Below are 57,671 nucleotides of genomic sequence, written 5' to 3'. Positions count from 1 at the left end.
AACATGGTGCGGGTGGGCGACTGGATCGAGATGCCCCATCTCGATGCCAATGGCGAGATCGTGGAAATTTCCCTCTATACCGTGAAGGTGGAGAATTTCGACATGTCCGTGACCACGGTTCCCATCCGGAAGCTGATCACGGAACCCATGAAGAACTACCGCAACATGCTGGAGGGCGGCGGCCGCCGGATCATGCGTGCCCTGCTGATCGACCAGGAGTCGATCCGCTTCCTGACCCAGGAGGACATCGCGCGCCTGTCTTCGGTCGGCCGGCTGAGGAGCTATTTCTCCGCCAAGCAGCGGGAGATCGAAGAATGGAATGCCAAGCTGCAGCCATCATCCCGAAACCCGGTGGACATGCGCCGACTGACGAATATCGGCACCTTCCGCAAATATGCGGAAGAATACCTTCGCTCGCGCAATGACATCAATGACGGCATGTTCCTGATGGTTCGGCAGCTCAGCCCCGCGCCTCAGGGGCTCCCGCTGGAAATATACTGCTTCACGAAGTCGACGGACTGGGCAACCTATGAGCAGGTTCAGTCCGACATCTTCGATCACTTCTATGCCATCCTGCCGGAATTCGGCCTGAGGTGTTTCCAGACGCCCAGCGGCCGAAACCTCCACGAGCTTTCCCGCACCTTCAGGGCCCAGCCGGACGCTGCGGCGTCTTTCGGCGAGCCGGCTTTCTCCTGAGCGGCCCGCGACAGGCAAAGCCGACCGGCGCACACCGCCAATCCTGCAATCGCGGCCGCCGCAACGGTGGCGGCCGCCCCAACGGGTACGGAATCATGAAAAAACTCTTCGTCATAGACAAGACGGTATTCTTCGGATCCCTTGTGTTCATCTTCCTGTTCCTGTCGATAGGAATATTCTTTCCCAGCGAAGCCGAAAGAATATTCTCCGAAGTCCAGGGATACATACTCTATCATTTCGGCTGGCTGTATCTGCTCTCGGTGAGCATCATTCTCGTGTCCATGCTGCTGTTTTCGCTTGGGCGCTTCGGCCAGCTCAAGCTGGGGCCGGACGATTCCGAGCCAGACTTCGGCTATATCTCATGGATCGCCATGCTGTTTTCCGCCGGCATGGGCATCGGACTGATGTTCTACGCCGTCGGTGAGCCGCTGACGCACTTCATGATGCCACCCACCGCGCAGCCGAGAAGCGTGGAGGCGATGCGCGAGGCGATGGCCGTCACCTTCTTTCACTGGGGCATTCACGCGTGGGCCATCTATGCGGTTGTCGGCCTGTCGCTCGCCTATTTCGGCTATCGCTACAATCTGCCCCTCACCATCCGCTCCGGCCTCTATCCGCTGCTGAAGGACAGGATAAACGGTCCCATCGGCCATGCCGTGGACATCTTCGCCATTGTCGGAACCATGTTCGGCATCGCGACCTCCCTCGGCCTCGGCGTTTCGCAGATCAATGCCGGCCTCAACTATCTGTTCGGCCTTGAGTTCAGCCCGACCGTGCAAATCGCCATCATCGTGGTCGTGACGGCGATCTCCACCACCTCGGTGGTTGTGGGCATCGACCGGGGCATCAAGAAGCTGTCGGAGATCAATCTGCTCGTGGCGATCCTCCTCATGCTGTTCGTCCTCGTGGTGGGGCCGACCTCGACGCTGCTTCGCGACTTTGTCCAGAACATCGGCCTCTATCTCGACAGCGTCCTGCTCAGAACCTTCAACATCTATGCCTATGAGCCCACGCCCTGGGTGGACAACTGGACGCTGTTCTATTGGGCCTGGTGGATTTCGTGGTCGCCCTTCGTGGGCATGTTCATCGCGCGCATCTCGCGCGGCAGGACCGTGCGCGAGTTCGTGGCAGCCGTTCTGTTCGTCCCCTCCGGCTTCACCTTCTTCTGGATGACGGTCTTCGGCGACACGGCGCTGCATCTGGACGTCGACGTGGCGGGCGGCCAGCTTGCGCAGCAGGTGGTGGAGGACGTTTCCATCGGGCTCTTCCAGTTCTTCAGCTATCTGCCGCTGCCGTTCCTGACGTCGGTCGTCTCGATCATTCTCGTGGCGATCTTCTTCATCACCTCTTCCGACTCGGGCTCGCTCGTCATCGACACGATTTCCGCCGGCGGTGCGACACAGACCACGACGGTGCAGCGGGTCTTCTGGTGCTCTCTGGAGGGTGTTGTTGCCGCCTGCCTTCTGGTGGCCGGCGGACTCTCGGCGCTGCAGTCGGCAACGATTGCCAGCGCGCTGCCGTTCTCGCTGGTGCTGCTTGCGCTGACATGGGCGCTCTACTCCGGCATGCGGGCCGATCTGGCACAGCGCAATGCGCGCGCCAACGCCTCGGGCGCGCTGCGTGCGCAACCGTTCTCCGAGGTGCCCTGGCAGAAGCGGCTTTCCACCATGCTGCGCGCGCCCACATCGCGCGATGTCAACGCCTTCATCGAGCGCGTGGTCGGGCAGGCGCTGAATGACGTCGCAGAAGAGCTTGCGCGGCGCAACAGGGTGGCGCAGGTCAGGCAGGTTGCCGAGACGGGCGGTATCGAGCTCGTCGTGCCGAACGAGGGTGTCCGTGACTTCGTCTACGGCGTTCTGCCGGCAACCCGGCCCGTGGCGGCGTTCTCCTTGGTGCAGTCGGCCGAGCGCGAGGAACGCTGGGAGGCGAAGACCTATTTCTCCGACGGGAGCAAGGGATACGACCTCATGGGCATGACGAAGGAGCAGATCCTGGCCGACATTCTGTACCAGTTCGAGCGCTATCTTGCGCTGGTGCAGTTGCCGGACTCCCGTCTGGTGACGACCGCGCCCGAGCACAGCGCGGAAATCTGAAACAGCGTGCCAAGGCGCCGCCCGCCCCTCGGGCGGCGCTCACCCTTCAGCCCTTCACGCCGGAGGAGATCATCACCGCCTCGGTCACGCGCTTCTGGAAGACCAGATAAGCGACGGCAACCGGCATTGCCCCCAGCAGGGCGACCGACATGAGCCGGGCATAATAGACGCCGAAGGCGTCGTTGACCTGCGTGATGCCGACCGGAATGGTCATCATGTTCTCCGTCGTCACCACCAGAAACGGCCAGAAGAACTGGTTCCAGGCCATGATGAAGGTGATGATGGACAGCGCGGTGGTGATTCCCCAATTGAGCGGCAGGTAAACCTTGAAGAGGAGCGTGTATTCTCCGCCCCCATCCAGAACCACGGCCTCGCGCATCTCCTTTGGCACCGCATCGAAGAACTGCTTGTAGACGATGATGACCACGGGAACGATGAGCTGCGGCAGGATGATGCCGGCCCACGTATTGATGAGGCCCAGGCTGTTCATGAGAATAAACTGGGTGACCACGAGCGCCTGGCTCGGGATCATGAAGCTTGCCAGCACTATCCCGTAGAGCAGGCGCCGGCCGGGAAAGCGCATCTGCGAGATGGCGTAGGCGCACATCATGCCCGACACGATCACCAGAACGGTGATGATGGCCGACGTCACGATCGAGTTCAGATACCAGTTCAGAAGCTGCGTGTTGAAGACCACGTCGATATAGGAAGCGAGATTGAACTCGTCGGGAAGGAGGCCCGCCTCGTCGCTGACCACGCGATCCTCGCTGCGGATCGAGGTGACGAAGGCCCAGTAGAGCGGGAAGATCCACAAGACCGCTCCAGCGAAGGTGATGACGGTCAACGACCAGTTTTCGATCCGCCGGCTCCCGCTCATCTGCGCCCTCCGATCTTGAGCACCTGAAACTGCAGCACCGAAACGACCATGATGATGACGAACAGGATCAGGGCGACGGCCGAAGCATAGCCGCCATGGTTGAGCTGAAAGGCCTCTCGATAGACCATCAGCAGCAGCACATAGGAGGAATTGAAGGGACCGCCACCGCTCATCAGATAGACCTGGTCGAAAATCTTGAGCTGCAGGATGAGCTGCAGGGTCAGCACCAGGGCCGTGACCGGCCACAGGAGCGGCCAGGTGACGCGGAAGAACTGCTGCCTCTTGGTGGCCCCGTCGAGCGCTGCCGCCTCGTACAGCTCCTGCGGGATGTTTCGCAGGCCCGCAATGAAAAGCAGCACGTTGAAACCGTTCGTCCACCAGATGGTAACGACGGCGATCATGGGCATCACCCAATAGGGATTCTTGAAGACCGGCACGGGCTTGCCGGTGAAGAAGGCGAGAACGGGCTGAAGGACGCCGAACTGGAAGTCGAGCATCCAGGTCCAGATCATGGTCACCACCGAGACCGGCAGAATGTAAGGCAGGAAGAACAAGGCCAGCATGGCCGCCTGCAGGCGGCCCGACAGCCGGTTGATGGCGAGGGCGATGGCAAGCGCCAGCGCCGTCGTCGGCACGACGGTGAGGACGACGAAATAGCCGTTGTTCTTGAGCGAGGTATAGAAAAGGTTGTCGGTCAGAAGGCGCTTGTAGTTGGCAAGCCCAACCCATGTGCCCTCGCCGATGAGCGGGCCTGCCGTGAAGCTCAGCTCGACCATACGGATGGCCGGCCAGAGAAAGACCAGGCAGAACGTCGCAACGAAGGGCGCAACCAGACTGGCGGCGATGGCAACGTGCTTGCGGCGGTTGTGAAGCATGGCCACGGCGGACGACCTCTCCGATGATGGCGGCCATCGCCCGCCTGACAGCGGGCGATGGCTTGGGAGGAAGCGGCTAGCGCTGTTTCGATTCCAGATCGCTCTTGATCTGCTCGGCGGCCTGCATCGGCTCCATATAGCCGTGAATGGCCGGCGAGATGATGTTTATCGCCGCATCATAGACGGGAGAGGCAACGCCGGCGATCAGCGAGCGCGGATCGTAGGCGGCCGTTTCGGCCAGCGAGGAATAGGTGGCGTTCGGCTCCTTGCTGGCAAAAGCGTCGCTTTCGGCGACGGGCTTGTAGGCCGGGATGTGGCCGGCATCGGCCCAGTCGATGGCGTTCTTTTCCATCCAGCCGATCACCGTCATGACGGCCTTGCGCTTCTCGGGCGACATTTCCTTGCCGGTCTGCTGGGGAATCGCGAAGGCATGGCTGTCGGCCCACGTGGCCTGTTGTTCCATCAGTTTGGGTACCTGCACCGCGCCCCACTCGAAGCCGAGCTTGCCCTCCTTTTCGAGGTCGACCATCGTCGGCACCTCCCAGACGCCGTTGAGGTGAAAAGCCGCCTTGCCTGAGGTGAACAGCGCCACCGACGCCTCATACTCCGCCTGTTCGGGCTGCCAGCCGTTTTCCGTCCAGCGGGTCATGATCTCGATGGCCGTTGCTGCCTTCCCCAGACTGTCGCCGGGCAGCACCTCGCCATCGCGGATGAGATCGCCACCCTGCTGCTTGAGAAGGGTGAAAAAAACGCGATAGACGCCGCCGTCATCTCCGGTGGAATAGGAGACAGGTGCCGAGGAGCCATTCTCCTTGGCCAACGCCAAAGCGCGTTCGAAATCCTCAAGGCTGTCGATCCCCGTCAGATTGCCGTTCTCGTCCAGGAATTCGGAGCCTTCGAGATAGCTCTTGTTATAATAGAGAATGATCGAATGGATATCGAAGGGAACGGCATAAAGCTTGCCGTCCTCCCCCGAGGCGGCCTCGATGGCGCGCGGGAAGAAATCATCCCTGGAAAGCCCGGCGTTCTGAAGATCTTCCTCGGTGATCTCGCTCAGTACGCCTTCCGACAGGCCCAGCGGCATTCTCGAAAGGTGATAGGTCATGATGTCGGGCCCCTGCCCGACCGCGGCGGCCGTGCGCACCTTTGTATAATAGGGCACACCCCATTCGAGGGTCGTTCCCGTGATCTGGATGTCCGGGTGTTCCTCGTTGAAGCGGTCAATCAGCGCCTTCATGCGCACGCCATCGCCGCCGGCCAGAAAGTCCCACCAGATGACCTTTTCCTGGGCCAATGCGGGTGTGGCGGCAAGGCCGACCGCCGAAGCCATGAGCACGGTTCTCAGAAATTTCATAGTATCCTCCCTTTCCTTCACGACACATCACCGATTGCAGTCCAGCTCCCCGCGCGGATCCGGCGCAAGGACCTAGCGCAGCCTCCGGCCTTCGGGATCGAAGACCAGGACATTTTCCGGCGCCGCCCGCAGGCTCACCGTCCGATCGTTCAGATTGTCCCGCGCGCCGCGCCGCTCGACGACGATCTCCGTGCCATCGGTCGTGCGCGTGTGCAGGTAGGAAACGCCGCCCAGATCCTCCGCCATCTCGACACCGACCTTCACGCCATCCTCGCAAAGCTCCAGATGTTCCGGGCGCACGCCGACGACGACGGTCCTGCCCTCGCCCACCGCGTCCTGGCCGATGCGGGCTTCCAGCGTCTGGCCGTCGGCGTTCTCCAGCGCGATGGTGACCGTCTTGCCCCTGCGCGAGACGATGCGGCCATTGAGGAAGTTCATCGCCGGGGAGCCAATGAAACCGCCGACGAAACGATTGTCAGGGTCGTCATAGAGCTCGATGGGCCCGCCGGACTGCTGGACCTCTCCGTCACGCAGCACGAATATCTTGTCGGCCAGTGTCATGGCTTCCACCTGGTCGTGGGTGACATAGATCATGGTTGCGCCGATGCGCCGGTGAAGGCGTGCGAGCTCCAGGCGCATCTGAACGCGCAGCTCCGCGTCGAGATTGGACAACGGCTCGTCGAAGAGAAACACCTTCGGCTGGCGTACGATGGCGCGGCCAATGGCCACGCGCTGGCGCTGCCCGCCGGAAAGCTGCGAGGGTTTCTTGTGCAGATGATCCTCGAGCTTGAGAATGCGCGCAGCCTCCCCAACCATCTGGTGTGTCTTCTCCCTTGAGGCGCGCGCCAGCCGCAGGCTGAAAGCCATGTTCTCGAAGACGTTCAGATGCGGATAGAGCGCGTAGGACTGAAAGACCATGGCAACGCCGCGCCTTGCCGGCTCGACATGGGTGACATCCTCACCCTCAATGGCGATGGAACCGCTGGTGGTCTCTTCCAGCCCGGCGATCATGCGCAGGAGGGTGGACTTGCCACAGCCCGAAGGGCCAACGAAGACGCCGAATTCGCCCTTCTTGATCTCAAGCGAAACGTTCTTGATGACCTCGACGGTGCCGAAGGACTTGCGCACATTTCTCAGGGTGACGCCGGTCATGGCTCAGACCCGCATGCGGACCATGTGATAGGACAGGGGCGCCAGCCGCCCGACGAGCCGGGCATCCTCCACGCCGAGACCGCTGCCCTGCCGGGGCGCCACCCGGTCCGGCGCCTCCGGGCCGTTGGTCTCCTCCAGCCGACCATGCCCTTCGATCACGCGGTGCTCGACGAGCTGCGCGGCATCGAAACCGGCCAGGGCCGCGTCCAGCTCCAGCGTCTCGTCAAGGTGACGGTTGAGGATGAAGAGGGTGAGCGTCTTTGCTGCCGGATCGTGAACCGCCGCCATGTCGAGGAAGTTCACGTCGTCGGCCGCCTCACAATCATAACGTGGGCTGTCCACGCTCACCCGAAGCGCCTGCCCCCGGCCATAAAGGGAAGCGAACTGATAGGGGTAGTAGATGGTCTGCCGCCAGGCCGGACCGCCGCGCTCGGCGCGGATGGGGGCGATCACATTGACGAGCTGGGCGATGCAGGCAATCCGCACCCGGTCGCTGCGCCGGATGAACTCGTTCAGAAGGCCGGCGACGAAGAGGGCATCCTCGACATTGTAATCCTCTTCCAGAAGGTCCGGCGCCTCCGGCCAGTCCCACTCCTTGACGCGGCGCGAGTCCTCCTGCCGCCGATGATACCAGACGTTCCATTCGTCGAAGCAGATATGGACATCATGGCGGGAGCGCTTCTTCGCCTTGACGTAGTCGATCACCCCGGCAATCGACTGGATGTAGCGCCCCGTCTCCTCGATCTTGCCGAAATAATTCAGCGTGTCCTTGCGGTTGTTCCCGAAATATTTGTGCAGCGAGATATAGTGGACGTTATCGTAGCACTCCTCCAGCACGACACGTTCCCATTCCGGATAGGTCGGCATGGTGTCGTTGGAGCTGCCGCAGACGATCAGCTCGGCATCCGGGGTGAGCCCGCGCAGCGCCTTTGCCGTCTCGTCGGCGAGACGGCCATACTCCTTGGCTTCCTTGTGGCCGATCTGCCAGGGCCCGTCCATCTCGTTGCCCAGACACCACATCTTGACGCCGTAGGGCTTTTCGACCCCGTGGCTACGGCGCAGATCCGACCAGTAGCTGCCGGAAGGATGGTTGACATATTCAACGAAGTTGCGTGCCTCCTCGAGGCCCCGGGTGCCCAGATTGACCGCCAGCATCATCTCGATGCCGGCACGGCCGGCCCAGGTGGCGAACTCGTTGATGCCGACCTGATTCGTCTCCTTCGAACGCCAGGCAAGATCGAGCCGGACAGGCCGGCTTTCCTTGGGGCCCACGCCGTCTTCCCACTTGTAGGCGGAGACGAAGTTTCCGCCCGGATAGCGAATGGCCGGGATCTGCAGATCGCGGACGAGCTTGAGGACATCCTCGCGGAAGCCGTCCCGATCGGCGGCCGGATGGCCAGGCTCGTAGATGCCGCTGTAGATGGCGCGGCCCATATGCTCGATGAAGGCTGAATACAGCCGGTCATCAATATTGCTGATCCGAAAATCACGGTGGATCGCAGCGCGCGCCCTCATGAAGCCCCTCTATATCCTGATTTCTGATACAAATCGTATTTATCCAGTATAATTGACCGAACGGCCCCGGGGCGTCAAGCCACCTTGAGAAGAGCAGGATAAGTTCGCTCAATACTTTGTTTTATATATATTTTTCACCCGAAGGGCCTGCGTTGGGCATGCATCAGCGCTTCGTACGCAGGCGCATCACGATGTCCTGATCGTAGTTGCCAAAACCGCGACCAAAGATATTGACGCCCCCGGGGTGTCTGGCATCAGGTTTCACCTCGATCCTGAGACGGATCGAGCGATGACGGTCGAGGTCCAACGCGTCGATGCTCACGTCGGAGATTTTCATCCCGTCAACGAAGCTTCCGCCCCGATTGACGCTCCAGCTCTTGAGCATCCCGTATTGGGAGCCGGCCAGCTTCCACCAGCCCGGCGTGTAGACGCCCCGCTTGTCGCCAAAATCTCCCGGCGAGGTCCAGATGCCGAGCTCTACGCCATTGACCGAGACGGTGATGTCGGAGGGCCATTCGGAAGCGGTGCCCGGCACCTCCGAGCTCAGCTCCATGGAAAACTCGACACTTTCGACCTGCGAGCCGTTGAGCTTGGCGTTGTTGGGAAACTGATACTCGACAAAACCGCTCGTGAACCACAGGAGGGCCGCCTTCATACGGTCCGGATTGAGGAAATTGTCAGGTACATCAAGAAGTCCGATGATCCCCTCGGGCGAGCAGATGCCGCAGGGCGCAGTGACCGCGCAGTTCGTGTAGAGCCCGAGCGGCATGGAGATCTGAATCTCGTCCGGGCTCAGCGCCCTTTGCTGGTTCTTGAAGACCACCAGGATCTCGTCATAGACCGGATGACAGACCTTCTGGCTGCCCTTGGTTGCCCGCCGGGCTTCGCTGCGCAGCAGACCGGCCTCCTCAAGGATCTGGATATTCGACGAAATCGAGGATTGCGGCAGGCCGAGCACGCGCGCGATCTCGTTGACGTTCATGCCGCCACGTTCGTGCAGCAATCGCAGAATGCCAATCCGCACTGAAGAGGCCAGGCTCTTCAGCACGCCGATATCCTCTTGCGGATCGAGGACGAGAAAGTTCTGGGTCATGAGGGCTCCCGGAGCTCGATGCCCATCGATTTATATCCAATTTTCTGATATTCATAGCCCTTACGGAGAAATATCCCGCACCTGTTTCAGATTTTCCGATGAGCATGTCCCGGCGCTGCCATGGCCGGGAGCACCCGGCCGTGATTGCAGGCTCCGTTTTGCGGACGGGCAGGCGGGGCGGAATCAAACCGGCCAGTAATGGCTGTCGGGAAGCGGGCGCGGCCCGAAGATGGCCTGACCGATACGCACCACCGTCGCCCCCTCCTCGATCGCGCATTCGAAATCGCCGGACATGCCCATGGAGAGCTCGGCCAGAGAGACGCCCGCCGGGGCATCCTGGCGCAGCGCGTCGCGCAGCTCCCGCAGCCGCCGGAAGCAGGTGCGCACCCGCGCATGATCGGCGGAGAGGACGGCAAGCGTCATCAGACCGCGCACCCTCAGGGCGGAGAAGCACGGAAGGTGTTTCAGAAAGCCGCGCACCTCCTGCGGAGGAAGGCCGTATTTGCTTTCCTCGCCGGAGGTGTTGACCTGCACGAGCACGTCAAGCCCCCTGCCCTCGATCTGCAGCCGGCGCTCCAGCGCCTCGGCGAGCTTCAGGCTGTCGAGCGCCTGGAACTCCGAGGCGAAGCGGGCGACATATTTCGCCTTGTTGGTCTGAAGGTGTCCGATGACCGACCATCGGACGGCAAGGTCGGAAAGGGCCTCCGCCTTGCTGCGGGCTTCCTGCACCTTGTTCTCGCCGAACATCCGGCAACCGGCCGCATGGGCGAGGCGAATGCGGGCCGGGGAAACCGTCTTCGTCACCGGCAGAAGCCTGATGTCGGCCGCGGCGCGCCCGGCGCGGGCACCGGCGGCGGCGATCCTGGCCTGGACGGCAGCCAGATTGTGCCGGATCGCTGCCGCCTCGGGCGTGTCCCGGGCGCTCACGGCGCAAGCCCGCGAAGCCATGCCGCGCAGACGGCCCGTGCCTTGCGGGCAAGGGCGGCGCCATGGCGCTGCGCCTCGGCGCGCAGGGCGGCAATGTCAATCCCCGCGGCGGAGAGCTCCACCGTGTGGCCGATGAGCCAGCGCTCGAACCCCGGTCCGCCCGCCTCGGGGTGGAACTGGAAGCCGATGATGTTCGGCCCGATCGCGAATGCCTGATTCGCGCAGGTCTCGGTCGAGGCCAGGCGCACGGCACCGGCCGGCAGGTCGAAAGTATCGCCATGCCAGTGCAGGGTCAGCGGCTCCTCGGCAAAGGCCGAGAGGCAGGAAAGCCTGCCCTCCTCGGTGAGCGCGATGGGAGCGAACCCGATCTCCTTCGCCGGGCCGGGAAACACGCGTGCGCCGGCGGCACGCGCGATGAGCTGCGCCCCCAGGCAGATGCCCATGGTGGGCAGGTTGGCCTCCAGCCGGGCCCGGATGAGGTCGGCCTCCCCGCGGAGGAAAGGATATCGCTCATCCTCACAGGCGCCCACCGGACCGCCCAGCACGACCAGCAGGTCGGCCCCCTGCCGGCGCAGCGTTGCCCAATCGTCCACGCCTACGTCGTGATAACGAATGGCGTAGCCGGCAGCCTGGATCGCCGGCGCAAAGGCGCCGAGATCCTCGAAACCGACATGCCGTATCGCCACCGCCGTCCTTTCCATGGTCTGCCTCCCTACTCGGCCACGCCGGGAAGGGAAAGGCCGCCGGCCGCCTCGAAGACGTCGGTGACGCAGAGAAGCGGGCTGTGGATGCTGGCATTGACCCGCAGCGCGGCCGTCACCGCGTCGAAGCGGACACCCTTCAGCTCGGTCTCGGGATCGAACGGCACGCGCACGCTCAACCGGTCTTCCTCAAACCGTGGATGCCAGCCGGGGCTGTCGATGAGGATGGGCAGATCGGGCCAGGTCTTCGGAAGTCTGGGCGAGGCCCCTTCCGGGATGTCGCGGACCTTCAGCGCCCCCGCCCCGCAGGCATCATCCTCGACGAGCACGACCCAGTGGGAATGCCAGTGCTGGCCGTCATTGCCCGCATCGCCGTCCCCATCCTCATCGAAGAGCGGCGTGTCGTCGAAATCCGGGTGCGCGGTGACCGCAAATGCCAGGATGCCGGCCTCGCGATCGAAGCCGACGACGGAGGGATCGAAGGAGGTGGGCCAGACGTAGGACCAGACGGGCGCGCCGCCGAGCTGGCCTGCCGGTTGCGGCCTTTGCGCGCCCGCCTCGCCTTCGGTCTGCATGGAGAAGACGAGGCTGCTGCCGTCGATGGCGATGCCTGCCCGCCGGATGTCGAAGGCGGCGGGCTCCGCCGATGCCGGGCCCTCGATCTCGCCAGCCTGTGCACAAACGCCAAGGGAGAGGGTCGTAAGCAGGCCGGCCGCGGAAAGAAAGGATAAGGTTCGGGACATGGGACGGCTCCTTCTTGCCATTATAGTATCGAGTCGATACTTTATGGCTAGCAATGGGATACCGGCGGCGTCAACAGAAAAATAGCGAGTCGCTACAATGAAAGAGCAGACATCCCTGAAGGCGGCGAATCTGATCGAGAGGATCGGCCGGCTGATCCATGCCGAGGAGCAGAAGGGCGCCCTCAATCCGGCGCAATGGGGGGCCATGCGCTATCTCGAAAGGGCAAATCGGTTCTCCCGCACGCCGGCGGCGCTCGCCGACTATCTGTGCTCCACGCGCGGGACCGTTTCGCAAACGCTGATTGCCCTCGAAAGGAAGGGCTATGTCGCGCGCAGGCCGAGCACGCGGGACCGCCGTTCGGTGACGCTGGAGCTCACCGAGGCAGGACATGCACGGCTTGCCCAGGATCCGCTGCACACATTCGCCACCCATATCGAGGCGGTGGGCGCCGAAGACGAACTGGAGAGGGCCTTGTCGGCCGTTCTCGGCGAGGCGATCGTGAAGAACGGCTCGAAAAGCTTCGGCGCGTGTGCAACGTGCCGGTTCTTCCGCCGGAACGCAAACGCAGGCGACAGGCAGGCCCCGCACAGATGCGGCCTGCTCGACGTGGCGCTGTCGGGGGAGGACGCGCGCCGGATCTGCGTCGAGCACGAGGTCTGAGCGCCCGCGGCGAGCGACGGACAGGAGTTGACGTGCCGCGCTGGCCGGGCCACCTTCCGCCCGGCGAGTTTCGAGCCAAGATCAGGAGCTTTGCATCTTGAACCCGATGCCGGAGAACGCCGCGGACAGGCCCCCTTCCCCCCGACGAAGCGGCGACGGCGACAATGTCGCGGTGGACCTTACAGCCGTCGTGGTTGCGGTGACCGGCAACCAGCCCTGCGTGCTGACCGTGGAGGAGGCGACCGCCCTGCCCTCCGGCCCTTTCGAGCACCGGCACCGTTCCCTGCAGGCGGGGCTGAGGCGCTGGGTCGAGCAGCAGACCGGCCACCGGCTCGGCTATACCGAACAGCTCTACACCTTTGCCGACCGCGACCGCATCGCCGGCGGGCGGGCCATCTCCATCAGCTATCTGGGGCTGACCTGCAAGGAGGAGCGCGAGGGCAGCAGAGACCCGGCTTGGCGAAGCTGGTACGACTATTTCCCCTGGGAAGACCACCGCGCCGGCACGCCGTCTCTCCTGCCAGGGCTTCTGGAGCCGCGCCTGCAGGCATGGGCGGAGGAGGCCGAGGATACGGAGACCCGCGACGAGCGGCGGCTGCGCGCCGCCATCACCTTCGGCTTCGACGGCCGGCCCTGGAACGAGGAGCTGGTGCTGCAGCGCTACGAACTGCTCTACGAGGCCATGCTGGTGGAGGAGGCGATGCGCGACCGGGCCGGGGGCGGTCCGGCCCTGGCACCAGGACGGGCAATGATCGCCGATCACCGCCGCATCCTGGCAACGGGCATTGCCCGCTTGCGCACCAAGATCAAGTACCGCCCCATGGTCTTCGAGCTCATGCCGCCGGCCTTCACGCTGCTGCAATTGCAACTGACCGTGGAGGCGCTGGCCGGGCGGCTCGTCCACAAGCAGAATTTCCGCCGCCTGATCGAGCAGCAGGAACTGGTGGAGGAGACGGGCGAGATGAGCACGCAGACGCGAGGCCGACCGGCCAAGCTGTTCCGCTTCCGCCAGGCGGTGCTGATGGAGCGGACTGTCGCAGGGACGCGATTGCCGCTGATGAGGTCTTGACTCTTGTTATGCTCAATGTCAGCATATCATGATTATACTCATAATGAGCATAATGGAGCCGGTCATGCATCATCCCTCAAGCCAGATGGCATCGCTGTACGAACGGGTGCGCGATGTCATCCCGTCCATCGAGTGGCCGGCCTTCGCCGGTGACATCAGCGCCATCCTCGAACTGAAGCGGAAGCGCAACGCCGTCATCCTGGCGCACAACTACCAGACGCCGGAAATCTTTCACTGCGTGGCAGACATCGTGGGCGACAGCCTGGCGTTGGCGCGCAGGGCAATGGAGACCGAGGCCGAGGTGATCGTGCTCGCCGGTGTCCATTTCATGGCCGAGACGGCCAAGCTGCTCAACCCCGAAAAGACGGTGCTCATCCCCGACCTGGAGGCCGGCTGCTCGCTGGCCGAGTCCATCACTGCGGAGGATGTGCGCCTGCTGCGCCAGCGCTATCCCGGCGTGCCGATCGTCACCTATGTCAACACCTCGGCGGCCGTAAAGGCGGAATCCGACATCTGCTGCACCTCCGGCAACGCCCGGCAGGTGGTGGAATCGCTGGGGGCGGAGCGCGTCATCATGCTGCCCGACGAATATCTGGCCCGTAACATTGCCGCCGAGACGAAGGTGGAGATCATCGCCTGGAAAGGCCATTGCGAGGTGCACGAGCGGTTCACCGCCGAAGACATTCGCGCCTTGCGCGAGGCGCATCCGGGTGTCACCGTGCTTGCCCATCCCGAGTGCCCGCCGGAGGTGGTGGCCGAGGCCGATTTCTCGGGCTCCACGGCTGCCATGTCCGACTATGTGAGCCGCGAGCAGCCCCGCCGCGTCGTGCTGATGACCGAGTGCTCGATGAGCGACAATGTGGCGGTCGCGCATCCCGGCATCGACTTCATCCGCCCCTGCAATCTGTGCCCGCACATGAAGCGCATAACGCTTGGCAACATCCGCACCGCGCTGGAGGAAAACCGGCACGTCGTGACCGTGGATGCGGAGGTGGCGGAGCGCGCACGCCGCGCCGTCGAGCGGATGCTGGCCGTATGAACGCCGGCGCCGTAGCGCCCGGTCGGCCCGTCATCATCGGCGGCGGGCTTGCCGGGCTCATGACGGCGCTGCACCTGGCGCCGGAGCCCGTCGTCCTTCTCAGCAAGGCGCCGGCGGGCGAGGCGTGCTCCAGCGTTCTGGCCCAGGGCGGCTTGGCGGCGAGCCTCGGCGAGGACGACGACGCGGCGCTGCATTGCGCCGACACCATCAAGGCCGGAGACGGCCTGTGCGAAAGCGACGTCGTCACCCATGTGACGCAAGCCGCCGCCCAGGCCGTGGAGGCGCTGATGCGCCATGGCGTGCGCTTCGACCGGGCGGCGGACGGGCGGCTTCTCATGGGATTGGAGGCAGCGCACAGCCGCCGCCGCATCCTGCACGCGGCGGGCGACGGCACGGGCCGGGCGCTCGTGCATGCCCTTCTTGAAGCGGTGCGCCGCACGCCCTCCATCGCGCTGCTGGAGAATGTGGAAGCGCGGCGCCTCGTCACCCATGACGGCGCGGTGGCCGGGGTTCTGGCGCTCGGAGAGGCCGGCCCCGTCTTCTTTCCAACGGCGCGCGTCGTCGTTGCCACCGGGGGCATCGGCGGGCTGTTCGACGACACGACAAACCCGTCAGGCTCCTTCGGTCAGGGCCTCGCGCTGGCCGCGCGCGCCGGCGCCGCGCTCTGCGACCTCGAATTCATCCAGTTCCATCCCACCGCACTCGACACGCCGGCGCGGCCGATGCAACTCGTCAGCGAAGCGGTGCGCGGGGAAGGCGCGATCCTGATCGACGAAACAGGCCGGCGGTTCATGGCCGGGGTGGAAGGCGGAGAGCTCAGCCCCCGCGACGTGGTGGCCCGCGCCGTCGCACGGCATCTCGCCGAAGGGCACCGCGTCTATCTCGACGCGCGCGAAAGGCCCGGCGCCGCCTTCGCCGCCCGTTTTCCGGCCATCGCCGCCTTCTGCCATGCGGCCGGCATAGACCCGGCGCGCCAGCCCATCCCCGTGCGGCCGGCAGCGCACTACCACATGGGCGGCATCGGCGTGGATCTCTGCGGGCGCAGCTCGCTGCCAGGGCTCTGGGCCTGCGGTGAAGCCGCGTGTACAGGCCTTCACGGTGCCAACAGGCTTGCCAGCAACTCGCTGCTCGAAGCTGCGGTCTTTGCCCGCAATGTCGCCGAGAGCATAGCCGGAAGCGAGGCCCGCCTGCCCCGCACGCCCGCGCCCGGGATGGGCCGCCCGGCGCCGGCCGAGCCGGCCTCCGTGCGTCCGATCGTCTCCCGCGCGCTCGGGCTGGTGCGTGATGGCGAGGCGCTGCGGGCAGCCGTTGCCGCACTCCTGCCCCTGGCCGAGGGCGAGGGGCAGGCGTCGGACCCCGCCATCGTCGCGCTGATGAGCGCCGTTGCCGCGCTCGAACGGCGCGAAAGCCGCGGCGCGCATTTTCGCAGCGACTTCCCTCACAAGGCGGCGGTCGCCCGCCATTCCCGCCTGACATGGGACGAGGCGCGCGCCATCGCCCGAGAGCTGGCCTGCGCGCCGGCCTGACCCAGCCAGAGGTGCCCGAGATGAGCTTTCTTCCGCCGCTTCCCACCATCCTGATCGAGCCCGTCGTGCGCACCGCCCTTCTGGAAGACCTGGGCCGGGCGGGCGACCTGACGAGCGATGCCGTCGTTCCGCCACAGCTCAGGGCCTCCATGACGCTCTCCGCCCGGCAGGCGGGCGTGATTGCCGGCCTGGATGCCGCCGCGCTCGCCTTCCGGCTGGTCGATCCGTCCATCGGCATGGAGGTCGTCAGGCCAGACGGTGCCCGCGTTGCAGCCGGAGAGGTGGTGGCCACCGTGGCAGGCCCCGCGCGCGGGCTCTTGGCCGGCGAGCGCACGGCGCTCAACCTGCTGTGCCACCTGAGCGGCATTGCCACCGCCACACGCGCCATCGTGGAAGCCGTCGAGGGGCAGCGCGCCCGCATCGTTTGCACACGCAAGACGACGCCCGGCCTGCGCGCCCTTGAAAAATACGCCGTGCGCGCGGGCGGCGGCGCCAATCACCGCTTCGGTCTGGATGACGCGATCCTCATCAAGGACAACCACATCGCGCTGGCCGGCGGCATCAAGCCGGCGGTCGAGCGGGCGCGCCGCCATGCCGGCCACATGGTCAAGATCGAGGTGGAGGTGGACACGCTGCCCCAGCTCGAGGAGGCGCTCGCCATCGGCGTGGATGCCGTGCTGCTCGACAACATGTCCACCGAGACACTTTCGCGCGCCGTCGCCATGGTGGGCGGCCGCGCCGTGACGGAAGCCTCCGGCCGCATCACGCCGCAGACCGCACCCGCCGTGGCGGCAACCGGCGTCGATCTGATCTCGGTGGGCTGGCTGACCCACAGCGCGCCCATCCTCGACATCGGCCTGGACTTCGCCGCCGCCGGATAGGGCTGCTCCACGAGAACGTTGACGCTGACACCGCGGACGGCGGCGTCGACGGGGCCCCTGCCGACCACATCCCGGCTGCACCCCGGCTCGATTTCCACCAAGCCATGCCAGGCCCGGCCACGCGGATCTGCCGCTCGCCACTGCCCGCGGCCGGCCTGCGCCCATCCTCAACCTGAAGAAGAGTGAAAGGATGCCAAAAGGCTCTTGGCATTCCTGCAACGCTTTCATATTCCTTCTCAAATTGATCACGAAATGGTTGTATTCAAAAACAGGTTCAGGAAAGCGTCGCGGCAGCCCTTCCGCCTCGCACGGAGATTGGGAACACAATGAAGAAAACGATCGCACGGCTTGCCCTCGGGGCGGCCTGCTTGCTCATTGCAGGTTGCGGAGGGGGCGGAGGCGGGGACGGTTCCACGTCGCAGGACAATGCGCAGCCGAAACCGGCCGACTATCCGGTGCTCGACGGGGCGGAGGCGACCACCTATGCCAAGGACCCGGAGTTCAGGGCAATCGACCTGTTTACCCATGAGGAGAAGGCGTTGCGCCAGAACCTCGGGCTGCCTGCCCTGTGCGCCGGCATCAGCAATCCCGATTGCGCCAGCGCATCCACCTATGCCCTGCAGAACATTCACCACGCCCATACGGCAACGCTTGCCGACGGCACGAAGCTGCGCGGCAAGGGCACGCTGATTGCCGTGATGGACAACGGTTTTCTGCGCGGCCACCAGGAGTTTGCCGGCAAGACGATCCACAGCTTTGCGGGCGAGGTCAGGGCCTTCGCGGTGAAGGACCACGGCACGGCCGTGGCCGGCATCGCGGCCGGCAACGCCGATGGCAAGGGAACCATGGGTGTGGCGCCGGAAGCCGACCTGCACCTCACATCCTGGCATTTCGCCAACAAGAGCGGTTCCTTCCTGTCGCATGTGGCCGCCGGCACCGATGACGCGGCATCCCATGGCGCGGTGGTCCAGAACAACTCCTGGGGCCTGGCAACCGAAACCCCTGCCGACGAGGAGCTGGCGGCCTTCAGGGCCTCCAGCGCAAACAGCTACGCGGACTATCTGGCAGGCGGGCGCAGCAGCCTGAAGAAGGACTGGCAGCGGCTCTTCGACGCCTATGACCGCTTCCAGAAGACGGGTGTCATCGTCTTTGCCAATTCCAACGACGAGAATCTGGGCGCTGCCGGAGACGGAAGGGCAGACGCCTCGTCGCTCGCCGCGCTGCCCCTTTTCGTGCCGGAGCTCGCCGAGGCCTGGCTGGTCGTCGGCAATGCGCTTTTCACCGTCGACGAAAGCGACGGCAGCATTCTCGATGCGGACCTCATCTCGGCGCCGTGCGGCTCGGCCGCCGCATTCTGCCTGACCAGCGACGGCTCCGTCTACGCACCGACGGCGGAAAGCAAAACGTCCTACGACCTTGCGACGGGCGTGTCCTTCGCCGCGCCACAGGTGTCGGGGCAAATCGCGCTGCTGGCGCAGGCCTTCCCCAACCTCTCGCCCGCCGAATGGACGGTGCGCCTTCTGGCTTCCGCCCGTACGGACTGGGAAGGCTTCCAGCGTACGATTTCCGGCACGAGGATCTTCGGCTCCGGCGTCAGCCACCCCTATTCCCGCCTCTACGGGCATGGCGTGCCGGATATGAAGGCAGCGCTTTCCCCCATTGGCGGGCTGTCCATTGCCAGCGGGGCGAACGTCTTTTCCGGGCGGAGAACAAGCCTCGAGGGCGGTGTCAATACTGCCGGTCCGGTGATCGGCAATGCCCTTGCCAAGGCAATGGCCGAGCGCCGCATCATGCTGGTCGACGCGCTGGGAACGGATTTCTATCTGCCGGGCCGGGCGCTCGGCGCCGGCGGCAGCCCGTCTTCGAGCCCGGCAGACCCGGACCGGTTTGCCCGCAATGTCGAGGAAATCTCGGAAAGCTTCTCCTTCGCGGAGATTCCTTCCCGCTCCCGGCCCGCGCTCGAAAGCGCGGCAATGCCGAAGCTCTTCTTCTCGCAGGCGCATGGCGACCTCGGTGGCGAGAACGCCTTCTTCCGCCTGTTGCCGCTCGCCGATGGCGGGTTTCTGCAGATGGCCGGCCAGATGACGCAGGCGGACGATGCCGCCAGCAGCGCCTTCTCCCTTTCGCGCCTGATGGGCAACGAGCGCTTCGCCACGGAGGTCACCCTTTCCTTCAGCCACAGTCAGAACCGCTTCTTTGGCCACGCGGCCCGCGGGCCGTTCGTCCCCTCCAGCGATACGGGAACCGTGGCCACCGGCTTCAGCATCGGCACCGCCCTGTCGCCGGGCTGGTCAGTCGGCGCCTATGCCGAGTTCGGCAGCGGCTTCGCGGGGAACGATCCCGACGCGCTGGTGAATTATGGCGCCTTTGCCTATGCAAGCGGCGGGCTGTCCGCCCGGCGGCATGGCGTGCTGAACGGGGGTGACACGCTCGACCTTTATGCGGGCATACGTCCGACGGCGGTCGCCGGCGAGGCGGACCTGCGCCTGCCCGTGGGCCGCGACGCGGATGGCACCATTCACTACGAAAGGATCGCCGTCGATCTTGCGGAAGCCGATCTTCCGCTGCGCATCGGGTTCGTCTATCGCAACCGCTTCGAAAGCGGCTTCGACATGGCTTTCGGCCTCAACACGGATTTCGTGGCCAGCGAAGACCCCAATCCCGTCCTTTCCGTCTTGCTGGGGCTGAAAAAGTCGTTCTAGACGGGTTCATCGTTTCAATGAAACGCTGATCCGGTCCATCTGTTTGTTTCTGCGGCATTTGTGCGACGCCAGATGATTCCATCTGGCTGCAAAATGCTGTAGGGTCGCGGACGGCGTTTCCCGATCACAACCGGGGCTCCCGGTGCGGTGTCGGCAACCGGGCTGCGCTTTTCGGCGCGCCGCTTCAGGCGTCGGCCTCGCGCGGGCGTTTCACCCGTTGCGCCGCTTCGAGCACCAGGGGCCTGAGCCCCTCGCCCCCCCGCGCGACGATCTCGAAGAGATGGCGGCGCATGCGCGGCTCCCAGAACTTGTTGATGTGATCGGCCACGCCCGAGACGGCCTCTTCGTGCGGCATCGCCTCGAAGAACCGGGCAATCTGGTTGGCCATGTAGACGAGCTTTTCCTCGCCGGTCTTGTAGCCTGCCTCATGCGACATGTCGGGCCGCTCCGTCTCTTATGCGTTGGGGATGGGTAAAGATGTCGAACTCGTCGCCGCGCACCAGGGCCACGAGCGTGGCACCGCAGGTCTGCGCCGTGCGCACGGCAAGCGCGGTCGGCGCGGAGACGGCGATGATAACCGGCGCGCCGATGGCTGCCGCCTTCTGCACCATCTCCACGGAAACCCGGCTGGTGATGACCACCGCGCCGTCTGCTCCGGCAATCCCCGCTCTGGCGAGCGCGCCGGCCAGCTTGTCGAGCGCGTTGTGGCGGCCGACATCCTCGCGCGCGGCGACGATGCCCTTGCCGGGCACATAAAGACCAGCGGCATGGACGGCGCCGGTCTGCCTGTGCAGCGCCTGACGCTCGCCCAAGCGCTGCACGGCCTCAACCACATCGCCGGCGGCAAGCCCGAGCGACGCCCTGACGGGCGGCACGGCGCGCATCGCCTCCTCGATGGATTCGATGCCGCAAAGCCCGCAGCCGACGGGCCCGGCAAGGCGGCGGCGACGCGCCTCGAAACGCCGATTGGCAGCATCCGCAAGACGGATCTGCACGTCGAAGCCCGGCCCGACATCCTCTATGGCAATGGAGTCGATCTCCCGCGGCGACGACACGATGCCTTCGGTAAGGCTGAAACCGAGGGCGAAATCTTCCAGATCGGCGGGTGTGGCCATCATCACCGCATGGGTGGTGCCGCCGTAGGAGAGCGCCACGGCCGCCTCCTCCGGCACGGTGCGCCGCGCGGTGTGGGTGCCCCCGGCGCGGCGGGCAATGCGCGAGACGTGGGCGAGCGCAGCGGACATGCGCCTACTCAGCCGCCTCCACATGCACGATGCGGCGGCTCCTGCGCGACAGCGCCTCGTAATCCTCCTGCCACTCGGTCGGCCCGTTGGAGGGCGTCACCTGCACCGCCGTAACCTTGTATTCCGGGCAATTGGTGGCCCAGTCGGAATATTCGGTGGTGACCACGTTGGCCTGGGTCGCCGGGTGGTGGAAGGTGGTATAGACGACGCCGGGCGCCACGCGCTCGGTGATCTTCGCGCGCAAGGTTGTCTCGCCGGCGCGGCTTGCAAGCTTCACCCAGTCGCCATCGCGAATGCCACGATTCTCGGCGTCGAAGGGGTGGATCTCCAGCCGGTCCTCCTCGTGCCAGACGACATTTGCCGTGCGCCGCGTCTGTGCGCCGACATTGTACTGCGAGAGGACGCGGCCGGTGGTGAGAAGCAGCGGGAAGCGCGGGCCTGTCTTCTCGTCCGTGGCCACATAGGCAGTGCGGATGAACTTGCCCTTGCCGCGTACGAAGCCGCCCACATGCATGACGGGCGTGCCTGTCGGCGCCTTCTCGTTGCACGGCCATTGCACGGAGCCCTCGCGGTCCAGAAGCTCATAGCTGACCCCGGCGAAGCTCGGCGTTGTGGCGGCGATCTCGGCCATGATCTCGCTGGGGTGGGCATAGTTCCAGTCAAGGCCCAGCGACTGGGCGAGCTTCTGGGTCACTTCCCAGTCGGCATAGCCGTTCTTCGGCTCCATCACCTTGCGCACGCGGTTGATGCGCCGCTCGGCATTGGTGAATGTGCCGTCCTTCTCCAGGAAGGTGGAACCGGGCAGGAAGACGTGGGCATAGTTGGCCGTCTCGTTGAGGAAGAGGTCGTGCACGACCACACACTCCATGGCCGCAAGGCCGTCGGCCACGTGACGGGTGTTGGGGTCGGACTGCAAAATGTCCTCGCCCTGGATGTAGAGCCCCTTGAAGGAGCCTTCCAGCGCCGCATCCAGCATATTGGGAATGCGCAGGCCCGGCTCGTCGTCGAGCTTGACGCCCCACAGCGCCTCGTAGATGGCGCGCGTGGCATCCTCGGAGATGTGGCGGTAGCCCGGCAGCTCATGCGGGAAAGAGCCCATGTCGCAGGAGCCCTGGACATTGTTCTGGCCCCTGAGCGGGTTCACGCCGACGCCGGGGCGGCCGATGTTGCCCGTGGCCATGGCAAGGTTGGCGATGGCCATCACCGTGGTGGAGCCCTGGCTGTGCTCGGTGACGCCAAGGCCGTAGTAGATCGCGGCATTGCCGCCGGTGGCGTAGAGCCGGGCCGCCCCGCGGATGGTCTCGGCCGGCACGCCGGAGACCTGTTCGACCGCCTCGGGGCTGTTCTCGGGCTCCAGCACGAACTGCGCCCAGTCCTGGAACTCGTCCCAGTCGCAGCGCTCGCGGATGAAGGCTTCGTCGAACAGCCCCTCCGAAACGATGACATGGGCGAGCGCGTTGAGAACAGCGGCGTTCGTGCCCGGCTTCAGGGGCAGATGGAAGGCCGCTTCCACATGCGGCGAGCGCACGAGGTCGATGCGCCGCGGGTCGAGAACGATGAGCTTCGCACCCTGGCGCAGCCGCTTCTTGAGACGCGAGGCGAAAACCGGATGGCCGTCGGTGGGGTTGGCGCCGATCACCATCACCACGTCCGCCTGCTCGACCGAATCGAAATCCTGCGTGCCCGCCGAGGTGCCGAAAGTGGTCTTCAGCCCATAGCCGGTGGGCGAATGGCAGACGCGCGCGCAGGTGTCCACATTGTTGTTGCGAAAACCCTGGCGCACCAGCTTCTGGACGAGATAGGTCTCCTCGTTGGTGCAGCGCGAGGAGGTGATGCCGCCGACGGCACTCCTGCCATACTGGTACTGGATGCGGCGGAACTCGTTCGCCACGTGCCGGAACGCCTCCTCCCATGTGACCTCGCGCCACGGATCGGTGATCTTCTCGCGCACCATGGGGCGCAGGATGCGGTCCTTGTGGATGGCATAGCCATAGGCGAAGCGGCCCTTCACGCAGGAATGGCCGCGATTGGCCTTGCCTGCCTTGTAGGGCACCATGCGCACCACATCCTCGCCCTTCATCTCGGCGATGAAGGAACAGCCGACGCCGCAATAGGCGCAGGTGGTGACGGCCGACCACTCCGGCATCCCCTTCTCGATCACCGATTTCTCGCGCAGCGCGCCGGTGGGACACGCCTGCACGCAGGCGCCGCAGGACACGCATTCCGACTCCAGGAACGGCTCGTGCATGCCGGCGGCGATGCGGCTTTCGAAGCCGCGGCCTTCGACGGTGAGCGCGAAGGTGCCCTGGCTCTCCTCGCAGGCGCGCACGCACAGCGAGCAGACGATGCACTGCGAGGGATCGTAGGCGAAGTAGGGGTTGGAGAGGTCCATCTCCACAAAATGCGGATTGGCCTTTCCTTCGCGGGCCGGCCAGATGTGGTTCTCGCCTTCGCGGCCGTAGCGAACCTCCTTCAGGCCGACCGTCCTTGCCATGCGTGCCATCTCGCAGTCGCCGGCGGCACAGGCCGGGCAGTCCTCGGGATGGTCGGACATGTAGAGCTCCATCACGCCGCGGCGGATGGTCTGCAGGCGCTCGGTCCCTGTGGACACCTTCATGCCGTCGGCCGCTGGCGTGGTGCAGGAGGCCGGCGTGCCGCCACGCCCCTCGATCTCCACCAGGCAAAGCCGGCAGGAGCCGAAGGCCTTCACCATGTCGTTGGCGCAGAGCTTCGGCACCTCGATGCCGGCTTCACGCGCCGCACGCATCACGGACGTGCCCTCGGGCACCGTGATCTCGCGCCCGTCGATGGTGAGGGTGACCGTCTTGTCCGACCTGGCGGCCGGGGTGCCGTAGTCGATCTCCTTGACGAATGACATGGGTTTCTCCTACTCCGCTGCCTCCCGCACGGGGTGCGGACGGAAATCTTCCGGGAAATGCCTGAGCGCGCTGAGGACCGGATAGGGCGTGAAGCCCCCCAGCGCGCAGAGCGAGCCGAACTTCATGGTGTTGCAGAGATCGGTGACGATCTCGATCTGGCGCTCGGGCTCGATGTTGTTCTTCAGCCTATCGAGCACCTCGACGCCGCGTGTCGAGCCTACCCGGCAGGGCGTGCACTTGCCGCAGCTTTCGACCGCACAGAACTCCATCGCAAACCGCGCCTGTTTCAGCATGTCCACCGTATCGTCGAAGACGACGATGCCGGCATGGCCGATGAGCCCGTCCTTCTCGGCGAATGCTTCGTAGTCGAAGGGCGTGTCGAACAGGGCCGGCGGGAAATAGGCGCCAAGCGGCCCGCCCACCTGTACCGCCCGCACCGGACGGCCGCTGGCGGTGCCGCCGCCGATATCCTCCACGAGCTCGCCGAGTGTGAGGCCGAAGGCCGCCTCGAACAGGCCGCCGCGCTTCACATTGCCGGCCAGCTGGATGGGAATGGTGCCGCGCGAGCGGCCCATGCCGAAATCGCGGTAGAAGGCGCCGCCCCTGTCCAGGATGACGGGAACGGTGGCGAGCGAAATCACGTTGTTGACGACGGTGGGCCTGCCGAAGAGGCCCTCGATGGCGGGAAGCGGCGGCTTGGCGCGCACCTGCCCGCGCTTGCCTTGGAGGCTGTCGAGAAGCGCGGTCTCCTCGCCGCATACATAGGCGCCGGCGCCGACGCGCACTTCGATGTCGAAGGCGTATTGCGAGCCGAGAACGCTGCCGCCCAGAACGCCCGCCTGCCGGGCCGCCGCGATCGCCTCTTCGAGGATGCGGTGGGTGACGGGATATTCCGAGCGCAGATAGATGTAGCCCCGGGTGGCGCCGACCGCGATGCCGGCGATGACCATCCCCTCGATGAGGACGAAGGGGTCGCCCTCCATGATCATGCGGTCGGAGAACGTGCCGGAGTCGCCCTCGTCGGCATTGCAGACGATGTATTTCTGCCCCGGCGGCTGGTCTTGCACCGTCTTCCACTTGATGCCCGTGGGAAAGCCCGCGCCGCCGCGCCCCCGCAGGCCCGACTCCGTCACTTCCCCGATGATCTCCTGCGGCGTCATCGACAGGGCGTTTCTGAGGCCCTTCAGCCCTTCATGCGCCTCGTAGTCGCTGAGCGAAACCGGATCGGTGATGCCGCAGCGCGCGAAGGTGAGCCGCGTCTGGCGCTTGAGGAAGGGGATTTCCTCCGGCCTTCCGAGAAAGAGCGGGTGCGCGCCTCCCGAAAGGAAATCGCCGTCGAAGAGGGATGGGACATCCGATGGCTTCACCGGCCCATAGGCCAGGCGCCCTTTCTCGGTCTCCACCTCCACCATGGGCTCCAGCCAGTACAGCCCGCGCGAGCCGTTGCGCACGATGCGCACCTGCCGGCCGCGCGCCTGCGCCTCCTCCCCGATGGCGCGGGCGACCCTGTCCGCGCCGAGCGCCAGCGCGCCGGAATCGCGGGGGATGTAGATCGTCACCGTCATGCCCGCACCTCCCGAGCGATTTCCTCGGCCCTTTCCTCGTCGAGCCGGCCGATCAGCTCGCCGTCGAGCATTGCGGAGGGGGCGCAGGCGCAGAGCCCCAGGCAATAGACGGGCTCCAGCGTCACAGAGCCGTCCGCCGCCGTCTCGCCGAACCTCACACCGAGCAGCTTCTGCAGTTTCTCGGCCACCGCCTCGCCGCCCGTCGCCTGGCAGGCCTCGGCGCGGCACAGCTTCAGCACATGCCGGCCCGGCGGGTTCTGGCGATAGTCGTGATAGAAAGAGACGACGCCATAGACCTCGGCGCGCGTCAGGTTCAGCGCTTCGGCGATGGCGGGCAGAACCTCGCGCGGCACATAGCCGAACTCCCGCAGAATGCCGTTCAGGATCGGCAGAAGCGGGCCTTCCTCGTGTTTCCACCGCTCGATGATCGGCGCCACGGCGGAAACCATCTCGGTACTTGCCTGCTGCATGAGCAGCGCCCTCCCTGATGCACGTCACAGTGGAGGAAAAACGGTTTCCAAACCACGGATCAATATAGCATATTCGTTGGACGATAGAAAATTTCTATCATGCGCGCGCCAGCGCCTCCGCGACAAGCCGCGCCTGATAGAGCAGCGCCGAGACCATGGGCGTGTGCGGCTCCCGCTCCACGGCCACGACGCCGACGCTGTGGCTGGCATCCGGCTCGACGATCGGAATGGCGCGTATCGGCTCGGAAAAGCCCAGCACCTCGGCCAGGTTGAGCGGCATGATCGAGGCCCATTTGCCGGTGCGGATGTGGGAGAAGAGCAGGATCATGGAGTTGGATTCCAGCGTCGGATGGGCGCGTGCGCCGGCCTCCTCCAGATGCCGGTTGATGATGCGGCGGTTCTGCATGTCCGGCGTGAGCAGGCACAGCGGCAGTTCCGCCACCTCCGCCCAGGTCACCTGCCTGCGGTCGGAAAAGCGGTTTCCGGCCGCGGTGATGAGCTGGTAGCGCTCGGCGTAGAGCGGCACGGTGGCGACGCGCCCCAGGGGTTCGTTGTCGAGATAGGTGATGCCAATGTCGATCTCGAAATTCTCCAACAACGCCAGCACTTCGAGCGAGGTGCAGGAGACGACCGAGAAGGTCACGTCCGGGTGCTTCTCGCGGAACGGCGTCGTCAGTTCCGGCACCATGGCGAGCGCGGTGGGAATGGCGGCGATGCGCACGCGGCCGGCCAGACCGCGGCGCGCGGCGCGCATCTCCTCGCGCATGGTGCGCGCGTCCCCGACGATGCGCCGCGCCCATTCGAGCACCCGCTGGCCCTCCGCCGTCAGCCCCTGGAAGCGCGAGCCGCGCTGCACCAGCATCACGCCCAGTTGATCCTCCAGCTGCTTGATGGCGGCCGAAAGCGTGGGCTGGGTGATGCCCAGCTCCTCCGCGGCCCGGCCGAAATGCCGCTCCCTTGCGAGCGCGATGAAGAACTCCAGCTTGTCGATCATGGCCCAATGTCCACCGCGTTTTTGTACCAGCCTACATCATTGCATCGCCATCGGTCGCCGTGCTTTCCTGATTGCGCACACGAAGCGTGTGCGATGGAGGGGAAAGCGATGCTGACCTTGATTGGCGTCTTCGCCATCTTCATTCCCGCCCTCATCCTGCCGGGGCCGGACTTCGTGGCCGTGGTGCGCGCGTCCATGACCGGCGGCACGCTTTCGGGATTGAAGACGACGCTCGGCGTCTCGCTGTGCCTCGGCCTCTATGCGACCCTGAGCCTGCTCGGGCTTTCCGCCCTCCTCATGGAGTTTCAGTGGCTCGCCTGGGCGATCCGCGTTCTCGGCGGATGTTATCTCATCTATCTCGGCATCCGACTGGTGTTTGCCAGGCCGGAGCAGCTGGCGGCAAGCCACGCCGAGGCAAGCCGAATGAACAACCCGTTCATCTTCGGATTTCTCGTCACCCTGACGAACCCTAAGGCCATCGTACTTTTCGCCAGCATCTTCGCCGCCTCGGTGACGGGCGAGACGCCGGCCTGGGTGCTGGCGGCCATGGTGGGGCTCGTCGTGGCGAGCGCCTTCGTCTGGTACTCGCTCGTCAGCCTCTTCATGTCCTCGCAGCTTGTCCTCAGGCGCTTTGCCGACGCGCGGCATCGGGTGGAGCGGGCGGCGGGGGTCTGTTTCGTGGCGATCGGCGGGCGCATCCTTGCCGACAGCCGCAACCCCGTGACCGCCTGACATGCGCCGCCCGGCGCTTGGTATTTGCCCCGAACATGACTATCTGGCAGGGGAATGCGAACAATGAGCGAGCCGCAATGAGCGCAGTCACCCGCCAAACCGTCATCGACAGGCTCAGCACCATCAAGGGGCCGGATCTGGAAGGCGACATCGTTTCGCTTGGCCTCGTTTCGGAGATCTTCATCGCCGACGGCAAGGTGTTCTTCTCGATCACCGTGCCGGCCGAGCGGGCAAGGGAGCTCGAACCGTTGCGGCTTGCGGCGGAGCGCGCGGTGAAATCCATCCCCGGCGTCAGGGATGCCATGGTGGCGCTGACGGCGGAACGGCAGGGCGGGGGAATGGGCGCTGCCCCGCCCCCACCGCGCCCTCAGCCGCAGCCTGCCGGCCGCAGGCCGGCACCGCAGGGCGGGCCGCCGGCGAAAGCCGGCGTGCCGGGCATCGAGGCCATCATCGCCGTGGCCAGCGGCAAGGGCGGCGTGGGCAAGTCCACCACCGCCGTCAACCTTGCGCTGGGCCTCAAGGCGCTCGGGCTCAGGGTCGGCATCCTCGACGCCGACATCTACGGGCCCTCCATGCCCCGTCTCCTGGGGCTCAGGGGCAAGCCGGAAACGGCGGACGGCAAGACGCTGAAGCCCCTTGAGGCGTACGGCGTGCCTGTCATGTCCATCGGCTTTCTCGTCGAGGAGGAGACCCCGATGATCTGGCGCGGGCCGATGGTCATGTCGGCGCTGCGCCAGATGCTGCGCGACGTGGCATGGCCGGCGCTCGACATTCTGGTGGTGGACATGCCGCCGGGCACCGGCGACGCCCAGCTCACCATGGCCCAGCAGGTGCCGCTTGCCGGTGCCGTCATCGTCTCCACACCGCAGGATCTCGCCCTTATCGACGCCCGCAGGGGGCTCAACATGTTCCGCCGCGTCGAGGTGCCCGTGCTGGGCATCGTCGAGAACATGAGCTACTTCCTGGCGCCCGACACGGGCAAGCGCTACGACATCTTCGGCAATGGCGGCGCGAAGGCGGAGGCGGAGCGGCTGGGCGTGCCCTTCCTTGGCGAGGTGCCGCTGACCATGGATGTGCGCGAAACCTCCGACGCCGGCACGCCGGTGGTCGTCTCCGACCCGGACGGCGCGCAGGCCCGAACCTATCGCGCCATTGCGGAGAAGGTGCTGGCGGAGATGAAGGCCCGCAAGGCCGAGCCCGCGCCGTCCATCGTCTTCGAGTAGCCGCCAGCGGGCCACCGCTTCAGCCCATCCGCTCCAGATAGCTGAGCGGGTCGGGTTGCGTGCCTCTGGCGATGACGTCGATGCGCGCAATCGCGCGGTCGCGGGAAACCTGCAGATGGCGTTGCAGCGCCGTCGCGGCCGCAGCGGCCTGGCCAGCCAGCAGCGCATCGACCACCTCCAGATGCTCGGGCAGGAAGGGCTCCGTCCTGAACAGGCGCGCCGTCCATCGGTACAGGAACCGGTGGGCGATGAGCAGCGACTGGGGCTGCGTGATGGCCTGCATGAGCGTGTGGTTCTCGCAGCGCGCCAGAAGGGCGACATGCAGGTCGTGCTCCAGCCGGTCCAGCGTGGCGCCGCTCACCTCCGGCGCGGCCATGGCCGCCTCCAGCGCCTGCCGGCACCGCTGGAGCAGATCGCGGGGCAGGTTGGGCGCGGCCTTGGCGAGCGCCACGGGCTCCAGGATCCAGCGCAGTTCGTAGAGCTCTCCCACATGGTCCGCCGTCAGGGCAGGCGCATACCAGCGCGCGCGATCATCCTTGCGCACGAGACCGCGCTGCTGCAGGCGGGCCAGCACATCGCGGGCAACAGTGCGGCTGACGCGGTAGTGACGGGCAAGCTCGGCCTCGTTCACACGCCAGGTGGCAAAGGAGATCCGGGCGATGATCTCGCTTTCCACCTCGCCATAGATCCGCTCCCAGCTTGGCAGCGAAACCAGCTTGGGCACGTCCTCAAGGGTTGTACCGGCAGGCGGTGGCTGTTGCGAGGGTCGCGCGGGCTGATGCGACCCGCCGCCCGCCACCACATAGCCGCGCGAGGCCGAACGGGTGAGCAGCCCTGCCTCGGCGAGCTCGGCCAGGGCGCGGCGGGCGGGGGCCCTGCTGACGCCGAAACGCGCGGCGACCGCCGTCTCCGTGAGCGTGGCCGGCGGCGCCAGCACACCCTGCCGGATCTGCGCCGACAGAATCTCGAAAACGCGGTGATAGAGCCGGGGCGAGGAACCGATGCGCAGGTCCCGCCTGCCAGCCTTTTCGCCCTGCCGCTTCCCGCCTTCCACGCGATCCTCGCTCCCTCCGCCGCGGCGACGACTTTAGCGGCCCGGCCGGTGCCAAGGCAATCCGCGCGGCGGTGTTCCCGCTCATGACGAAATCGAGCTTGCCAAGCACCGGCAGTTTTGTCTAGTGTACGCATTATACAGTCTAGTGTAGACAGAAGACACAAAGCGCGCCGGGAGGAGGAGCCCATGGGAAAGCGCCTGCAGGGCAAACGCGCCTTCGTGACGGGAGCCGGGCAAGGCATCGGCCGCGCGGTGGCGCTTGCCTTTGCCGAGGAGGGCGCGAGCGTGATTGCAGCCAGCCGTACCCGCGCCAAGATGGAAGACCTTCCCCGCCTGCAGCCTGCCATAGAGCCCGTCGGCCTTGACGTGACCGATGGGGCGGCGGTGCGCGACGTCGTCGCCGCTGCCGGGCGCGTCGACATCCTCTTCAACTGTGCCGGCTGGGTGCACAACGGCACGATCCTGGAAACCAGCGAAGAAGAATGGGCGAGAAGCCTCGACCAGAACGTCACCTCGATGTTCCACACCATCCGCGCCGTCCTGCCGGGGATGATCGAGCGCGGTTCAGGCTCCATCGTCAATGTTGCCTCGGTCGCCTCCAGCATCACCGGCGTGCCGAGCCGCGCGGCCTACGGCGCCAGCAAGGCCGCCGTGATCGGCCTTACCAAGGCGGTGGCGCGCGACGTGATCCACAGCGGCGTGCGCTGCAATGCGCTGTGCCCCGGCACCACCCACTCTCCCTCGCTGGAATCCCGCATCCAGGCGAGCGGCGACCCGGAGGCCACCCGCCGCCAGTTCGTCCAGCGCCAGCCCATGGGCCGGCTGGGCACGGTGGAGGAGATGGCGGCTGGCGCGCTCTATCTGGCAAGCGACGAGTCGGCCTTCACCACCGGAACGGTGCTCGTCGTCGACGGGGGACAGACGCTGTGATGGCTGCCGCGCCCGCAACGCCCGCAACCGACCGCCGTGTGGCGGCGCAACGGCTTGGGGCCTTCTGCCTTGCCGTGCTTGGCGCGGCGGGCGCCGACGCCGCGACGGCGCGCGCGGCCACCGACGCGATGATGCACGGCTCGTGCCTCGGCATCGACAGCCACGGCGTGCGGCTGCTTGACCATTATGTGCGGGCGCTGGAGGGCGGGCGCGTCAATCCCCGCCCCTCGGTGCGCATCGTTTCCGGCTTCGGTGCCGTTGCGGCCCTCGATGCCGATGACGGCCACGGTGCGCTGGCCACATTCGAGGCCATGCGGCATGCCATGGAACTTTGCGGGCGTTTCGGCATCGGCGCGGTCGCCATCCGCAACAGCTCGCATTTCGGCCCGGCCGGCGCCTTCGCGCTGCGGGCCGCGGAGGCCGGCATGATCGGCCTTGCCGTCTGCAATTCCGACAGTTTTGTGCGGCTGCACGGGGGTGCCGTGCGTTTTCACGGCACCAACCCCATCGCCTGCGCCGTGCCGGTGCCGCAGGGGCGGCCATGGCTGCTTGACATGGCAACGAGCGCCATCCCCTACAACCGCATCCAGCTCTACAAGAGCCTGGGCGAGCCTCTGCCGCCGGCTGTGGCCTCCGACGCCAGTGGCTTTGACACGCGTGACCCGCACGAGGCGGAGATGCTCGCGCCCCTCGGCGGCGCCTTCGGCTTCAAGGGCGCGGGACTTGCCGGCCTCGTCGAGATCCTGAGCGCCGTGCTCTCGGGCATGAAGCTCAGCTTCGACATCGCGCCGATGGCGGGGCCGGATTTCTCCACGCCGCGCAAGCTCGGCGCTTTCGTGATGGCGCTGAAACCGTCGGCCTTTCTCGACGAAGCCGCCTTCCGCGCGGGAATGGAGCGCTATCTCGATGCATTGCGGCGCGCGCCGGCACGCCCGGGCGAGGCCGTGATGGCACCGGGCGACAGGGAATGGGCCGAGGCCGACAGGCGCGCGACGGCGGGCATACCCATCGACCCCGCCACGCAGACGGCCTTTCGCGCCCTTGCGGCACGATTCGGGATCAAGCCGCCATTCGGGGAGGATGGCGGATAACGCCCGCCAACAGGCGCGCAAACGAGAGGAGGAGAAGATGAAGGGAATGAAGCTCGCCGCGGCGGCATTGGCCGCAAGCCTTCTGGCCGGCACCTCGGTGCTGGCGCAGGAATACACGCTGCGCTTCAACCACGTTCTGGGGCCCAGCGAGCCTTTCCACGAAGGCTTTCTGAAATGGGCCGAGCGGGTGGCCGAGCGCACCAACGGCAATCTGCAGATCGAGGTCTTCCACAGCGCCCAGCTCGGCGTCGAGGAGGACATCATCGAGCAGATCCGCCAGGGCGCCAATATCGGCCAGAACACGGATGCGGCGCGGCTCGGCAACTACGTGCCCGGCATCGCGGTGGTCAACGGACCCTATTTCGTCTCGACCATCGAGGAAGCCTACGCCCTGGCCGATTCGCCCACAATGCAGGGATGGCAGACCGAGCTTGCCGAGCAGCACGGGCTGAAGGTGGTGTGCTTCGATTGGGTGCAGGGCTTCCGCCACTTCTTCACCAACAAGCCGATCCGCACGCCGGAGGATCTCGCGGGCCTGCGCATCCGCACCCCGCCGGCACCGATCTGGCAGGAGTCCATCCGCGCGCTGGGGGCGGAGCCGACGGCGATGAACTTCACCGACATCTATCCCGGCCTGCAGCAGCGGGCGGTGGACGGCGCCGAGCTCGTCTATCCCAACATCACCGCCGCAAACCTCAACGAGGTGTTGGACTACGCCAACGAGACCGCGCATATTCTGCTGGTGAACTTCCAGGTGGTCTCCTCGCAATGGTTCGACAACCTTCCGCAGGACTACCAGACGGCGCTGGTGGAGGAATGCCGGGCTGCCGGCCAGGAGACCTCCGAGGTCATCCGCCAGGCCACGGAAGAGGCCAAGGCGACCCTCGTCGAACAGGGCATGACGGTGATCGAGGATGTCGACATGGATGCCTTCCGCGCCGCCGGCGAGAAGGCCTATGAGGTGCTCGGCATTCTCGATGCCAAGAACAAGGTCCATGCGGAAATCGGCAAATAGGCCGAACGGGTTGGGCGGGGGCGAACCGGCGAGGACCAGTCCGATGCCTCGAATCCATCGATTCATGCTGAGGCTGGAAGCGGTCCTCGCCGGTACGTTTCTCGTGCTGATGGTGGTGCTGATCTTCACGGGCGGCGTGGCGCGCATGATGCACCATCCGCTCAACTGGACCATCGATCTGGCCACCTGCTTCTTCGCATGGGGCTGCTTCCTGTGCGCCGACATCGCCTGGCGCAACGACGCGCTGATTGCCATCGACGTCATCCCGCGGCGGCTGCCAGACGGGCCGAGGCGCGCCGTCGGCTACTTCAATCTCGCCGTCATCGCCGTCTTCCTGGTCTATGTCATCTACGCCGGCGCCTGGCTTTCCTGGGTGTCGCGGGCCCGCAGCTTTCAGGGCATTCCCGGTGTGAGCTATTCCTGGGTGACGATGAGCATCGTGGTGGGCGGCCTGCTGCTGCTTCTCACCACGCTGCTCAAGCTCGCGCGGGCGCTGCGCGCCGATGGTTATCTGGCGCCGCGAAGGACGGAGTGAGCCGATGCTGCTCGTCGTCGTCGCCTTCGCCATCCTCCTCGCGCTCGGCATGCCGGTGGCCTTCGCCATCGCCATTTCCGGCGCGCTGTTCTTCCTTCAGCACCCGGAGCTTCCGTTCACCATTCCCGTGCAGGTGACGGTGTCGCAGACGCAGAACTTCGCACTGCTCGCCGTCCCTCTGTTCATCATTGCCGGCAACATCATGAACCGCTCGGGCATTACCGGACGGCTGCTCGATCTCGCCTCGGTGCTCACCGGCCGGCTCAAGGGCGGGCTGGCGCAGGTCTCCCTCGCCCTTTCGGCGCTGATGGGCGGCGTTTCCGGCTCTGCGATCGCGGATGCTGCCATGCAGGCGCGCATGCTGGGCCGGCCGATGGTCGAGCGCGGCTTCACGCCCGGCTTTGCCGCCGGCGCCCTCGCCTATGGCGCCGTGCTCACGCCGATCATTCCGCCCGGCATCGGCATGATCCTCTATGGAACCATCGGACAGGTGTCGATCGGGCGGCTCTTCGCCGCCGGTTTCGTGCCGGCGCTGCTGTTGTGGGCCGGCCTGTCCTTCGCCGTCTGGCTGACGGCACGGCGGCGCGGCTATCTGCCCGAACGCGACAGGCGACCGACATTGAAGGAGGGGGCCCTGGCCCTGCGGGGCGGCATATGGGCGCTCCTGTTTCCCGTTTTTCTTCTGTTCGGGCTGCGCATGGGCGTTTTCACCCCGTCCGAGATCGGCGCCTTCGCCGTTTTCTACGGCGCCGTCATCGGCGTGTTCGTCTATCGCGAGCTGAAGACGAAAGGCGCCCTTGAAGCACTCGAAGCGAGCCTGACCGATGTCGGCTCGGTGATGTTCCTGATCGCCCTTTCGGCGATCTTCAGCTACGGCATCGTTCTGGAACGCGTGCCGGAGACCGTCTCCGGGTGGATTCTCGGCGTCACGGAGAACCTCGCCGGGGTGATGGTGCTGGTGGCGACCTTCGTGCTCGTGGTGGGCTTCTTCGTCGATGCCACCGTGCTCATCATCATGCTCACGCCGATCTTCCTGCCCCTGGTGCGCCAGCTCGGCGGCGACCCGGTGCATTTCGGCATCGTCTTCATCGTCGCAGCCACGATCGGCAACTTCACGCCGCCGGTCGGGGCGGCCATGTATGCGGTGTGCTCCATCCTCAAGGTTCCGGTTGGCGAATACACGCGCGAATCCGCACCGCTGCTGCTGGCCGTCACAGTGGTGACGCTGATGCTGATCTTCATCCCGCAGGCGGTGCTGTTCGTGCCGAACCTCATCTTCAACCGCTGAAGCGGCTGCCGGGAAGCAGGCGATCCCGTTTCTGGCATGAACGCCTGGCAGGTGCGAACCGTAAGGCAGGGGACCCGGCCGCGAGGGGGACGCGTCGGCCTGGACCGGTTCATCGTTTCATTGAAACGCTGATCCGGTTCATCTATCTGTTTTTGCTGCATTTGTGCGACGCCAGATAGTTCATCTGGCTGCAAAATGCCTTAGGCGCCCTGCGCCTCGTTCGCCCCGCTTACCCGCGCGTTGAAATCGGAAAAGAACTGGCTGGCCAGCTTCTTGGACGTGGACTGGATGAGGCGGCTGCCGAGTTGCGCCATCTTGCCGCCCACATCGGCCTTTGCCTGGTAGGTGAGGATGGTGGCCTGCGGTCCGTCTTCCTTGAGCGAGACGTCGGCTCCCCCCTTGGCGAAGCCGGCCACGCCGCCCTTGCCCTCCCCGCTGATGGTGTAGGAATAGGGCGGGTTGAGATTGGTAAGCTCCACGGCGCCCTTGAAGCGCGCCTTGATCGGCCCGACCTTGAGCGAGACGGTGGCGGCGAACTCGGTGTCCGACGTCTTCTCCAGTTCCTCGCAGCCGGGGATGCAGTCCTTCAGCACTTCCGGGTCGTTCAGCGCCCTCCACACCGCTTCCACCGGCGCCTCGATGCGTTCCTCGCCCTCGATGATCATGGCCATGGCATGTCCCTCCGCTTGGCGTTTGTCCTTGGCTATCGCAGCCGGGCCGCCTTGTCCATCCGGCGGCCTTGCCGCCTGCCCTGCGATGCAATATCCGTGAGAGCGGCAACCGACAGAGGCTTGGACATGACTCAAGGCAGCCGCAAGACCCGGCTTCGTTCGCAGCAATGGTTCGACAACCCGGACAATCCGGGCATGACCGCGCTCTACATCGAACGCTACCTCAACTACGGGCTGACACGTGCGGAGCTGCAATCCGGCAAGCCACTGATCGGCATCGCGCAGACCGGCTCCGATCTCTCGCCCTGCAACCGCCACCACATGGAGCTTGCCAAGCGCCTGCGCGCCGGCATCGAAGCAGCCGGCGGCATTCCCTTCGAGTTTCCCTGCCATCCGATCCAGGAGACGGGCAAGCGCCCAACCGCTGCGCTCGATCGCAACCTTGCCTATCTGTCGCTGGTGGAAGCGCTCTATGGCTATCCGCTCGACGGCGTGGTGCTGACGATCGGCTGCGACAAGACCACGCCGGCGCTTCTGATGGCCGCGGCCACGGTGAACATTCCAGCCATCGCCTTTTCCGTGGGACCGATGCTCAACGGCTGGTATCGCGGGAAGCGCGTGGGCTCGGGCACCATCATATGGGAGGCGCGCGAACGGCTGGCGGCGGGCGAGATCGACTATGACGAGTTCATGGAACTGGCCGCCTCTTCCGCCCCTTCCGTCGGCTACTGCAACACGATGGGCACGGCCTCGACCATGAACGCGCTGGCGGAGGCGCTCGGCATGCAGCTTCCTGGCGCCGCGGCAATCCCCGCGCCCTACCGCGAGCGCGGGCAGATGGCCTATGAGACCGGGCAGCGCATCGTCGCCATGGTGGAGGAAGACCTGAAGCCCGCCGACATCATGACCCGCGAAGCCTTCGAGAACGCCATCGTCGTCAACTCGGCGCTGGGCGGCTCCACCAATGCGCCGATCCATCTCAACGCCGTGGCGCGCCATCTCGGCGTGCCGCTCGACAATGACGACTGGCAGCGCATCGGCCATCACGTTCCCCTGCTCGTCAACATGCAGCCGGCGGGCGAATATCTGGGCGAGGATTTTCATCGCGCCGGCGGCGTGCCGGCGGTGGTGGCCGAGCTCATGAAGGCCGGGCTTCTGCCACACCCCGATGCGAAGACGGCCAACGGCCGCAGCATCGGCGAGAACTGCCGCGAGGCGGAGAACCGCGACCCCCGGGTCATCCGCGCCGCCGGCGAGCCGCTCAGGGAGAATGCGGGCTTCATCAATCTGAAGGGCAATCTCTTCGACAGCGCCATCATGAAGACCAGCGTGATCTCGCAGGAATTCCGCCAGCGCTATCTTGAAAATCCGGGCGATCCGATGGCCTTCGAGGGCCGTGCCATCGTCTTCGACGGGCCGGAGGACTACCACGAACGCATCGACGATCCGGCGCTCGCCATCGACGAGAACTGCATCCTGGTCATGCGCGGCGCCGGCCCTGTCGGCTATCCGGGGGCCGCGGAGGTCGTCAACATGCGGCCGCCGGACTACCTCATCAAGAGGGGCGTTCACGCGCTGCCCTGCATCGGCGATGGCCGCCAGTCGGGCACTTCCGCCTCGCCTTCCATCCTCAACGCCTCGCCGGAAGCCGCGGTGGGCGGCGGGCTGGCGCTGCTGAGGACCGGAGACCGCATCCGCATCGACCTCGACAAGGGCCGTGCCGACATGCTGGTGAGCGAGGACGAACTGGAAGCGCGCCGCAAGGCGCTGGCAGAGGCCGGAGGCTACGCCATCCCCGACCATCAGACGCCCTGGCAGGAAATCCAGCGCGCGATGGTGGATCAGCTCGCACAGGGCATGGTGCTGAAGCCGGCCACCGCCTACCGCCGCATCGCGCAGGAAAAGGGCCTGCCGCGCGACAACCATTGAGGCGCAGGGGCCACGCCCCCGCGCACGAATGGGGGCAGGCTATCCCGCCTGCACCTGCTCGACGTGCTGCACCTCGGGAATGAAATGGTGCAGCAGGTTCTGGATGCCGTGCTTCAGCGTGGCCGTGGAGGAAGGACAGCCGGCGCAGGCGCCACGCATGTTCAGAAAGACGGTGCCGTTCTGATAGCCATGGAAGGTGATGTCGCCACCATCCTGGGCGACGGCGGGGCGAACCCGCGTCTCCAGAAGCTCCTTGATGGTGGCCACGATCTCCGCATCCGCCTCATCGTAGAACTCGCCGCCCTGGGCACTCTCCCCACCGCCCGCAGGCGAGGCCATGACCGGCTGACCGGACATGAAATGCTCCATGATGGTGCCCAGAATGGCAGGCTTCAGGTGCTGCCAGTCCGCCCCCTCCTTGGTGACGGTGATGAAGTCGTAGCCGAAGAAGACACCCGTTACGCCCGGCACGTCGAAAAGCCGGGCCGCCAGCGGCGAAGCGGTGCGCGCGCTCTCGGCTTCGCGGAAATCCGCCGTGCCCTCTTCGAGCACCACCCGGCCCGGCAGAAACTTCAAGGTGGCGGGATTGGGGGTCGCTTCCGTCTGGATGAACATCGGCGGGGTCTCCGTAAAGCCGTTTTTTTGGAATTGTTCTAAAAATAGGCCGAACGCCGGCCCGATTCAAGCCGCATATGGGGTCGGTCGGCCGCTCACGCCAGGCTTTCGATCTCCTCGTCCGTCAGGCTGTGCGGCACGACGGTGACGGGGATGGGAAAGGCGGCTCCCTTGCCGGCGATGGAAGAGACCAGCGGACCCGGCCCCTCCTTCGCGTTACCGGCGGCCAGCACGAGGATGGCAATGTCCTGGTCTTCCTCGATCAGCTTGTGAATCTCCTCCGCCGGCTTGCCTTCCCGAATCACAAGCTCCGGCTCGATGCCGATGCTCTCGCGGATTTTCGTGGCATGGGCGTTGAGCGCGGCATTGGCTGCATCCATCGCCTCCTCGCGCATGATCTGCTCCACGCCCAGCCAGTGCTGGAAGTCGCCAGGCTCGACGACGAAGAGCAGGACGAGCGACCCCTTGGTGGCGTGGGCCCGGCGGGCGGCATAGGCGACGGCGCGCTCACACTCCGGCGTGCCGTCGACGATGGCAAGAAACTTGCGCTTGTGGCCGGCTTCGCGGCTCAGGCGTTTGGAGACCATGCATGCCCCTTCTCTTGCACGGGCGGCGCCTGCCCGCCCTTCGCGCAATCTGCCATTCGCGAAGGCACGCGGCAAGCGGCACGTGGTTGCGGCGGCTAATCGGTCAGCAGGCCGACGATCTCGTGCACCTTCTTCATCGTCGCTTCGGCAAGGGCGCCGGCACGTTCTCCGCCATCGCGCAGGACGCTGTCCACATAGGCCGGATCGGCGCTGATGCGGCGCATCTCGGCGTTGATCGGCGCCAGCTTCTCCACCGCCAGCTCGGCAAGCGCCGGCTTGAACTCGGAGAACTGGCGCCCGCCGAACTCCGCGACCACCTGCTCGCGCGCCACACCGGCAAGCGCGGCATAGATGCCGATCAGGTTCTCCGCCTCGGGGCGGCCGGCCAGCCCCTCAAGGTCGCCCGGCAGCGGCTCGGGATCGGTCTTGGCCTTGCGGATCTTCCTGGCGATGGTGTCGGCGTCGTCGGACAGATTGATGCGCGAAAGATCGGACGGATCGGATTTCGACATCTTCTTGGTGCCGTCGCGCAGGCTCATCACGCGTGTGGCCGGCCCCTCGATCAGCGGCTCGGTGAGCGGGAAGAAGCCGTTGACGCGCTCCTCGCCCACCTTCATCTCCACGCCATAGCCCAGGGCGGCGATGCGCTCGGAGAAGTCGTTGTTGAACTTCTGGGCGATGTCGCGCGTCAGCTCCAGATGCTGCTTCTGATCCTCGCCCACCGGCACATGGGTGGCGCGGTAGAGCAGGATGTCGGCGGCCATGAGGCTGGGATAGGCGAGCAGGCCGAGCGAGGCGTTCTCGCGGTCCTTGCCTGCCTTGTCCTTGAACTGCGTCATCCGGTTCATCCAGCCGATGCGGGCGACGCAGTTGAAGATCCAGGCAAGCTCCGCGTGCTGGGGCACACGCGCCTGGTTGAAGATGATGTTGCGCTTCGGGTCCAGCCCGCTGGCGAGATAGGCCGCGGCAATCGCCCGCGTCTGGTCGGCAAGGTCGTCATGGACCAGCGTGGCGGTCAGCGAATGCATGTCCACCACGCAGTAGATGCACTCATAGACGTCCTGCAGCGCGACGAACTTCTGCAGGGCGCCGAGATAGTTGCCGAGGTGGAGGTTGCCGGTCGGCTGCACCCCGGAGAAGACGAGTTGCCTGAACTCACTCATCCGTGAACCCGCTCATGGGAGATTCCAAAAAATGCGAATGGCGCTGGCGCGCGCGTGGGGCTTATGGACGAGGCGGCGCACGCAATCAAGCCCTGCGACGCGCAATCGCCCGCTTCAGCTCCGTCCGGTCGACGGCGCCGGTCAGCACCGCAAGAAGGAAATAGACGACCGCCGCCACCGCGATGACGAGCAGGACCGCAGCAGCGCGCGCGGGCAGGCCCCCGCCTTCCAGCGGGACGACCAGGGCCTGGTCGAGCCCATAGGCCACCGCTCCCATCGCGAGGCTGGAAAGAAGCACCATGGCAACGCGGCGTATGGTGACGGCGGAAGGGCGGAAGTGGTTGCGCCGCCACAGCGTGGCTGCCAGCAGCACGACATTGACCCATGAGGACAGCGCGGTGGCGAATGCGATGGCCACATGGCCCAAGACGGGGAAAAGGGCGAGGCTCAGGACGACATTGACGACGACGGTGACGAGCGAGAACCACATGGGCGTGCGCATGTCCTCGCGGGCGAAGAAGCTGGGCTGGAAGACCTTGACAAGCACATAGGCGGGCAGACCGGAGGCGAAGGCGGCAAGCGCCGCCGCGGTCATCTGCGTGTCGAGGGCGGTGAAGGCGCCGCGCTCATAGAGCAGGGACACGATGGGCGCGGGCATCACCATCAGCCCCACCGCCGCCGGCACGGTGAGCCCAAGGGCGAATTCAAGCGAACGGTTCTGCAGGTGGCGGGCCTCGGCAAGATCGCCGGCCTTCAGCGCGCGCGCGAGCTCCGGCAGGAGCACAACGCCGATCGCGACACCGATGACGCCCAGGGGAAGCTGGTTGATGCGATCGGCGAAATTCAACAGGGCGATGGCCTTGTCCTGGGCGGAGGCAATGATCTGCCCGATGAGCAGGTTGACCTGCATGATGCCGCCCGTCACCAGGGCCGGCACCATGAGAACCATGAGACGGCGCACCGCGGGCGTGAGCCGCGGGGCGCGCAGGCGCAGCGAAAAGCCGGCGCGGCGGACGGCGAAGACGAGAATGAGGAGCTGGCCGACGCCGGAGGCCAACACGCCCCAGGCGAGCCAGAGGCCGGTGAGACGCGGGGACAGCCCCATGGACAGCGCCAGGCCCAGAACGCCGATCAGGATGACGTTGAGCAGCACCGGCGCCAGCGCGGCCAGGAAGAACCTGCGCATGGCGTTCATGACGCCGGACAACATCGCCACCAGCGACATGAACAGGAGATAGGGGAACATGACGCGCGTCATGATCACGGTCAGGTCGAACTTCTCCGGCGAGTCGGAGAAGCCGGGCGCCACCACGGTGCCCACCAGAAAGGGCATGAAGATCATGGCCAGCGCCGAAAGCGCCAGAAGCACGGTCAGGAGAACGGCCAGGACGTCCTCGCCGAACCGTCTCGCCGCCTCCATGCCGCCGCCTTCCAGCTCCTTGGAGAAAAGCGGAATGAAGGCGGTGTTGAAGGCCCCCTCGGCAAACAGCCGGCGGAAGAGATTGGGAAAGCGGAAGGCCGCGTAGAAGGCATCCGTCACCGGCCCGGCGCCGAGGGCCGCCGCCACCAGTGCCTCGCGGGCAAAGCCCAGCACACGGCTGGCCATGGTGGCGCTGCCCACACTGGCGAACTTTGCAACGAGGCTCACCGCTCGTCCCCCGCTTGCATCACGCCACGGCCTGCCTGGCGCGCGAGCGGCTTCCGCGTTTCGACGTCCCCTTCTCCAGAACCTCCAGAAGCTCCCGGCGGATCGCCTCCAGCCGGTCGGGGCTCTCGATCTTGGCGCCCGTCAGGTCGGTCACGTAGAAGGTGTCGATCACCTTCTCGCCGAAGGTCGTGATGTGGGCCGAGGCGATGTCGAGCGACAGGTCGGAAAGCGCCCCCGTCACCTCCGACAGGAGGCCGGGGCGGTCGAGGCACTCCACCTCGACCACCGAGAAGCGGTTGGAAAGCGTGTTGCGCACCTCCGCGCGCGGCTCGATGCGGAACGCTTTCGCCCCGCGGCGCGGCTTGGCACGCTTTTCCAGAACGTCGGGCAGATAGTCGCGGCCCGACAGCACATCCTCGATGAGGCGCCCCACCCGCTGGGCGCGGCGGCGCTCATCCTCGTCGAACTCGAACTCGCGGCCGATGAGGATGGTGTCGAGCGCCCGCCCGTCGGTGGTGGTGAAGACCTGCGCATCGACGATGTTGGCGCCCGCCGCGGCACAGGCGCCGGCGATGACGGAGAGAAGCCGGGGATGGTCGGGCGCCAGCACCGTGATCTCGGTCACCGCCTCGAAGCTGTGCGGCTTGACCATCGTGGACAGCGCCCGCGACTGCCGGTCTGCATCGCGGATGAACTCCGTGTGGCGCAGCTTGTCCTCCTCGTCGACGGCCAGGAGATAGTTTTCGTAGTGCAGCGCCGCATAGTGGCGGATCTCCGCCTCCTCCCAGCCGGCCTCGCGCAGCCCCTCGGCAAGCCGGGCGCGCGCCGCCTCCGCCCTGGAAGCGCGCGATGCCTCCGAGAAACCGCCGGTGAGCAGCAGCTCCGTCTCGTAATAGAGCGTGCGCAGGAGCTGCCCCTTCCAGCCGTTCCACACACCCGGGCCGACGCCGCGAATGTCGCAGACCGTGATGACGAGCAGGAGCTTCAGCCGCTCCACCGATTGCACGATGTCGGCAAAATCCTGAATGGTCTTGCGGTCGTTCAGGTCCCGCATCTGCGCCGTCATCGACATGGTGAGATGATGCTCGATCAGCCAGGCGATCGTCTCCGTCTCGGCCTTGTCGAAACCCATGTGCGGGCACAGGCGCCGGGCGATGCGGGCGCCGGCGACGGAGTGATCCTCCGGCCGGCCCTTGGCGATGTCATGGAACAGCAGCGTCGTATAAAGCACGGCGCGCCAGGGCTTGAGCGACGGCATCAGCGCATGGGCGAGCGGATGGGTCTTCTCCCCCTCCCCGCGCTCGATCTCCGCCAGCACGCCGAGGCAGCGGATCAGGTGCTCGTCCACCGTGTAGTGGTGGTACATGGAGAACTGCATCATCGCCACGATCTTGTTGAAATCGGGGATGAGCTTGCCGAGCACGCCAGCCTCGTTCATGCGGCGCATGTTGAGCTCCGGGTCGCGTCTGGAGGTCAGAAGATCCATGAAAAGGCGATTGGCCTCTCGGTCGCGGCGCAGGTTGCGGTCGATGAGCCTGAGCGAGCGGGTGAGCAGCTTGAGCGCATCGGGGTGGTATTCCAGCCCGTGGCGATCGGCAAACCAGAACAGCCGCAGCATGTTGACGGGATCGCGCTCGAAAACGCCCTCATCGGCGATGTTGATGCGGTGGTTGTCGATGATGAAGTCGCTGGTTCCGGGCAGCTTGCGCTTGCGCCGCTGGAAGGTCAGGAAAATGCGGTTGAAGCCGGGCACATGCTTGGCCTGCTCCTCCTCCAGCGCCGCACAAAAGATGCGGGTCAGGTCCCCCACCGTCTTGGCGGTCAGGAAGTAGTGCTTCATGAACCGTTCGACGGCGGAAAGGCCGGGATGGCTGGTGTAGCCCAGCCGCTCGGCGATCTCGCGCTGGATGTCGAAGTGCAGCCGCTCCTCCGGCTTGCCGGTCAGGAAATGCATGTGGCAGCGCACCGCCCAAAGGAAGTCTTCCGCCTTGCGGAACTGGAGGTATTCGCGACGGGTGAAGACGCCCTTTTCGACCAGCTCCTCGGAGGTGCGCACGCGGTAATAGTACTTGCCGATCCAGAACAGCGTGTGGAGATCCCGCAGGCCGCCCTTGCCGTCCTTCACATTGGGCTCGACCAGATAGCGGCTTTCGCCGGCCTTGGCGTGGCGGGCATCGCGCTCGGCAAGCTTGGCCTGGATGTATTCGGCGCCGGTGTCCTTGACGATCTCGCGGTCGAAGCGCGTCAGAAGCTCGTCATAGAGCGCGCGGTCGCCGCAGATGTATCGGGCTTCAAGCACCGCGGTGCGGATGGTGATGTCGGTGCGCGCATGGCGGATGCACTCGTCCACATTGCGCGTGGCATGGCCCACCTTCAGCCCCATGTCCCACAGCATATAGAGCATGTATTCGGCCACCTGCTCGCCCCAGGGCGTCTGCTTGTAGGGAAGCAGGACGAGCAGATCGACATCGGAGCCCGGCGCCAGGGTGCCGCGGCCATAACCGCCCACCGCCACGATGGCCATGCGCTCGGCCGCCGAACGGTTCTCGGCCGGATAGACATGGGCAGCGGCGAAATCGTGCAGGGCGTGAACGATCCTGTCCATGAGGTGGGAAAGGCGTGTCGCGCAGGCGGTGCCGCCGCCATCCTCGGCCAGCATGGCTCCGGCGGTCTTGCGCCCCTCCGCAAGGTGCGCCTTCAGCAGCTTCATGACGCGGTTGCGCGTCTCGGGCGATGCCGGCTCGCCCTCGGCGGCGATGGCCTCCAGCGCCTGCTGCAGGGCAGCGCTGTCGATGATCTGGTCGAGTTTGAGGGGGACCTTCGCCATCCGCTCTCCGTGGGCCGCCGGTGGAACATCCGTTCGCCCGAATGGCGGGCACCACCGTTTGCCCGTGTCTATAGCGTGATTGCCGTGGCAGTAAAATGGCCGTCTCAGCCGCCGGCGTCGAGCGTCTTGAGCCGGTAGAGCGCTTCCAGCGCCTCGCGCGGCGTCATCTCGTCGGGATTGAGCGCGTCGAGCGCCTGGCGCAGGCGATCGTCCTGCCTGCCTCTGGCCGGCTCCTGGCGCGCGGCCGCGCTGAAAAGCGGCAGATCGTCGACCAGCCTCTCGGCCTTGCCGCCCGTCTCGCTCTCCTCCAGCCGGTGCAGCACCTCCCTGGCGCGCTCGACCACCGCCGCCGGCAGGCCGGCAAGACGCGCCACCTGCACGCCATAGGAGCGATCGGCCGCCCCGCGCGCCACCTCGTGCAGGAAGATGACCTCGCCTTCGAACTCCTTGACCCGCATCGTGACGTTGGCAAGGCGCGGCAGCTTCTCGGTGAGCGCCGTCAACTCGTGGAAATGGGTGGCGAACAGCGCACGGCAGCGGTTCTTCTCGTGCAGATACTCCACCGCCGCCCAGGCGATGGAAAGCCCGTCGAAGGTGGCCGTTCCCCGGCCGATCTCGTCGAGGATGACGAGCGAGCGTTCGCCTGCCTGATTGAGGATGGCCGCCGTCTCCACCATCTCCACCATGAAGGTGGAGCGGCCGCGCGCCAGGTCGTCAGAGGCGCCGACGCGCGAGAACAGCCGATCGATCACGCCGATGCGCGCCTTTTCTGCCGGTACGAACGAACCCATCTGCGCGAGGATCGCAATCAGCGCGTTCTGGCGAAGAAAGGTGGACTTGCCGCCCATATTCGGACCGGTGAGAAGCCAGATGGCGCCGGTCTTCTCGCCCTCTTTCGGCGAGAGGTCGCAATCGTTGGCGACGAAGGGCTCGCCGAGCTGGCGGCGCAGCGCCTGCTCCACCACCGGGTGGCGCCCGCCCCGGATGGAGAAGTCCAGGCTGTCGTCCACCACCGGGCGGCAGTAGGCTTCGCTTTCGGCCAGAACCGCCAGCGCCGAGGAAACGTCCAGCACGGCGAGCGCGGCGGCAGCGGCGCGGATGGCCTCGGAGGCCGAGACCGCCTCGCCCACCAGCCGATCGAAGACAGAAAGCTCGATGGCGAGCGCCCGCTCGGCGGCGTTGGCGATCTTGCTTTCCAGCTCCGCCAGCTCCGTCGTCGTGAAGCGCATGGCGTTGGCCATGGTCTGGCGGTGGATGAAGCGCGCCTTGGCCGCCTCCGTGCCGGTGAGCAGATGGGCATTGCCCGCCGTGACCTCGATATAGTAGCCGAGCACGTTGTTGTGGCGGATCTTGAGCGAGCGGATGCCGGTCTCCTCCACCAGATCGCGCTCCATGGCGGCGATGACGCGGCGCGATTCGTCGCGCAGACCCCGCATCTCGTCGAGCTCCGCCTCATAGCCTGAACGCACGAAGCCGCCATCGCGCTTCAACAGGGGCAGATCGTCGGCAAGCGCCCTTTCCAGATGCGCGGCAAGGGCCTGGGGGAGAGCGGCGAGCTGCGCGCGGGCCCGGGCAATCTCGTCCGGCAGGTCCCTGCCCTCCAGCAGGCCAGCCACCGCGAAGGCGGCGTTCAGCCCGCCGGCAAGGGCGCCCAGATCGCGCGGGCCGCCGCGATTGAGCGCCAGGCGGGAAAGCGCGCGCGCCATGTCCGGCACGCCCTTCAGATGCTCGCGCAGCTGCTCGCGCAGCACGCTCTCCTCGACAAGGAAGGAGACGGAGTCGAGCCGCCCGGCAATGGCCTTCGGATCGGTGAGCGGCGACATCAGACGCTCGGCGAGCAGCCGCCCGCCCGCGCCCGTCACCGTGCGGTCGATGGCCTTGAGCAGGCTGCCCTCGCGCGCACCCGAAAGGGTGCGCGTCAGCTCCAGATTGGCGCGGGTGGAGGGGTCTATGAAGAGGCTGGTGCCTTCCTCGTCGCGCTCGGGCGGGGCGAGCGGCGGACGTTCGCGAACCTGCGTCTTCTCCACATAGGCCACGGCGCCGGCAATGGCGGAAAGCTCCGCACGCGAGAAGCGGCCGAAGCCGTCCAGCGTGGCGACGCCATAGAAGCGGGACAGACGTGCCACCGCACTTGCGGAATCGAAGAAGCTCGGCGGTTGCGGGTTGGCGGTGCGGCCCAGCGTGTCGAAGACCGGGCGCAGCGCCTCGTCGCGATAGACGGGTTCGGCGACGATCAGCTCGCGCGGGTCGACGCGCAGGATGTCGGCAAGCAGCCGTTCGGGCGTCGTGGCGGCGACGCGGAAGGTGCCGGTGGAAATGTCGATCCAGGCGAGCGCCATGGCCTCCTCGCCGCGCACGCGGCCGAGCGCCATCAGATAATTGGCCTGCGCGGGATCGAGCAGCTTCTCCTCGGTCACCGTGCCCGGTGTGACGAGGCGCACCACGTCGCGGCGCACCACCGCCTTGTAACCGCGTTTCCTGGCCTCGGCCGGGTCCTCCAGCTGCTCGCACACGGCAACCCGATGGCCGAGCGCGATCAGCTTCTGCAGGTAATCGTCGGCCGAATGCACCGGCACGCCGCACATCGGAATGTCCTCGCCCTGATGCTTGCCGCGCTTTGTGAGCGCGATGCCCAGCGCCCGGCTCGCCACCTCCGCATCCTCGAAGAACAGCTCGTAGAAGTCGCCCATGCGGTAGAAGAGCAGCGAATCGGGGTTGGCCGCCTTGATCTCGATATATTGCTGCATCATCGGCGTGGCGCTGGCGGCAGGCGCGCGCGCCGCTGTGGCCTCATTCCGGCGAATCGGCGTCTCGTCGTTCAAGAAGCGCCCCTTGCAAAAACGCGGTTCCGGCTCTGCTTGGCCATTTACCTAACCCAAGTGTAGCCTTATGCACGCGTGATCGGCAAAACTCCACAGGAAGCCGAGCGGGAGTGAGCGGAGGAAGACGCCCAGATGGACAGGACCGACAGACAAAGCCCCCTGGTGAGCCCACAGGAAGCGCTGGATTTCCACGCCTCGGGCAGGCCCGGCAAGCTGGAGATCAACCCGACCAAGCCGATGGCCACCCAGCGCGACCTTTCGCTCGCCTATTCGCCGGGCGTGGCCGTGCCGGTGAAGGCGATTGCCGAAGATCCGAGTCGGGCCTTCGACTACACCACACGCGGCAATCTGGTGGCCGTGATCTCCAACGGCACGGCCATTCTGGGGCTCGGCAATCTGGGCGCACTTGCCTCCAAGCCGGTGATGGAGGGCAAGGCGGTTCTGTTCAAGCGCTTTGCCGATGTCGATTCCATCGACCTGGAGGTGGACACGGAGGACCCCGAGGCGTTCGTCAACTGCGTGCGGCTCCTCGGCCCTTCCTTCGGCGGCATCAACCTGGAAGACATCAAGGCGCCCGAGTGCTTCATCATCGAAAGCCGGCTGCGCGAGATGATGGACATCCCGGTCTTCCACGACGACCAGCACGGCACCGCCATCATCGCCATTGCCGGCCTCATCAATGCGCTAGACCTGACGGGCCGCGACATCAAGACGGCCAAGCTGGTGTGCAATGGGGCGGGCGCTGCCGGCATCGCCTGCATCGAACTTGCCAAGTCGATCGGTCTGCGCCCCGAGAACGTCATTCTCTGCGACACCAAGGGCGTGGTCTACAAGGGCCGCAAGGAAGGCATGAACCAGTGGAAGTCAGCGCACGCGGTGGACACCGACAAGCGCACGCTGGCGGAAGCGCTGGAGGGAGCGGACATCTTCTTCGGCCTGTCGGCCAAGGGCGCGCTGACGCCGGCCATGGTGAAATCCATGGCCAAGAATCCCATCATCTTCGCCATGGCCAACCCGGACCCCGAAATCACGCCGGAGGAGGTGGCCGAGATCCGAACGGACGCCATCATGGCCACCGGCCGCTCGGACTATCCAAACCAGGTCAACAACGTCCTGGGCTTTCCCTACATCTTCCGCGGCGCGCTGGATGTGCGGGCCACCACCATCAACGATGCGATGAAGGTGGCCGCCGCCGAGGCGCTGGCCGCCCTTGCCCGCCAGGACGTACCGGACGACGTGGCCGCCGCATACCGGGGCAACCGGCCGAGATACGGGCCGGACTACATCATCCCCGTACCCTTCGATCCCCGCCTCATCTCGGCGGTGCCGGTGGCCGTGGCCAAGGCGGCGATGGATACGGGCGTGGCGCGCCGGCCCATTCTCAATCTCGAGAAATATGCCAACGAGCTGTCCGCGCGTCGCGATCCCATTGCCTCCACGCTGCAGCGCATTCATGACCGCGTGCGCCGGCAGCCCAAGCGCGTGGTCTTCGCCGAGGGCGAGGAGGAGCAGGTGATGCGCGCCGCCATCTCCTACGTGAACCAAAAGCTGGGTACCGCCATCCTGCTCGGCCGCGAAGAGCAGATTCGCGAGACGGCGCGCAATGCCGGCGTGGATCTCGCCCGCCCCGGCATCGAGATCATCAATGCCCGGCTGTCGCGGCGCAACGGCATCTATGCCGACTATCTCTACGAGCGCCTGCAGCGCAAGGGCTACCTCTTCCGCGACTGCCAGCGGCTCATCAACAACGACCGCAACCACTTCGCCGCCTGCATGCTGGCGCTCGGCGACGCGGATGCCGTGGTGACCGGCGTGACGCGCAACTATTCCACCGCGCTGGCCGACATCCGCCGCATCATCGACGCCAGGCCAGGCCATCGTGTGATCGGCGTCTCCATCGCGCTGTGCCGCGGACGCACCGTGCTGGTGGCCGACACGGCGGTGCACGACATGCCCACCTCGGAAGAGCTGGCCGATATCGCCGAGGAGGCGGCGGGCATGGCACGGCGCATGGGATACGAACCGCGGGTGGCGATGCTCGCCTATTCCACCTTCGGTCATCCGCCCGGCGAGCGCTCGGCCAAGGTGCAGGAGGCAGTGAAGATCCTCGACAAGCGGCGCGTTGACTTCGAATATGACGGCGAAATGGCGGCGGATGTGGCGCTCAACCCGCAGCTCATGCAGCAATATCCGTTCTGCCGCCTCTCCGGGCCGGCCAACGTGCTGGTGATGCCGGCCTTCCACTCCGCATCGATCTCCACCAAGATGCTGCAGGAGCTCGGCGGCTCCACGGTGATCGGGCCGCTTCTGGTCGGCCTCAACAAGCCGGTGCAGATCGTGTCGCTGAACGCCAAGGATTCCGACATCGCCAACATGGCGGCCATCGCGGCCTACAACGCGGGGCAGTAGGCCCCGCCGGTGCCGTGGCCGCCCGCCATCGGCAGGCGGCCACGCGCGTCGATCATCCGCCGTTCGCCGCCTGCACGGCGCGCTTCGCCATGACGACGATGAGGTTTGCGCGGTACTCCGCCGAGGCATGGATGTCGGACATCAGGCCGTCGGCGGGAACGGTCGTGCCGTCGAGGGCGGAAGCCTCGAAGGCGCCGACAAGCGCCTTCTCGATCGCCTCGGCGCGGAAGACGCCGTTCTCACCCGCACCCGTGACGGCGGCACGCACGCCATCGGCGTGCTTCGCCACGAAGACGCCGGTGAGCGCATAGCGCGAGGCCGGATTGGGAAACTTGGCGTAGCCCGCCTTCTCCGGCACGGCGAAGGAGATGGCGGTGACGATCTCGTCATCCTCCAGCGCCGTCTCGAACAGATCGACGAAGAAGTCGTCGGCCGCGATCTCGCGCTTGTTGGTGTGCACGGTGGCTGCGAGCGCCAGAACGGCGGCCGGATAGTCGGCCGCCGGATCGTTGTTGGCAATGGAGCCGCCGAGCGTGCCCATGTGGCGCACATGCGGGTCGCCGATATGGGCGGCAAGGTGGCACAGCGCCGGGCACGCCTTGGCAAGCGCGGCATCCCGCGCCACCTCGGCATGGGTGGTGCCGGCGCCGATCTTCACCGTGTTGCCGGCGACCTCGATGCCCTTGAGCTCGCCGATGTGGCGCAGGTCGATGAGATCGGAGGGTGCTGCCAGCCGCTGCTTCATGGTGGGGATGAGCGTCTGGCCGCCGGCTACGAACTTGCCGTCTTCGGCCTCCTTCAGCATCTTCACCGCCTCGGAGATGGAGGAAGCGCGGTGGTAGGTGGTCTGGTGCATGGGATTCTCCTCTTTCTGGAGAGCGAACAGGGATCAGCGAACAGAGGCTGGTTTCCCGCCCCGGACTTCTTCGCTTCCCCGTTCGCCACTCATTGTTCGCTCTTCGCTCACTTCATCGCCGCCCACACCTTCTGCGGTGTTGCCGGCATGTCCAGCGCGTTGGTGCCGATGGCATCGGTGATCGCATTGATGATGGCCGGCGGCGAGCCGATGGCCCCGGCCTCCCCGCAGCCCTTCACGCCCAGCGGATTGCCGGGACATGGCGTGTTGGTGGTAGACACCTTGAAGGACGGCAGGTCGCCCGCCCGCGGCATGGTGTAGTCCATGTAGGAGGCGGTGACGAGCTGGCCCGAGGCGGGGTCGTAATGGCAGCCTTCCAGAAGCGCCTGGCCGATTCCCTGTGCCAGGCCGCCATGCACCTGACCTTCGACGATCAACGGGTTGATGATGTTCCCGAAATCGTCCGCCGCCACGAACTGCACGATGTCCGTGTGGCCCGTTTCCGGGTCCACCTCCACCTCGGCAATGTAGCAGCCGGCCGGAAAGGTGAAGTTGGTGGGATCGTAGAAGGAGGTCTCCTTGAGGCCCGGTTCCATGCCTTCGGGAAGGTTGTGCGCCGTATAGGCGGCGAGCGCCACCTGGGCCCAGGGCAGGCTCTTGTCCGTGCCCGCCACCTTGGCCTCGCCGTTCTCGATGACGATGTCGCCCTCGTCGGCCTCCAGCAGGTGGGCGGCGATCTTCTTGGCCTTCGCCTCCACCTTGTCGAGCGCCTTGACGATGGCCGAGGCGCCGACGGCGCCGGAACGCGAGCCATAGGTGCCCATGCCCATCTGCACCTTGTCGGTGTCGCCATGGACGATGGAGACCTGATCGAGCGGCACGCCGAAGCGCGAGGCGACGACCTGCGCGAAGGTGGTCTCGTGTCCCTGGCCGTGGCTGTGCGAGCCGGTCAGCACCTCGATGGTGCCGGCCGCGTTCACCCTCACCTCCGCCGACTCCCAAAGGCCGACGCCGGCTCCCAGCGAACCGACGGCCTGGGAGGGGGCGATGCCGCAGGCTTCGATGTAGCAGCTCATGCCGATGCCGCGCAGCTTGCCGCGCTTCTTCGCCTCCTCGCGGCGGGCGGGGAAGCCGTCATAGTCGGCCGCGCGCATGGCCGCATCCAGCGAGGCCTCGTAGTCGCCGGCGTCGTAGTTCATGATGACCGGCGTCTGGTAGGGAAACTCGCGGATGAAATTCCTGCGGCGCAGCTCGGCCGGCGAGATGCCCAGCTCGCGCGCCGCCGTCTCCACCGTGCGCTCCAGAACATAGGTGGCCTCCGGCCGACCGGCACCGCGATAGGCATCCACCGGCGCGGTGTTGGTGTAGACCGCACGCACGTTGCAGTGGATCTTCGGGATGACATACTGGCCCGAAAGCAGCGTGGCATAGAGATAGGTGGGGACCGCGGAGGAGAAGAGCGACATGTAGGCGCCGAAATTGGCAATGGTGTCCACCTTGAGTGCCACCATGCGGTTGTCCGCGTCGAAGCCGAGGGCGACCTCCGTGTGGTGGTCGCGGCCATGCGCATCGCACATGAAGCTCTCGGTGCGGTCCGCCGTCCATTTCACCGGCACGCCGGTGCGCTTCGACGCCCACAGGCAGACGATCTCCTCCGGGTAGATATAGATCTTGGAGCCGAAACCGCCCCCGACATCCGGGGCGATCACCCGCAGCTTGTTCTCCGGTGCCACGTTGTAGAACGCGCTCATCACGAGGCGGGCGACATGCGGGTTCTGGCTGGTCGTCCACAGCGTGAAGTGGTCCTCGGCCATGTCGTAGTGGCCGAGCGCGGCGCGCGGCTCCATGGCATTGGGCACCAGGCGGTTGTTGACCAGCTTCAGGCGCGTCACATGCGCCGCCTTTGCGAGCGCTTCGTCGACGGCGGCCGCCTCGCCGATCTCCCAGTCGTAGATGAGGTTTCCCTCCGCCTCGGGGTGAAGCTGCGGGGCGCCTGCGTCCAGCGCCCTGGCCGCGTCGGTGACGGCGGGCATCTCCTCATAGCTTACCTCCACCGCCTCGGCGGCGTCGCGCGCCTGGTTGCGCGTCTCCGCCACGACGATGGCCACCGCCTCGCCCACATAGCGCACCCGGTCGACGGCGAGCGGCGACCAGGCGCCCATCTTCATCGGCGAGCCATCCTTGGAATGGATCATCCAGCCGCAGATCAGGTTGCCGATGCCGTCGGCCTTCAATTCCGGCCCGGTCAGCACGTCGATGACGCCGGGCATGGCCTTGGCCGCCGTCGCGTCGATGCCCTTGATGGCCGCGTGCGCATGCGGGCTGCGCACGAACACGGCGTGCTTCATGCCCGGCACCACCATGTCGTCCACATAGCGGCCGAGCCCGGTGATGAACCGCTTATCCTCCTTGCGCGCCACCCGCGCGCCGATGCCTTCGATGCCCATGGTTTCCTCCTCCGTCGGGGCTGGCGAGTAGGGAGATAGCCAATAGCGAGAAGGGGGAGTATGCTCGACCCCTGTTCACCACTCCCTATTCGCTGTTTGCTTTCATGCCGCCTTTACCGCCTTGCCGCCCATCGCTTCCGCGGCGGCCAGCACGGCCTTGACGATGTTGTGATAGCCGGTGCAGCGGCAAAGATTGCCCTCCAGCTCGGCACGCACGGTCTTCTCGTCCAGCCCCTCGGGATGCCGGTTGATCATGTCCACCGCAGCCATGATCATGCCCGGCGTGCAGAAGCCGCATTGCAGGCCGTGATGCTCCCTGAAGGCGGCCTGCACGGGGTGCAGCTCCGCGCCCTGCGCGAGCCCCTCGATGGTCGTCACCTCCGAGCCCGAGGCCTGGGCGGCGAGCATGGTGCAGGACTTCACCGCCTTGCCGTCGAGATGGACGACGCAGGCGCCGCACTGGGAGGTGTCGCAGCCCACATGGGTGCCGGTCAGACCCAGATTTTCGCGCAGGAAGTGAACCAGCAAGGTCCGGTCCTCCACCGTCCCTGTCACCTTGCGTCCGTTCACCGTCATGGAAATTTCCGCCATTGGGTCCCTCCTCAGGTCGCTCGTTGCCGCGATTGCTTTGCCCGCCGATGCGGCGGGCCATGGCACAGCTTAGCGCAGGCGGCCCGAGAGTCCATGTATCATTTGGAACAAGACGCGGACCGGCCACGCGCGACGCAACATCTCTTGATCTTCACCGACGATGCGGGTATCAGGCGTCACGCAAGGGCGGCAGCACGCTGCAGGCCCGCGCCGCATTAGCTCAGTTGGTAGAGCAACGCATTCGTAATGCGTGGGTCGCTGGTTCGAGTCCGGCATGCGGCACCATTTTGTTCTTCCATTCACGCTTCTCTCGATTCCCGGCTGCGGACCCGGGGCGGCTGCAGTTCGGTGGCGGCCGGTGCCCCCGTTTGGGGCGGGAGATGGGGACGCGGCGATTTTCGCTCTTCACGGCGGGCGGGGGTGGCTGCGATAACACCGCCGACGGCCGGCTGGCGGCGGAAGGAATGTGCGGGAAGCGAGCATGACCCGAACCGTGATCGTGGGGGGAAGCCACGCGGCGATCGCCGCCGCGGCGGCGTTGCGCCGACATGCGCCCGAGATGGAGATCGCCATCGTCTCGGACGAGGCGACGCTGCCCTATCAGAGGCCACCCCTCTCCAAGGAGTACATGTCGGGCACCATGGCGCTGGAGCGGCTGTGGCTGCGCCCGCGCGAATGGTATGAGGAGCGGCGCATCCGGCTGCACCTCGGCGCCGCCGCAACCGCCATCGACCGGGCAGGAAAGAGACTCGCCCTCGGCAACGGCGACGTGCTTGGCTATGACGCGCTGCTGCTTGCAACGGGCGCGCGGGCGCGGCGCCTGCCCGCCGCGATGGGCGGGGAGCTTCCCAATGTCCGCGTCATGCGCACGCTGGCCGACGCGCAATGGCTGATGCGCGAGATGACGGCGGGGCGCCGTCTGGTGGTGATCGGCGGGGGCTATGTCGGCCTGGAGGCGGCGGCCGAAGCGGCCAAGAAGGGCCTCGACGTCACGGTCGTCGAGGCGGCGGAGCGCATTCTCAAGCGCGTGGCATGCGCCGAGACGGCGGATGCGCTGCGCACGCTCCACGCCGCACACGGCGTCAGGATCCTCGAGAACACGCGGCCGCAGCGCTTCGTGGAAAGGCAGGGGCATGCCTGCGCGGTGCGGCTTGACGACGGCAGGGAACTGCCGCTCGACCTGGCGGTCGTGGGCATCGGCATCGAGCCCGATGTGGCGCTTGCCGAAGCCGCCGGCCTGGAAGTGGCGGACGGCATCGTGGTGGATGCACACTGCCGCACCAGCGATCCTGCCATCTTCGCGGCCGGCGACTGCGCCCTCTTTCCCTTTCAGGGGGCGCCCACCCGGCTCGAATCGGTGCAGAATGCGCAGGATCAGGCCGCGGCGGCGGCCGCCAACATCGCCGGCACGCCCACGGCCTACACTCCGCACCCCTGGTTCTGGTCGGACCAGTACGACGTGAAGCTGCAGATCGCCGGATACCACAGGGGCTACGACAGCGTCGTCACGCGGGCGGGCAAGCGGGAAGGTTCCGTCTCCTTCTTCTATTTCCGGCAGGGGCGGCTGATTGCCGTCGACAGCCTCAATGACGGGGCGACCTACGCGATGGCGCGCAAGCTGCTGGAAGCGCAGGCGACGGTGACGCGCGCCGAGCTCGACGATCCCGCCTTCGACCTGCGCGAACGCGCGAAGGCCCTCTCGCATCCGCGCCCGGCCGCCGAATAGGCCACCTGCGGCTGACGAGGGCACCCCATGAAAGGGTTGGCGCCCTCCGGCAGCCACGCCCCGGGCTGGTGCCCCTTTTGCGAACAAGGCAATGGCGCCGAATCGTCCTGCGATGTATACATGCTGCAGGGAATGCGGATGGAACGGCCTTGGAAAAGTCTTCGAGCAAGACCCACACGATGCGGGCGATGATCGAGCTGCGGCAGCGGATCTTTGACGGCAGCCTGGCCGGCGGCACCCGCCTGTTCGAGGTGCCGCTGGCGGAGGAGCTGGGAATTTCGCGCACGCCCGTGCGCGAGGCGATGTCGCGACTTGCCGAGGAGGGACTTCTCGACCGTGCGCCGGGCGGTGGGTTCCTGGTGCGCAGCTTCCGTTTCAAGGACGTCGTCGATGCCATCGAACTGCGCGGCGTTCTGGAGGGAACCGCGGCGCGGCTGGCGGCCGAGCGGGGCGCCGAACCGGCGGCCCTCAAGCGTATCCACAAGACGCTTCAGGCGCTCGACCGCTGCTTCGGCACGGAGCCGGGCGACGTGGACCTCGACGGCTATCGGGAGTTCAACGGGCGCTTCCATCAGGAGCTTGCCGCGCTCTCCGGCAGCGAGGTGGTGCAGCGCGAGATCGAGCGGGTCAACCGGCTGCCCTTCGCCTCGCCCACCGCGTTCCTGCCCGACAGGGTCTACAATCCGAACTTCCGCACCTCGCTGATCGCAAACCAGGCGCAGCACAGGGCGATCGTCGCAGCCATCGAAGCGCGCGAGGGGGCGCGGGCCGAAGCGCTGGCACGCGAGCACGCGCGGGCGGCGCGCACCAATCTCGAATATTTCGTCACGGAGCACGGCGGCCTTGCCGGGCGCGTGCCGGGCCTGGCGCTGGTGCTGAACTGAGCAGCCCGCTGCCGCAGCGCCATCCCCGCAGCCAGCGGCAGACCTCCTCCCATCCCGAGAAAAGCGGCAGGCGCCCGCCTGCCATCCGGCCGGTACCGCGCGCCCTGGCCGGATGGCTCTTGCAATTCCCGGCCGGCTGACACAAGAATGTATACACAATCTGCTCACAGAGGGAGGACGCCCCATGGCCAGGAAGCCCAGCCTGCAAGGGATCATCGAGGAAGCAGGGAATATCGTGCCGGTGCTACGCAACTCCAGAATCGGCATGTATGTATACCCCGTTGTCGCCTCCGAGTTCACCAACTGGCGTGACGAGCAGCGCGCCTGGCGGGAATCGGCCGTGCTGTTCGACCAGTCGCACCACATGGACGAGCTGATCGTCGAAGGCCCGGATGCGGCGCGATTTCTGGAGGGGCTTGCGATCAACAGTTTCTCCAACTTCTCCACCAACAGGGCCAAGCACTTCGTGCCCGTCTCGCCGGAAGGTTACGTGATTGGCGACATGATCATTTTCCGCGAGGAGGAGAACAGGTTCGTGCTGGTGGGCCGCGCGCCGACCGCCAACTGGGTGCAGTACAACGCCTCGCTCGGTAAGCACGAGGTGGCGGTGACGCGCGATCCGCGCTCGCCCTCCCGGCCCGACGGCAAGGCGGTGACGCGCGTTCACTACCGCTTCCAGATCCAGGGCCCGGACGCGCCCAAGGTTCTGGAACGGATGCATGGCGGACCTCTGCCGCAGATCAAGTTCTTCCACGTCGACTGGATCAATGTCGCCGGGCGGCGGGTGCGCGCGCTGCGCCATGGCATGGCCGGCGCGCCGGGGCTTGAGATCTGGGGCCCCTACGAGGAGAAGGACGACGTGCGCGCAGCCATCCTCGAGGCGGCGGACGCGGCCGGCGTCGACCTGCACCAGGTGGGGGCGCGTGCCTATTCCACCAACACGGTCGAATCGGGATGGATTCCCTCGCCCCTGCCGGCCATCTATACGGGCGAGGCGTTGCGCCCCTATCGCGAGTGGCTGCCGGCGGACAGCTATGAGGCAACCTGCTCCATCGGCGGCAGCTTCGTCTCCGACGACATCCGCGACTATTACACCACCCCCTTCGAGCTGGGTTACGGCATCTATATCAAGTTCGACCATGATTTCGTGGGCCGCGCGGCGCTCGAAAAGATGAAGGACACGCCACACCGCAGGAAGGTCACCTTCGAGTGGAACGCCGAGGACATTCTCAAGGTCATGGCGTCCTGCCTGAAGCCCGGCGAGACGAATGCCAAGTGGATCGACTTCCCGCAGCCCAACTATTCGTCCTCCGGCTTCGACCGGGTAATGCTGGGCGAGCGTGTGGTGGGGCTCTCGATGTTCAACGGCTACAGCTTCAACGAACGCTGCATGCTCTCGCTCGGTATCGTCGATCCCGACATCAAGGAGGGCGACGTGCTTACGCTGGTGTGGGGCGAACCCGACGGCGGCAGCGCGAAGACCTCCACGGAACGGCACAGGCAGGCGGAAATCCGCGTGCGCGTCTCGCCGATCCCCTATTCGCGCATGGCGCGCGAGAACTACGCGGAAAG

46 protein-coding genes and 1 tRNA gene (2 of these 47 running past the window's edge) are annotated in these 57,671 nt (G+C 66.1%); 21 read left to right on the top strand and 26 right to left on the bottom strand.

Annotated features, from left to right (window positions below; all coding sequences use genetic code 11):
• Both NYR58_RS10915 and NYR58_RS10910 read left to right on the top strand, forming a co-directional pair.
• Positions 1-696, top strand: partial view of a mechanosensitive ion channel family protein gene (locus NYR58_RS10915; protein ID WP_261520694.1) — the 3' portion only. Its footprint begins 567 nt before the window's first position; only the last 696 of its 1,263 coding nucleotides appear in the window; its start codon lies beyond the left edge, outside the window; its stop codon occupies positions 694-696.
• A gap of 95 nt (positions 697-791) precedes the next feature.
• On the top strand, positions 792-2,789 hold the full coding sequence (locus NYR58_RS10910) for a BCCT family transporter (protein ID WP_261520693.1): 1,998 nt from the start codon (positions 792-794) through the stop codon (positions 2,787-2,789).
• 46 nt (positions 2,790-2,835) lie between these two features.
• On the opposite strand, the gene NYR58_RS10905 is transcribed toward NYR58_RS10910, so the two are convergent.
• The 9 genes from NYR58_RS10905 to NYR58_RS10865 all read right to left on the bottom strand — a co-directional run bounded on the left by NYR58_RS10905 (position 2,836) and on the right by NYR58_RS10865 (position 12,026).
• Positions 2,836-3,666 carry a carbohydrate ABC transporter permease gene (locus NYR58_RS10905; protein WP_261520691.1) on the bottom strand — a complete coding sequence of 277 codons (831 nt, stop codon included), beginning with the start codon at positions 3,664-3,666 and terminating at the stop codon, positions 2,836-2,838.
• Entirely contained in the window at positions 3,663-4,541 is an 879-nt protein-coding gene (locus tag NYR58_RS10900; protein WP_261520710.1) for a carbohydrate ABC transporter permease, read from the bottom strand. The genes NYR58_RS10905 and NYR58_RS10900 overlap by 4 nt, the downstream gene beginning before the upstream one ends.
• Positions 4,542-4,617: 76 nt before the next feature.
• Positions 4,618-5,895 carry an extracellular solute-binding protein gene (locus NYR58_RS10895; protein ID WP_261520689.1) on the bottom strand — a complete coding sequence of 426 codons (1,278 nt, stop codon included), beginning with the start codon at positions 5,893-5,895 and terminating at the stop codon, positions 4,618-4,620.
• Between the two features lie 72 nt (positions 5,896-5,967).
• Positions 5,968-7,047, bottom strand: coding sequence for an ABC transporter ATP-binding protein (locus tag NYR58_RS10890; protein ID WP_261520687.1), 1,080 nt, complete (start codon positions 7,045-7,047; stop codon positions 5,968-5,970).
• 3 nt (positions 7,048-7,050) lie between these two features.
• Positions 7,051-8,562 carry an arabinosylfuranosidase ArfA gene (gene arfA, locus NYR58_RS10885; protein ID WP_261520686.1) on the bottom strand — a complete coding sequence of 504 codons (1,512 nt, stop codon included), beginning with the start codon at positions 8,560-8,562 and terminating at the stop codon, positions 7,051-7,053.
• Between the two features lie 163 nt (positions 8,563-8,725).
• A complete protein-coding gene (locus NYR58_RS10880) occupies positions 8,726-9,655 on the bottom strand; it encodes an ArsR/SmtB family transcription factor (RefSeq protein ID WP_261520684.1) in 930 nt (309 codons plus the stop codon).
• Positions 9,656-9,838: 183 nt separating this feature from the next.
• Positions 9,839-10,582, bottom strand: a complete 744-nt coding sequence (locus tag NYR58_RS10875) for a YggS family pyridoxal phosphate-dependent enzyme (RefSeq protein ID WP_261520679.1) — start codon at positions 10,580-10,582, stop codon at positions 9,839-9,841.
• The gene (locus NYR58_RS10870; RefSeq protein ID WP_261520677.1) at positions 10,579-11,283 is read right to left on the bottom strand and encodes a glutamine amidotransferase; all 705 of its coding nucleotides are present in this window, start codon (positions 11,281-11,283) and stop codon (positions 10,579-10,581) included. Before NYR58_RS10870 ends, NYR58_RS10875 begins: the two co-directional genes overlap by 4 nt.
• A gap of 11 nt (positions 11,284-11,294) precedes the next feature.
• Entirely contained in the window at positions 11,295-12,026 is a 732-nt protein-coding gene (locus NYR58_RS10865) for a hypothetical protein (protein WP_261520676.1), read from the bottom strand.
• A 97-nt stretch (positions 12,027-12,123) separates the two neighbouring features.
• Between NYR58_RS10865 and NYR58_RS10860 the strand changes: the two genes are divergently transcribed.
• From NYR58_RS10860 to NYR58_RS10835, 6 genes are all read left to right on the top strand, one after another.
• Positions 12,124-12,687 (top strand): MarR family winged helix-turn-helix transcriptional regulator, encoded by a 564-nt coding sequence (locus NYR58_RS10860; protein WP_261520675.1) that lies wholly within the window; start codon positions 12,124-12,126, stop codon positions 12,685-12,687.
• Between the two features lie 106 nt (positions 12,688-12,793).
• Positions 12,794-13,756, top strand: coding sequence for an NUDIX hydrolase (locus NYR58_RS10855; protein ID WP_261520707.1), 963 nt, complete (start codon positions 12,794-12,796; stop codon positions 13,754-13,756).
• Between the two features lie 64 nt (positions 13,757-13,820).
• On the top strand, positions 13,821-14,795 hold the full coding sequence (gene nadA / locus NYR58_RS10850) for a quinolinate synthase NadA (protein ID WP_378074599.1): 975 nt from the start codon (positions 13,821-13,823) through the stop codon (positions 14,793-14,795).
• Complete coding sequence (locus NYR58_RS10845) at positions 14,792-16,321, top strand: L-aspartate oxidase (protein ID WP_261520674.1); 1,530 nt, start codon at positions 14,792-14,794, stop codon at positions 16,319-16,321. Before nadA ends, NYR58_RS10845 begins: the two co-directional genes overlap by 4 nt.
• Before the next feature lie 20 nt (positions 16,322-16,341).
• Positions 16,342-17,202 carry a carboxylating nicotinate-nucleotide diphosphorylase gene (nadC, locus tag NYR58_RS10840; RefSeq protein ID WP_261520673.1) on the top strand — a complete coding sequence of 287 codons (861 nt, stop codon included), beginning with the start codon at positions 16,342-16,344 and terminating at the stop codon, positions 17,200-17,202.
• 326 nt (positions 17,203-17,528) lie between these two features.
• Positions 17,529-19,904 carry a S8 family peptidase gene (locus tag NYR58_RS10835; protein WP_261520672.1) on the top strand — a complete coding sequence of 792 codons (2,376 nt, stop codon included), beginning with the start codon at positions 17,529-17,531 and terminating at the stop codon, positions 19,902-19,904.
• Between the two features lie 184 nt (positions 19,905-20,088).
• On the opposite strand, the gene NYR58_RS10830 is transcribed toward NYR58_RS10835, so the two are convergent.
• The 6 genes from NYR58_RS10830 to NYR58_RS10805 all read right to left on the bottom strand — a co-directional run bounded on the left by NYR58_RS10830 (position 20,089) and on the right by NYR58_RS10805 (position 27,056).
• Positions 20,089-20,340, bottom strand: a complete 252-nt coding sequence (locus NYR58_RS10830) for a formate dehydrogenase subunit delta (RefSeq protein WP_261520671.1) — start codon at positions 20,338-20,340, stop codon at positions 20,089-20,091.
• Positions 20,330-21,148 carry a formate dehydrogenase accessory sulfurtransferase FdhD gene (gene fdhD / locus NYR58_RS10825; protein ID WP_261520670.1) on the bottom strand — a complete coding sequence of 273 codons (819 nt, stop codon included), beginning with the start codon at positions 21,146-21,148 and terminating at the stop codon, positions 20,330-20,332. The genes NYR58_RS10830 and fdhD overlap by 11 nt, the downstream gene beginning before the upstream one ends.
• Before the next feature lie 4 nt (positions 21,149-21,152).
• Positions 21,153-24,026 (bottom strand): formate dehydrogenase subunit alpha, encoded by a 2,874-nt coding sequence (fdhF, locus tag NYR58_RS10820; protein ID WP_261520669.1) that lies wholly within the window; start codon positions 24,024-24,026, stop codon positions 21,153-21,155.
• A gap of 9 nt (positions 24,027-24,035) precedes the next feature.
• On the bottom strand, positions 24,036-25,592 hold the full coding sequence (locus NYR58_RS10815; protein WP_261520668.1) for a formate dehydrogenase beta subunit: 1,557 nt from the start codon (positions 25,590-25,592) through the stop codon (positions 24,036-24,038).
• A complete protein-coding gene (locus NYR58_RS10810) occupies positions 25,589-26,068 on the bottom strand; it encodes a formate dehydrogenase subunit gamma (RefSeq protein WP_261520704.1) in 480 nt (159 codons plus the stop codon). The genes NYR58_RS10815 and NYR58_RS10810 overlap by 4 nt, the downstream gene beginning before the upstream one ends.
• A gap of 91 nt (positions 26,069-26,159) precedes the next feature.
• On the bottom strand, positions 26,160-27,056 hold the full coding sequence (locus NYR58_RS10805) for a LysR family transcriptional regulator (protein ID WP_261520667.1): 897 nt from the start codon (positions 27,054-27,056) through the stop codon (positions 26,160-26,162).
• Between the two features lie 108 nt (positions 27,057-27,164).
• Here NYR58_RS10805 and NYR58_RS10800 point away from each other — a divergent pair, with 108 nt between their 5' ends.
• Both NYR58_RS10800 and NYR58_RS10795 read left to right on the top strand, forming a co-directional pair.
• The gene (locus tag NYR58_RS10800; RefSeq protein WP_261520666.1) at positions 27,165-27,788 is read left to right on the top strand and encodes a LysE family translocator; all 624 of its coding nucleotides are present in this window, start codon (positions 27,165-27,167) and stop codon (positions 27,786-27,788) included.
• Positions 27,789-27,865: 77 nt separating this feature from the next.
• A complete protein-coding gene (locus NYR58_RS10795) occupies positions 27,866-29,011 on the top strand; it encodes an Mrp/NBP35 family ATP-binding protein (protein ID WP_261520665.1) in 1,146 nt (381 codons plus the stop codon).
• A gap of 19 nt (positions 29,012-29,030) precedes the next feature.
• Here NYR58_RS10795 and NYR58_RS10790 read toward each other — a convergent pair whose 3' ends face one another.
• Positions 29,031-30,065, bottom strand: coding sequence for a GntR family transcriptional regulator (locus NYR58_RS10790; protein WP_261520661.1), 1,035 nt, complete (start codon positions 30,063-30,065; stop codon positions 29,031-29,033).
• Positions 30,066-30,251: 186 nt separating this feature from the next.
• Between NYR58_RS10790 and NYR58_RS10785 the strand changes: the two genes are divergently transcribed.
• The 5 genes from NYR58_RS10785 to NYR58_RS10765 are packed head-to-tail and all read left to right on the top strand — an operon-like array spanning position 30,252 to position 34,924.
• Positions 30,252-30,995, top strand: coding sequence for an SDR family oxidoreductase (locus NYR58_RS10785; protein WP_261520660.1), 744 nt, complete (start codon positions 30,252-30,254; stop codon positions 30,993-30,995).
• On the top strand, positions 30,995-32,086 hold the full coding sequence (locus NYR58_RS10780) for an Ldh family oxidoreductase (protein WP_261520658.1): 1,092 nt from the start codon (positions 30,995-30,997) through the stop codon (positions 32,084-32,086). The genes NYR58_RS10785 and NYR58_RS10780 overlap by 1 nt, the downstream gene beginning before the upstream one ends.
• Positions 32,087-32,123: 37 nt before the next feature.
• Positions 32,124-33,101 (top strand): C4-dicarboxylate TRAP transporter substrate-binding protein, encoded by a 978-nt coding sequence (locus tag NYR58_RS10775; RefSeq protein WP_261520657.1) that lies wholly within the window; start codon positions 32,124-32,126, stop codon positions 33,099-33,101.
• Between the two features lie 43 nt (positions 33,102-33,144).
• Positions 33,145-33,636 carry a TRAP transporter small permease gene (locus tag NYR58_RS10770; protein ID WP_261520656.1) on the top strand — a complete coding sequence of 164 codons (492 nt, stop codon included), beginning with the start codon at positions 33,145-33,147 and terminating at the stop codon, positions 33,634-33,636.
• Positions 33,637-33,640: 4 nt separating this feature from the next.
• A complete protein-coding gene (locus NYR58_RS10765) occupies positions 33,641-34,924 on the top strand; it encodes a TRAP transporter large permease (protein ID WP_261520655.1) in 1,284 nt (427 codons plus the stop codon).
• A gap of 200 nt (positions 34,925-35,124) precedes the next feature.
• On the opposite strand, the gene NYR58_RS10760 is transcribed toward NYR58_RS10765, so the two are convergent.
• Entirely contained in the window at positions 35,125-35,595 is a 471-nt protein-coding gene (locus tag NYR58_RS10760; RefSeq protein WP_261520654.1) for a CoxG family protein, read from the bottom strand.
• Positions 35,596-35,721: 126 nt separating this feature from the next.
• On the opposite strand from NYR58_RS10760, the gene NYR58_RS10755 reads away from it, so the two are divergent.
• The gene (locus NYR58_RS10755; protein WP_261520653.1) at positions 35,722-37,524 is read left to right on the top strand and encodes an IlvD/Edd family dehydratase; all 1,803 of its coding nucleotides are present in this window, start codon (positions 35,722-35,724) and stop codon (positions 37,522-37,524) included.
• Positions 37,525-37,563: 39 nt separating this feature from the next.
• Here NYR58_RS10755 and NYR58_RS10750 read toward each other — a convergent pair whose 3' ends face one another.
• From NYR58_RS10750 to mutS, 6 genes are all read right to left on the bottom strand, one after another.
• A complete protein-coding gene (locus NYR58_RS10750; protein ID WP_261520652.1) occupies positions 37,564-38,139 on the bottom strand; it encodes a NifU family protein in 576 nt (191 codons plus the stop codon).
• Positions 38,140-38,234: 95 nt separating this feature from the next.
• Positions 38,235-38,726 carry a universal stress protein gene (locus NYR58_RS10745; protein ID WP_261520651.1) on the bottom strand — a complete coding sequence of 164 codons (492 nt, stop codon included), beginning with the start codon at positions 38,724-38,726 and terminating at the stop codon, positions 38,235-38,237.
• A gap of 95 nt (positions 38,727-38,821) precedes the next feature.
• A complete protein-coding gene (gene trpS / locus NYR58_RS10740; RefSeq protein ID WP_261520650.1) occupies positions 38,822-39,889 on the bottom strand; it encodes a tryptophan--tRNA ligase in 1,068 nt (355 codons plus the stop codon).
• Positions 39,890-39,974: 85 nt separating this feature from the next.
• A complete protein-coding gene (murJ, locus tag NYR58_RS10735) occupies positions 39,975-41,537 on the bottom strand; it encodes a murein biosynthesis integral membrane protein MurJ (protein ID WP_261520649.1) in 1,563 nt (520 codons plus the stop codon).
• 19 nt (positions 41,538-41,556) lie between these two features.
• Positions 41,557-44,364 (bottom strand): [protein-PII] uridylyltransferase, encoded by a 2,808-nt coding sequence (locus NYR58_RS10730; protein ID WP_261520648.1) that lies wholly within the window; start codon positions 44,362-44,364, stop codon positions 41,557-41,559.
• Positions 44,365-44,468: 104 nt separating this feature from the next.
• Positions 44,469-47,114 (bottom strand): DNA mismatch repair protein MutS, encoded by a 2,646-nt coding sequence (gene mutS, locus NYR58_RS10725; protein ID WP_261520702.1) that lies wholly within the window; start codon positions 47,112-47,114, stop codon positions 44,469-44,471.
• Positions 47,115-47,318: 204 nt separating this feature from the next.
• Between mutS and NYR58_RS10720 the strand changes: the two genes are divergently transcribed.
• The gene (locus NYR58_RS10720) at positions 47,319-49,595 is read left to right on the top strand and encodes an NADP-dependent malic enzyme (RefSeq protein WP_261520646.1); all 2,277 of its coding nucleotides are present in this window, start codon (positions 47,319-47,321) and stop codon (positions 49,593-49,595) included.
• 52 nt (positions 49,596-49,647) lie between these two features.
• Here NYR58_RS10720 and NYR58_RS10715 read toward each other — a convergent pair whose 3' ends face one another.
• The 3 genes from NYR58_RS10715 to NYR58_RS10705 form a co-directional block, all read right to left on the bottom strand.
• Positions 49,648-50,451, bottom strand: coding sequence for an FAD binding domain-containing protein (locus tag NYR58_RS10715; RefSeq protein WP_261520645.1), 804 nt, complete (start codon positions 50,449-50,451; stop codon positions 49,648-49,650).
• A 107-nt stretch (positions 50,452-50,558) separates the two neighbouring features.
• On the bottom strand, positions 50,559-52,898 hold the full coding sequence (locus tag NYR58_RS10710; protein WP_261520644.1) for a xanthine dehydrogenase family protein molybdopterin-binding subunit: 2,340 nt from the start codon (positions 52,896-52,898) through the stop codon (positions 50,559-50,561).
• A 102-nt stretch (positions 52,899-53,000) separates the two neighbouring features.
• Positions 53,001-53,489 carry a (2Fe-2S)-binding protein gene (locus NYR58_RS10705; RefSeq protein WP_261520643.1) on the bottom strand — a complete coding sequence of 163 codons (489 nt, stop codon included), beginning with the start codon at positions 53,487-53,489 and terminating at the stop codon, positions 53,001-53,003.
• A 209-nt stretch (positions 53,490-53,698) separates the two neighbouring features.
• On the opposite strand from NYR58_RS10705, the gene NYR58_RS10700 reads away from it, so the two are divergent.
• From NYR58_RS10700 to ligM, 4 genes are all read left to right on the top strand, one after another.
• A tRNA-Thr gene (locus NYR58_RS10700) sits at positions 53,699-53,774 on the top strand.
• Between the two features lie 196 nt (positions 53,775-53,970).
• Positions 53,971-55,215, top strand: coding sequence for an NAD(P)/FAD-dependent oxidoreductase (locus NYR58_RS10695; RefSeq protein ID WP_261520641.1), 1,245 nt, complete (start codon positions 53,971-53,973; stop codon positions 55,213-55,215).
• Between the two features lie 149 nt (positions 55,216-55,364).
• A complete protein-coding gene (locus NYR58_RS10690) occupies positions 55,365-56,099 on the top strand; it encodes a GntR family transcriptional regulator (RefSeq protein WP_261520640.1) in 735 nt (244 codons plus the stop codon).
• Between the two features lie 184 nt (positions 56,100-56,283).
• Positions 56,284-57,671, top strand: partial view of a vanillate/3-O-methylgallate O-demethylase gene (ligM, locus tag NYR58_RS10685; RefSeq protein ID WP_261520639.1) — the 5' portion only. 25 nt of this gene lie beyond the right edge of the window; the window shows 1,388 of its 1,413 coding nt (coding positions 1-1,388); the start codon lies at positions 56,284-56,286; its stop codon lies beyond the right edge, outside the window.

Origin of the sequence: Chelativorans intermedius, assembly GCF_025398255.1 — a bacterium.
Classification (GTDB): Bacteria; Pseudomonadota; Alphaproteobacteria; order Rhizobiales; family Rhizobiaceae; genus Chelativorans; species Chelativorans intermedius.
This window is presented reverse-complemented; position numbering and strand designations above follow the sequence as displayed.

What these genes read in the sequence shown, in the direction of transcription:
- NYR58_RS10760 (WP_261520654.1), bottom strand. Translation starts at nt 35,595, where the DNA reads ATGGCCATGATCATCGAGGGCGAGGAACGCATCGAGGCGCCGGTGGAA.
- NYR58_RS10865 (WP_261520676.1), bottom strand. Translation starts at nt 12,026, where the DNA reads ATGTCCCGAACCTTATCCTTTCTTTCCGCGGCCGGCCTGCTTACGACC.
- NYR58_RS10905 (WP_261520691.1), bottom strand. Translation starts at nt 3,666, where the DNA reads ATGAGCGGGAGCCGGCGGATCGAAAACTGGTCGTTGACCGTCATCACC.
- NYR58_RS10695 (WP_261520641.1), top strand. Translation starts at nt 53,971, where the DNA reads ATGACCCGAACCGTGATCGTGGGGGGAAGCCACGCGGCGATCGCCGCC.
- fdhF (WP_261520669.1), bottom strand. Translation starts at nt 24,026, where the DNA reads ATGTCATTCGTCAAGGAGATCGACTACGGCACCCCGGCCGCCAGGTCG.
- NYR58_RS10755 (WP_261520653.1), top strand. Translation starts at nt 35,722, where the DNA reads ATGACTCAAGGCAGCCGCAAGACCCGGCTTCGTTCGCAGCAATGGTTC.
- trpS (WP_261520650.1), bottom strand. Translation starts at nt 39,889, where the DNA reads ATGAGTGAGTTCAGGCAACTCGTCTTCTCCGGGGTGCAGCCGACCGGC.
- NYR58_RS10785 (WP_261520660.1), top strand. Translation starts at nt 30,252, where the DNA reads ATGGGAAAGCGCCTGCAGGGCAAACGCGCCTTCGTGACGGGAGCCGGG.
- NYR58_RS10880 (WP_261520684.1), bottom strand. Translation starts at nt 9,655, where the DNA reads ATGACCCAGAACTTTCTCGTCCTCGATCCGCAAGAGGATATCGGCGTG.
- NYR58_RS10910 (WP_261520693.1), top strand. Translation starts at nt 792, where the DNA reads ATGAAAAAACTCTTCGTCATAGACAAGACGGTATTCTTCGGATCCCTT.
- NYR58_RS10705 (WP_261520643.1), bottom strand. Translation starts at nt 53,489, where the DNA reads ATGGCGGAAATTTCCATGACGGTGAACGGACGCAAGGTGACAGGGACG.
- NYR58_RS10715 (WP_261520645.1), bottom strand. Translation starts at nt 50,451, where the DNA reads ATGCACCAGACCACCTACCACCGCGCTTCCTCCATCTCCGAGGCGGTG.
- NYR58_RS10775 (WP_261520657.1), top strand. Translation starts at nt 32,124, where the DNA reads ATGAAGGGAATGAAGCTCGCCGCGGCGGCATTGGCCGCAAGCCTTCTG.
- NYR58_RS10710 (WP_261520644.1), bottom strand. Translation starts at nt 52,898, where the DNA reads ATGGGCATCGAAGGCATCGGCGCGCGGGTGGCGCGCAAGGAGGATAAG.
- NYR58_RS10795 (WP_261520665.1), top strand. Translation starts at nt 27,866, where the DNA reads ATGAGCGCAGTCACCCGCCAAACCGTCATCGACAGGCTCAGCACCATC.
- NYR58_RS10835 (WP_261520672.1), top strand. Translation starts at nt 17,529, where the DNA reads ATGAAGAAAACGATCGCACGGCTTGCCCTCGGGGCGGCCTGCTTGCTC.
- NYR58_RS10815 (WP_261520668.1), bottom strand. Translation starts at nt 25,592, where the DNA reads ATGACGGTGACGATCTACATCCCCCGCGATTCCGGCGCGCTGGCGCTC.
- mutS (WP_261520702.1), bottom strand. Translation starts at nt 47,114, where the DNA reads ATGATGCAGCAATATATCGAGATCAAGGCGGCCAACCCCGATTCGCTG.
- NYR58_RS10845 (WP_261520674.1), top strand. Translation starts at nt 14,792, where the DNA reads ATGAACGCCGGCGCCGTAGCGCCCGGTCGGCCCGTCATCATCGGCGGC.
- NYR58_RS10750 (WP_261520652.1), bottom strand. Translation starts at nt 38,139, where the DNA reads ATGTTCATCCAGACGGAAGCGACCCCCAATCCCGCCACCTTGAAGTTT.
- NYR58_RS10870 (WP_261520677.1), bottom strand. Translation starts at nt 11,283, where the DNA reads ATGGAAAGGACGGCGGTGGCGATACGGCATGTCGGTTTCGAGGATCTC.
- fdhD (WP_261520670.1), bottom strand. Translation starts at nt 21,148, where the DNA reads ATGTCCGCTGCGCTCGCCCACGTCTCGCGCATTGCCCGCCGCGCCGGG.
- NYR58_RS10780 (WP_261520658.1), top strand. Translation starts at nt 30,995, where the DNA reads ATGGCTGCCGCGCCCGCAACGCCCGCAACCGACCGCCGTGTGGCGGCG.
- NYR58_RS10895 (WP_261520689.1), bottom strand. Translation starts at nt 5,895, where the DNA reads ATGAAATTTCTGAGAACCGTGCTCATGGCTTCGGCGGTCGGCCTTGCC.
- nadA (WP_378074599.1), top strand. Translation starts at nt 13,821, where the DNA reads ATGCATCATCCCTCAAGCCAGATGGCATCGCTGTACGAACGGGTGCGC.
- NYR58_RS10720 (WP_261520646.1), top strand. Translation starts at nt 47,319, where the DNA reads ATGGACAGGACCGACAGACAAAGCCCCCTGGTGAGCCCACAGGAAGCG.
- nadC (WP_261520673.1), top strand. Translation starts at nt 16,342, where the DNA reads ATGAGCTTTCTTCCGCCGCTTCCCACCATCCTGATCGAGCCCGTCGTG.
- NYR58_RS10830 (WP_261520671.1), bottom strand. Translation starts at nt 20,340, where the DNA reads ATGTCGCATGAGGCAGGCTACAAGACCGGCGAGGAAAAGCTCGTCTAC.
- NYR58_RS10730 (WP_261520648.1), bottom strand. Translation starts at nt 44,364, where the DNA reads ATGGCGAAGGTCCCCCTCAAACTCGACCAGATCATCGACAGCGCTGCC.
- arfA (WP_261520686.1), bottom strand. Translation starts at nt 8,562, where the DNA reads ATGAGGGCGCGCGCTGCGATCCACCGTGATTTTCGGATCAGCAATATT.
- NYR58_RS10745 (WP_261520651.1), bottom strand. Translation starts at nt 38,726, where the DNA reads ATGGTCTCCAAACGCCTGAGCCGCGAAGCCGGCCACAAGCGCAAGTTT.
- NYR58_RS10855 (WP_261520707.1), top strand. Translation starts at nt 12,794, where the DNA reads ATGCCGGAGAACGCCGCGGACAGGCCCCCTTCCCCCCGACGAAGCGGC.
- NYR58_RS10890 (WP_261520687.1), bottom strand. Translation starts at nt 7,047, where the DNA reads ATGACCGGCGTCACCCTGAGAAATGTGCGCAAGTCCTTCGGCACCGTC.
- NYR58_RS10900 (WP_261520710.1), bottom strand. Translation starts at nt 4,541, where the DNA reads ATGCTTCACAACCGCCGCAAGCACGTTGCCATCGCCGCCAGTCTGGTT.
- NYR58_RS10765 (WP_261520655.1), top strand. Translation starts at nt 33,641, where the DNA reads ATGCTGCTCGTCGTCGTCGCCTTCGCCATCCTCCTCGCGCTCGGCATG.
- NYR58_RS10800 (WP_261520666.1), top strand. Translation starts at nt 27,165, where the DNA reads ATGCTGACCTTGATTGGCGTCTTCGCCATCTTCATTCCCGCCCTCATC.
- NYR58_RS10770 (WP_261520656.1), top strand. Translation starts at nt 33,145, where the DNA reads ATGCCTCGAATCCATCGATTCATGCTGAGGCTGGAAGCGGTCCTCGCC.
- NYR58_RS10805 (WP_261520667.1), bottom strand. Translation starts at nt 27,056, where the DNA reads ATGATCGACAAGCTGGAGTTCTTCATCGCGCTCGCAAGGGAGCGGCAT.
- NYR58_RS10860 (WP_261520675.1), top strand. Translation starts at nt 12,124, where the DNA reads ATGAAAGAGCAGACATCCCTGAAGGCGGCGAATCTGATCGAGAGGATC.